Genomic DNA, 53,567 nt, shown 5'->3' on the forward strand with positions numbered 1-53,567 from the left:
TCGTCATCTGACCTCGGGTGAGTATCAGTTCCGAAAGCAGGTCATCGCGTTCATGCGATACCTGAAAGAGCAAGGTGCTACCGTACTGGTCACGTCGGAGAACACGGAGAACTCGCCCGACGACGACTTGCGGTACATGACCGACGGGACCATTCGACTCGAACGGTCGGAACGTGGTCGGACCATCGACGTCCCAAAGTTTCGCGGGTCGTCCATTCGGGAGGGAAAACACTCGATGCGAATCGAGGATGGCGGTCTCGCCGTCTATCCTGAACTCATCACGAACGAGGAGGGAAGCGAGTACGTCGCCGAACCGATTCCCTCCGGCGTCACGGAAATCGATGAACTGCTACACGGTGGCTTGGAGCGCGGCACGGTGTCGGTTCTCAGCGGCCCGACCGGCGTCGGTAAGACGACGGCCGGAACCCAGTTCATGAAGGAGGCCGCGAACCGCGGCGAGCGGTCGATAATCTACATGTTCGAGGAGTCGACCGAGACGTTCATGCAGCGCAACAAAGCCATCGGCATCCCAGTTGGGGAGATGGTCGCCGAGGGGACGCTCTCGGTGGAAGAGGTCGAACCGCTCGACCACTCGGCCATGGAGTTCGCGAGAAAGGTGCACCACGAGGTGGAGGAAAACGACAGCAGAATCGTGATGATAGACGGAATACAGGGATACAAACTCTCCGTCAGTAGCGAGGACAAACAGACGTTGGTTCGGAAACTCCACACCCTGTCGCGGTACCTGAAGAGCATGGGCGTGACCGTCATCCTCGTTGACGAAATCGGCACCGTGACCGGCGATTTCAAGGCGACGGAGGCGGGAATCAGCTATCTCGCCGACAACCTCGTTTTCCTCCGGCACCTCGAAATCGCCGGCGAGATGCGGAAAGCCATCGGCGTGTTAAAAAAACGGACGAGCGACTTCGAGCGCACGCTCCGCGAGTTCCGCATCACCGAACACGGCCTCGAAGTCGGCGAACCACTGACCGGCCTTCGCGGCGTCCTCTCGGGCGCTCCCCAGTGGGTCGAATTCGCACCCGAACTCGATGATGAATGAGTACGCCACCATTCGTGCTCGTTTTGAGCAAAAACGAGCGCAACCTCTCGCTCCTCGCGGACCTCGTTTCCGAGGAGGGGTGTGAAACGAAACCGGTCACGTCTGTCGGGGAGTTCGACGCCGTGTTACGCGGCGAGGCGTCGATAGCCATCGCCGTCCTCGACACCGAGGGGTACACCGCCGACCTCTGGAAGCGCTGTGAGTACCTCCACGAACGTGAGATTCCCATCGTGATTCTCACTCCCGAGACGCCGCCGCACCTCAGACGCGAAGCCATCAGTCGCGGCGTTCGCTCTATCCTCGAAAAACCGGTCGATACGGCCGACCTGCGGGCGACGATTCGCGGCATGCTCACTACGGACTGAGACTGACGTGTTTTCACTCGCTTCACTCATCGCGCTGACGCTTCTCGTCCGCGAGAGACAACGCCTTTAACGCTCTCGCGGTATCCTTTCGCAAATGCGAATCGAGAACAGTTTCATTCCCGTCCGCGGGGTGGGCGAGAAGACGGAGCGGAAACTCTGGCAAAACGGCGTCACTCACTGGGACGAGTTCGACCCGTCGCACGTCGGGGATGCGACCGGCGACAGAATCGAGTCGTTCATCGCCACCGCGAGCGAACACTTGGACGACGGGAACTCCGAGTTCTTCTCCTCCGCATTTCCCAGCGGCGAGAGTTGGCGACTATATGAGAACTTCCGTTCTTCGACCTGCTTTTTCGACATCGAGACGACCGGCCTGAGCCACTATTCGAGCGTCGTCACCACCGTCAGCCTGCATCGGGACGGCGAGACGAAGACGCTCGTCCGCGGCGACGATCTGACCGCCGAGGCCCTCCAGCACGAACTCGGCCAGTCGGACCTCATCGTCTCGTTCAACGGCAAGCGCTTCGACCAGCCGTTCCTCGAACACGAGTTCGACCTGTCGCTCGACACGCCCCACGTCGATTTGATGTACGTCTGCAAGCGCCTCGGTCTCACCGGCGGTCTCAGCGCGGTGGAAGTCGACCTCGACATCAGTCGCGGCGGCATGGACATCGGCGGCGAGGACGCGGTTCGACTCTGGCACCAGTACGAAGCGGGCGACGAGGACGCCCTCGACGTTCTCGTCCGGTACAACCAGTACGACACGCAGAACCTCGAAACGATTCTCGATTACGCCTGCGAGACGCTCCACGAGGACGTGTTCGCGCGCCACCTTCCCTGAACGCGAATTTCGACCCCCAGTTGCGATTTTTCCGACCCAGTGCGTTCGGATTCCGGTCCCGTGAGTTCGTATTTACGGATTCGCCGCCATCCTCTGTTCGAACAGCGCGTCCAAGTCGGGGTCCCCGACCAGTTCGTACTCGTCGCCGACGCGTTCGGCGTAGCCCGCTTCCGCGAGGTGCCGAAGGTGGGCGTAGGACTCGCCGGGACCGTGGAGGAGGTGGACGCCGTCCAGTTCGCCGAACAGGTGGGATCCCACGGTCCACGGGTCGGTGGGACCGTTTTGGTCCAGCACGTCGATGACGTCCTCGGCGCGTTCGCGGTGGTGGTCGAAAATATCGCGGGCGCGCTCCGTCGGTTCAAGCGGGTCGCCGTGGCCGGGCCACGCGCGAGTGTACTCCTCCGCGACGAAATGGGAAAGCGTATCGAGGTAAGTGGAGAGCGGGTTTTCGAGGCGCACGTCCGCGCCGCCGACGTTGGGCGTGTAGTTTTCGAGGAGGGCGTCACCGCAGAACAGTTCGCGCCCCGAGTCGCCGTCGAAGGCGAATCCGGCGAGACCGGCGGTGTGGCCGGGGAGGTGGACGGCTTCGAGTTCGAGGCCGCCGCAGTCGAACGTATCGCCCGCGGAAAACGGTTCGACGGTCGGTTCGGGGCCGTCGAGGCGGCCGACGTTCTGCGCGTGTTGGAACACCGGGGCTCGAATTCGCTCGGGAAGCCCCCACTCGGCAAGGAGGCGTTGCTGGCGGGTCTCGATGTCGTCCCACGCGGACTTCGATTGGGCGACGAGCGCGGCATCTTCCTCGTGGACGAAGACGGTGGCCCCGCTTCGCTCCTGGACGGCCCCCGCGAGTCCGGCGTGGTCGGGGTGCCAATGGGTGATGAGCACGTCGTCTATGTCGCTGACCGAACAGCCGTGGTCGGCTAACCCCGACTCCAACGAATCGAGCGTTTCGGGCTTTCTGACGCTCGTATCGATGAGTGTCGTGGGAGCATCGGTGTCGTCACCGAGGAGGTAGACGCTGTTCTCTCCCTCGAACTGCGTGTTTTCGAGTCGAATTCGGTTCACACGCGTTTTTCAGAACCGACGCTTATGATATTTTTTATGTTCGCATCGCTAATGAGAGGTGACGTTCGCGGCGTCACACTTCGGGTTATTCGTCGCTCGTGAGCAACTGTGCCAGCGACAGCGCCGCGAACGACGCGACGATGAGGATGTTCCAGACGAGGTCCGGAACGACGGTGAGCGGTGGAACGCCCAGCCACGTCGCCGCCATGACGACGACGCCGACTGCGGTGATTGCTCGATAGTAGCGCAGCCACGGGGTTTCGTCTTCGCTCTGGAACGCTTCGTCCGTCTCCGCGTCGTCCGCGGGTTGTCCGTTCGTGTCGAGATACGGGTCGAACTGGTCGGCCAGCGGCCCGCGTTCGACGATGCCGCGGCTCTTGTTGTATCGGATGATTCCCTCGCTTTCGAGTTTCGGCAGGTGGGACTGATACAGCGCGATGTAGACGCGCTGGCGTTCATCGGAGGTGAGCGCTTGCACGGTGGTGTCGTTTTCCCACGCCGCGACCTGCTCTGCGAGGTCGCGCATCTCGACCGTCCCGCCGGTGTCCTTCAGGAACCGGAGCGCGTCTCGGCGACGTTGTGTCTGGAGAATATGAAATATCTTGTCGCGCGAGAGCGGTTCGAGCGATTCGTCTGATGCGTGGTCGAACTCCTCGACCGCTGTCGAGTCGGAGCTGACGCTCATCGTTTCGTTCCCTGGTATGCGGTGCTTTCCACGTGTGCTCGAACGCTCGGTCGAGGAGTTCCGTCGTTACTTCGCACCGAGATTCCTCGTCGTCTCGGTAATCGGTCGTTTCGTTTCTCGCGTGCCATGTAGTTCAATATCTCCTGTCCATTTTATAAAGGTACTGGGTCTGTGTCGATGATAAAGGTCTAATTTATCTCTCGGTCACGGAAGGGTACGTTCTTTCCCGCCATGTTTGTTTCGCCAAAGGGACGTCGTCGGGGTTTTAATATCTCGAAATGGAAACTTTCCACGACGATGGCGAACTTCGACGGGCAGGAGTACGGGCGAGTCGTGCAGCGACTCGCGGACAACGTTCGGGAACGAATCGGTTCCGGGATGAGCATGCGCTCTGCCCTCTACCGGTCGGTCGGTGAATGTGTAGGGGACCTCTGGAACCGTGACGTGTCACTGCGCGTCTGTGAACTCTCCGAGCGGAAACCGGAAATCGAGATGGTGACCGATATCGTCGCCGAGGACGCAACGGAGACGCACGCCGACTACGAGGTGTTCATTCGCGCGATGGCGTTTTCGGTCCTCGAACAGGACGTGCGTGAAGCGGTCGAAAACACCGTTTCCGTCGAGCGGGAGGTCCTAAATCCCGAAACCGACCGCCCCGAATGTAGCGACTAAGCAACACGTTTACGCGCCTCCGTGCTGTGTTGGTCCCATGCCCAGTAGTGCCCATCCGGACGAAGAATTCGCCTCCTGTTCCAACTGTGGGAAACTCGTGAACCTCTCGGAGTATCATCCGACGGTAGTCGTCCGACACAGCGTCACCGCCAACGAAACGGAGAATCTGACACTTCACTTCTGTAGCGAGGACTGTTTGGACGAGTGGACCGGTCCGTTCCCGTAATCCGACGTTCGCGGTAAGCCCACCTTACCGGGCGAACGCTCCGCGTGTTTTACCGGCCTGCTCGACGTCGTCACCGCATGGAGTTCGAACGTCCGGAATCGCGCTGGAAACGCGCCGCCATCATCGGTGGCATCGCGCTCGGCTTTTTCGCCGCCTCGTTCGTCGTGCTTCCCGTCGCGCTCCTCGCTGTCGAGTTCGTCGCGGGAATCGTGGTCGGAATCGTTCGCGTCGTCACCGAACCTCGTACGGGTCGTCGTCCGGCATGAAACGCCCCAAATCGACCGTCTGTTGGTAGTCGGAGGACAGGATTCCGTCCAGCCGTTCCCGCAGTCGGTCGCCGTCGTCCGGTCCCCACTCGCGGGGGTCACGAATCGGAACGACGAGGAAGCCGCGTCCTTTGATTTCCTGTGCGTGGAGCGCCGCCATGTCGGGACCGTCTCCGCCGGTACCCATCCCGTATTTGTCGGCTTGCGCCGTGAACTCCCAGAAGACGTGTTCCGTCGCCGTCTCGCCGACCGGCAGCAGAACGTGTGCCGCGATGGCCCTGAGTTCGGCGTCGAAGAACCGCTCCATGTCGTCGTACTCCTTCTGCGTTGGCCGTCGACCGTCGGGAAGCCTGCACATGTGGAGATAGCTCATGAACAGGTTGGCGATGGTCGGTTCGTCGCTGTACACGTCGCCAAGTAGACCCACCTCGTTCAACACCGGTTGGAGCGTCTCACCGGCGTCTCCACCGGTAAACGGGACGTTTGAGTTGGTACCGCCGTGTATTCCCGGATGGTCGCCGATAAGGTGGAAATCCGCGTTGGCGTCGCCGTAGCCGAACACTGCACAGTCCCCGTCGTGCAAAACGTCACACTGACAGGGCGGTCGCATTCCGAACGGATTGCTCGTCCGTTCGTCCTCGTGGAGCCATTTCACACCCTCAATAGCAGTCCAGTATGAAAAAGCGCGTCGGTACGTCGAACGCCTCGCTGGCGGTTCAACGAGTTCTTCGCAGGAATTGACGGATGGTAACTGAAAACGGTAGATGCATTGAGTGATGCACCGAACCAGACACAGAGCTGTAGATTTTGACAGGCGCAAAGCCGTGATTACTTCGGATGCGGCGTCGAATCTTATTCGTCCCCTCCCTTTTGGTATGTCATAGCATATTCTACAACGGCCCGATTACTATTTAGTTCTTGTGGTAAAAATCGGATCATAGAATCTCATATGCTGTCCACTTTCTCTAAAAACTGTTCGAATGTCGAATCTATTGCGGAATAATTTTCAAATACTCGCTATTCGGCGTCGGATTCTCCGCTGGGCAGTGTAGTTCGCCGTCGCTGGCCGGACTCTATCTCGAATCCCACGCGCTCGTCTCTCCGTTCCCACCGAGATGCGGCCCCGCTTCGAATCGTCGTCCCTCGAAAAACAGCGGTTCGAACCGCGTCCTGCCCGCGCCGTCTCCCGCTACCGCTCGTTCACTTCCAATACCCGGCCCGCCGCGATGGTTTGGCCCATGTCCCGAACCGCGAAACTGCCGAGTTCGGGAATCTCCGAGGACGGTTCGATGGAGAGCGGTTTCTGCGGTCTGACGGTCACGATGGCCGCATCGCCGCTCTGGATGTAGTCGGGGTTTTCCTCCACGACTTCGCCGCTGGATGGGTCTATCTTCTGGTCGATGGACTCGATGGTGCAGGCGTCCTGTGCGGTGTGTGCGTGGAACACCGGCGTGTATCCCGCAGTGATGACCGAGGGGTGTTGCATCACGACGATTTGGGCCGTGAAGGTGTCCGCGACCTTCGGCGGGTCGTCCGCCGGTCCCGCGACGTCCCCTCGTCGGATATCGTTTTTACCGACCCCGCGGACGTTGAACCCCACGTTGTCGCCCGGTCCCGCTTCCGGGACCTCCTCGTGGTGCATCTCGATGGTCTTCACCTCGCCGGTCACGTCGCTCGGTTGGAAGGAAACCGACTCACCGATGTTCAACATCCCCGTCTCGACGCGTCCGACCGGGACGGTTCCGATGCCCGAAATCGTGTACACGTCCTGAATCGGCAGGCGAAGCGGCGCGTCGGTCGGCGGTTCCGGCATCGGCAGGTCGTTCAGCGCTTCGAGGACAGTCTTTCCGTCGTACCACGACATCTCGTCGCTGTGGTCGACGACGTTGTCCCCCGCGAGCGCCGACATCGGGATGAACGAGGCGTCCTCCGTATCGAATCGGACTTGATTCAGGAGTTTCGTCACCTCGTCTACGACCTCGCGGTAGCGGTCCTCGTCGTAATTGACCGAGTCCATCTTGTTGACCGCGACGATGAGTTCGTTGATGCCCAAGGTGCGCGCGAGGAAGACGTGTTCCTGGGTCTGCGGCGCGACACCGTCGTCTGCGGCAACGACGAGAACCGCGTTGTCGGCTTGGCTCGCGCCCGTGATCATGTTTTTCACGAAGTCGCGGTGTCCCGGCGTATCGACGATGGTGAAGTAGTACTCGTCGGTGTCGAACTCCTGATGGGCGATGTCGATGGTGACGCCGCGTTCCCGCTCCTCCGCGAGGTTGTCCATCACGTAGGCGAACTCGAACCCGCCTTTCCCCTTCTCCTCGGCTTCTCGTTTGTGCTGTTCGATGACGTGTTCCGGAACGCTCCCCGTCTCGAAGAGGAGCCTCCCGACTAAGGTCGATTTTCCGTGGTCTACGTGGCCGATGATGGCCAAGTTCTGGTGTGGTTTGTCTGGCATACCCCATTCCCCCGTACCGAGTACGTATCGAGACGAATGAGGAAAACAGTTGTGCCGTTTTCTACTCCCTGCTTCGCTCGATTTCCGCGATTTCGCGCCGTAACTGGCGACGAACTTCCGCCGCGGAAAGGCCCTCTTTCCGTGCTCGCGTCGTCAGTCGATGGAGGGCCGCGCCGAACTCCCCTTCGTCTTCCACGCCACCGTTCGCCACCGCCTCGGTGATTTCCATCCTGTTATCCGTTTCCTCCGCCGTCGACTCGCGCTCGGGGTCGCTCTCGGAGGCGTCTCCGGTCCTCCCGGCGAGGACGGCGTTGACCGCCGCGCCGAACAGGACGACGAAACTGCCGACGTACAGCCAGACGATGACGAGGAGCAGGTTCCCGATGGTCCCGTAGAGGCTCGTGTTGTACGCCGAGATTTGAGCGTACATGTGAAACACGGAGTGCAGGGCCTGCCAACCGATGGCCGCGATGGCGACGCCGGGGAGGACTTCGCCGAACCCGACGTCGATGTTCGGGAACACGTAGTACATGGGGAGGAACGCGATTCCGAGGACGAGTACCGACAACCCTTCGACCAGATAGTCGTCGAAGGGCAACCCCTGTGGCGTCGAAACCGTCGCGCTGGTCACGCCGATGGTGACGACGACGAGGACGAGCGCGACGAGGACGACGACCCCGTCTTTGACCTCTTCCTCGAACGACGTCTTGCGCTCCACGTCGTAGATGTCTGCGAACGCGGCGTCGAGCGCCCGAAAGATTCGAAACGTTCCCCAGAGAAGCACGGCGACGACGACGAACGAGTCGCCCGGCGACGGCGCGCCCGAAATCGCGTTTTGCAGGAAGATGTTGGCGCTCGCCGGGAGATACGATCCGATATCCCGAACCAACTGCCTCGCGAGGGTGTCGCTCCCCACCGTGGACACGATGACCGTCAACAGCAGGAGGACGGGAAGCAGGGAGACGAAGGAGTGATAGGCGATGCTTCCCGCCATGAACTTGATGTTCTCCTCGCGTACTTCCCGCACGATGTCCCGCCCTAACGAGACGACGCGCCGGAGTCGAGGGTTCATACCCGGTGTATGGTGAGCGAGGTTAAAAGTTCCAACCGTGTTCCGCGTCGTTCTCCGCTTCCCCCTCCCACCGTTTTAAGCCGACGACGGCCGACGTTCGCGTATGAAAGCCGCTGTGTTGCGCGAGTACGGCGAACCGCTCTCCATCGAGGAGGTGCCGGAACCGACGCCCGACCCACACGGCGTCGTCATCGAAACCGAGGCCTGTGGTATCTGTCGAAGCGACTGGCACGCGTGGCAGGGTCACGGCGAGTGGGCCGACGACCGAGTGCCAATCGGGCAAATCCTCGGCCACGAACCCGCCGGACGGGCCGTCGCGGTCGGTGAACAGGTACGGGACATCGAAGCGGGCGACCGAATCGCGGTCCCGTTCAACCTCGGTCGGGGCCACTGTGGATACTGCCAAAACGGCCACGGGAACGTCTGTGAACACGGCATCGCCCTCGGTTTCGAGGAGGCTGCGCCGGGCGCGTTCGCGGAACGGGTCCACGTTCCGTACGCCGACTACAACGCGGTGGCACTTCCCGAATCCGTCTCTCCCGTCGAGATGGCCGGGTTGGGCTGTCGGTTCGTTACGGCGTACCACGCACTCGCCCACCGCGCGGACCTGACGCCGGGCGACTGGGTCGCGGTCCACGGTTGTGGCGGCGTCGGACTCTCGGCGGTTCACGTCGCCGACGCCCTCGGCGCGAACGTCATCGCCGTCGATTTGGACGACGACAAACTCGCCGCGGCGCGGGACCTCGGCGCTGACGAGACGCTTCTCGTCGATTCGGACACCGACGTTCCGACCGTGATTGACGCCCGCGTCGGCGGAGCGAACGTCTCCGTCGACGCGCTCGGAATCGCCGAGACCTGTCGCAACTCCATCGACTGTCTCCGCCCGCGCGGCCAGCACGTCCAACTCGGATTGACGACGGACGAGGAGCGGGGCGAGGTCACTCTCCCGACGGACGCGATGACGATGCGCGAAATCACGTTCCTCGGGTCGCGCGGGATGCCGCCCTCCAGATACGACGAACTGCTCCGGATGCTCGACCGAGGGACGCTCTCGCCCGGCAAACTCGTGACGAACACCGTCCCGCTGGCCGAGGTTCCCGACCGCCTCGCCGCGATGAACGACTTCGAAACGTCCGGCATCGAAGTCGTGGACTTCTCGGCGTCTCCGTAGTTAGTGTTCCTCTCAAAAACAACTATTTACTCGGACACTAATCCGTCGGTATGTCTCCGGACGGTTCCACTGGCGGGCTTTCGATTCCGCGCGCAATCGGTATCGGCCTCCTGTTGCTGGCGACGCCGTTCATCGCGTTCGTCCTCATCGACGCGGCGTTGACGGCGGATGCCGGGCCGGGCGGTTGGTTGCTGTTGGTCGTCGCGCCGCTGTCGCTTCTCGGCTCGGGCATCTGGACGGTAGCCGGCGACAACGACGATGTGGAGCGTCCAGTCACTCGGTTCGCGGAGAAATAGCGGTCGTTCGGACTGTCGCTCGATTCAGACGGGTACTTCGTTCAGACAGTTCACTTGCTCCCAGTCGCCCGTGTCGTCCAACCGATAGAGCCGCTGTCGAGCGTCGGGGATGTACACTTCCTCCGTGACGGCACCGATGTCCGTTAGGTTCTCCAGTGCGCTCCTGACAGTTCGCGCCGAAAGCCGTGACCGCTCCACGATTTCCTTCTGCGTGTGGGCACCGCTGTACTCCAGCACTTTGAACACGAGCTTCGCGCTTGGCGGTAGCTCACACAGGCAAGTCAGGGTTTGCTTCTCCATACACGGTCCAAGGGAATCCACCCACTAAACCGCTCGCTAACTGTGCGGTAACCCGGTATCATGCATGTCACCCGACGGTACGGACTGACACACCTGTCACCGGAAAAACGTAGGTTCTTTCATGGATGGCTGTGGATATACGAGTATGCAGCCTGAACTCGCAAGCAAAACGCGGTCCGGTGAGATGGACCGACTGTTCTGCCAGGAATGTGGGGAGCGCTTCGATGCCAACGCCGCGACGGATGACGGATGGCACTATCGGTGTCCGAACGAGGACTGTGACGGTGCGGGAATCCACGAGGACCTGTATCCGATTCAGGACGTTCTCCCGTCGCGCCGGTAACCGACTTCGACCGACCGCTTTCTTTCTTCCTACGTCCGATGGAAACGCTTTACATCCCCCGCCGCACGACAACGAATATCGAATGCGGTTCGACAGCTTTCTGATTCAGGCGCTCGCGACGCTCATGCTGTTAGTCGGCCTCGGTCTTTCCGGCTACGCGCTCATCCAGCCACCGCAAAGCACGACGACGTACACGCTCTCGCTAGAGAAGGCGGAGAAAAACGACCCCGGCGTCCGCTCCTCGTCGGTGGAATACGGAAGACTATCGAGCGACGCACGGGTCGCCTTCGGTCGCGCGAAAATTCACGGGTCGTATCAGCTGTCGGACGACCCGCCGGAGGCGCTCGAAGACCATTCGTTCGTCATCGACGGCGAGCAGGTGTACGCCCTTTCCATCTCCGAACGCGAACACATCACGGAACGGATGGCGACCCTGTTCGGCGGCACGATGGCCGCCGTCATCGGGGCGTTCATCTTCATCTCGTGGCTCGACGTGCTCTCCGGGTTCCGCCCGAACAAGAACTAAATCGGTCCTCACGCGGTGCGGTTCATTTCGTCGATGTCCTCCCACAGGGCGTCGGCGAACTCGCGCCTGAGACGGAGGGCTTCCTCGTGTGGCAGGGTCCATCCCGCCTCTATCTGCTCCGAAACCGGGTGGTACCGCGTCACGTCGAATCCCATCGTCGTCAGATACTCCTGCACGCGAAGCGACCCGATACCCTCGCTGATGGCCGCGGTGCTGAGACCGCGCAGTTCCGGGAACGGCGGGACGCCTATCTCCGTCGAACGAATCCCGGTTTCCCCCACGACGACGTCCTTGTACGCCGTCTGCTCCATGAGTTCCGTCACTTCCCCCACGAGCCGGACGATTTCGGTCGGCAGCGCGGTGTCCGGCGCGCGCCATTCGACCGTCGGCGAACGGTGGCGGAGTCGCACCGGCGTCAACACCGCGTCCTCCCGCTGGAAGTGGTCGGTGAACGTCCCGATGTCGATACCGCGCTCCCGTGCGATGATCTGCAGGATGGTGTACTGCTCGTCGATTCGCGCCTCCCACTGGTCCTCGCTTTCGACGTAATCCCACAGGTCGCGGTAGCGGGCGAACGTCGAGTGCGATTCGTACCGATACACCGCCGCACGCGACGAACAGGCCAGCTTGCTTCCGTTGTAGTACGGCGAGGAGCAGACCAACGCGAGCGCGGGGTCGAGCGCCGTCAACAGGTTCAACTGTCGTACGACGTCCGTCTTGTCGAAGTGAACGTGCGTCCCCGCGCAGTTCATCGCGTACTCCATGTCGTCGCCGTACATCCGTTCCAACAGCCGTCCGCGCTCGCTCGTGATGTCGAGCGATTCGCGGGCCAGCGGCGTCCCGAGCGGAACGAGTGCCAACCCTTGTTCGTCCGCTTCGTCACGGACGGCTTCGAGAACCGATCCGAATTCGCGCCGTAGCTCCGCCATACTCGATACGGGCGGCGTTTGCACCTCTATCAGTGGCGCGACGAACTCGGGGACGACGTAGTCGCTTACGGTGGCGAGGTCGTCCGTTTCGGTCGCTAACTCTCCCGATTCGTCGATAACCCAATATTCGGCTTCCAATCCTATTTTCATCCATCTCCCCCCGGTCGATGACGAAACGCCGTCGCAACAGAACCCCGCATTGCGAACGTCATCGAACGATAGTTATAGTACGTCGTTTACATTCTAATAAGTTACGAGAATTATTTCATGTCAGAGTCCCCAGAACGCCACGATTCCTGCCACAGTCACAACCGACAGGAGTAACTGGAGCGGCGCGCCGATACGGAAGTAATCCGTGAACTTGTATCCCCCCGGTCCGTAAACGAACAGATTAGTCTGGTAGCCGACCGGTCCGAGGAACGACGTCGAAGCGGCGAACGTCACTGCGAGAACGAACGCGAACGCGTTCGCGCCGATTCGGGCCGAGGCTTCGACGGCGACGGGAATCATCAGCACGACGCTCGCGTTGTTGCTGATGACCTCCGTGATGAGTCCCGTGGCGATGTAGAATATCCAGAGGACCGCCACGACCGGGAGGTAGTTCGCGCTGGCCGCGACGAGGCCGCCGAGGAGTTCCGCGCCGCCGGAGTTTTCGAGGGCGACGCCGAGCGGGATGACGCCCGCTAACAGGAAGATGACGTTCCACTCGACCGAATCGTACAACTTGCCGGGTTTCAGGACACCGGTCGCGACCATGGCGACTACGCCGCCGAGCGCCGTGACGAGAATCGGGAAAATCCCGAGCGCGGCGAGCGAGACGACGCCGACGATGACGGCGAGCGCCGCCGGAATCTTCTCCGTACGGTAGTCCGGGTCGCTGACTTGGTGGGCCACGATGAAGTCCCGGTTCGCCGCGAGTCGGTCGATGCTGTCCGCCGACGCTTGGACGAGGAGGGTGTCGCCGACCCGAATCGTCACCTGTTCGGGTCGCTCGTGGATGACTTCCCCGCGACTGCGGAACGCGAGCACCGCCGCGTTGTAGCGCTCGCGGAACGTCGAACTCGACAGCGTCTCGCCCACGAGCGCGGACCCGGAGGGAATGACGACTTCGACCAACGTCTGTTCCTCCCCGGGGTCGATTTCCGCTTCTGTCGGCGTCCCGACGAGCGTCAGGTGTTCCGTCGTCGTGAGCGTTTTGAGGGTCGGCTTGTCGATTCGAAGCGTGAGCACGTCATCGGCCCGAATCGTCTTCTGGCCGATGGGTTCGATGAACGTCTCGTCGCCCCGGACCAACTGGATGATTTCGGCGTCGAACACCGCCTCGTCGATGGCGGCTTCGACCGTTTGTCCCACGAACGGCGACCCCTCGGCCACTTGCACTTCCGTGAGGTAGTCCTCCATGTCGTACTCCTCGATGTAATCCTCTTCCGGTGGGACGCGTTCGGGGAGGAGTCGGTGGCCGACGAACAGCAGGTAGAGGCCGCCGACCACGAGAACGATGAGGCCGAGTCCCGTGAACTCGAACATCGAGAAGGCGTGGAGTTGCGGGTTGCCGGTCCGCTCGGCGAGTCGCCCCGCGACGTTGCTGGCGAGGATGTTGGTCGAGGTGCCGATGAGCGTGAGCATTCCGCCGAGCATCGAGGCGTACGAGAGCGGGATGAGGAGCTTCGACGGCGAGGTTTTTCCCTCGTGTGCGAGGTCCGTGATGACCGGGACGAGAATCGCCACGACGGGCGTGTTGTTCACGAACCCGGACGCGGGTCCGGCGACGCCGATGGTGGCGAACAGCTGTTTTCTGAGGTCCGTTCCGGCGAACTCGGCGAGGCGACTGCCGAGCAACTGGACGACCCCGGTCTGGCTGACGCCCGCGCTGAGGATGAGCATCGCCAGCACGGTAATGGTAGCTTCGTTGGCGAACCCGGCGATTCCCTCGGTCGTGCTGATTCCGGTCCACGGTTCGAGTACCATCAGCGTGACCATGACTAAAATCGCGGTCACGTCCACGGGAAGCAACTCAGTCGCGAAGAACACCAGCGCGAGGACGACGATGGCGAACACCACCAGCATGTCCGTCGTCACACCCGCCAACCCGGTCTGCATCATGTCCCAGTGTACGGATTTTGCCCTAAAAAAGGTTGCCGATAACTTATGAGAAACCATCGAAAAACGTCCAAAAAGCCTTTTAGTCGTATCCATGTGAATTATTACATGGCTCTTTCCCTTCTCTCAACGGTCGGTCTCGCCACCGCCACCTTCGTACGACAAAGGGGTCACGAAGCGCGTCGTCTCGGCGTGGTTCGCCACACCCTCGTTCGCCGGTGTCACCGCGTTCGTCGTCTTCTCGGTCGTCTCCGGGAATTTCTGAGGTAACTTCACGCACGAGTATCGCGTTTCGGTTCCGGTTCCCGCCTCGTTCTTTTCAATCGGCGACGTGACCGCCGTCGTTCGCCGGATAACAGTCGAAGTCGGCGGTTTCGCAGTCGCCGCTCTCGGACTCGATTTGAATGGTGGCGTGGCCGATGTCGTGTCGTTCGCTGAGCGCGTGACGTGCGGCATCGAGAACCGCGTCGCGGTCCGCGTCGTCCGCGACGACGACGTGGGCGCTACAGGCCAAACTGCGGTTGGTGAGCGCCCAGACGTGTACGTCGTGGACGCCGACCGTCCCGTCGAGGTCGGTAAGCGTCCCGGTGATGTCGTCCACGTCGATGCGGGAGGGGGTCCCTTGCAGGAGGATGTTGACGCTCTCGATGAGGAGGTCCTTCGCGGAGTACAGGACGAGCGCGGCGATGACGAGGCTGAAAATCGGGTCGAGGACGTAAAGGTCGGAGACGTACAATCCGACACCCAACGCGATGGCGGCGAGGCTTCCGGCGGCGTCGGTCAGCAGGTGGAGGTAAACGCCCTCGACGTTGAGGCTGTCCCGGCCACCGTGGAGGACGTAGGCCCCGGCGAGGTTCGCGCCGAGGCCCACGATACCCACGACGATGGTCGGGAGCGCCTTCACGTCCTGTGGGTTCTGGAACCGCATCACCGCCTCGTAGGCGACGTAGACGACGATTAGCACGAGGAAGACGCCGTTCGCCAGCGCAGCGAGAATCTCGGCGCGCTGGTAGCCGTAGGTGCGCTTCGAGTCCGCGTCGAGCGTCGCAATCCACGCGGCGAAGAGCGCGAGGAGGATGCTCGCCGAGTCCGTGAGCATGTGTGCGGCGTCGGCGAAGAGCGTGAGCGAGTTGGCGTACAACGCCCCCGCGATTTCCACGACGAAGAACGCGGTGTTGATGACGAGCGCGATTTTCAACGCCCGTCGGTTCCCGGACCCGCCGTGGTCGTGTCCGTGACCGTGGCTGTGGCCGTGGTCGTGATTATGACCATCGTGGTCATGGTCGTGTCCATGACCGTGCGAGTGGTCGCTCATGTGAGAACGGAGCGCCTTCTCGGGTATTAATTCCCCTGTCAGTCATCCGGGGTAGAATAGTATTCTCTAGTAATATCTCGGATGCACGTTAATAATGGGTCGCGACCATCGGTCACTCCACGAGTCGTTCTACCAATTCGATTTCGTCGGCGGAGAGCCCGTATGCCTGATAGACGTGTTGGTCGATTTCGGCGTCCATTCGCGCGATTTTCGCATCTAATTGCGCCGCCGACCGGCACGCCTCCACGAACGCCGCCGCGGGTTCGAACGACGGCAGACGAACGGATTCGAGTCGGTCGAGCGGCGAGATGGTTTTCCTCGCTTCCTCGGTAAAGCCGTCGCTCGCCACCAGACGCGGCACGTACCACCTGAGTACGTCGTCCCACGTGGCCAACTCGTCACCCTTGACCACGAGCGCTCGAATCGGTCCCGTCGCCGTGAACCCCCACGAATCGGTCGCACACTCTTCCGCGGGCCGGTAGCGCGCCGTCGCCCAAAAGACGAGCTCTCCCGCTCGACTTTCGACGCTCACGTCGCCGAGACGAAGCGCGTCTCTGGTTGCCGCCGTCTCGGTCAACAACGAATCGGTATCGACCCGCCGGGAGATGTCCCCGAGTCGCGGGCCGTCGTCTCCCTTCGGTAACTCGATTTCGAGGTCGGCACGCGCCGAGCGCAATCGTTCGGACCGCTTCGTCAGCGCGACCAGTTCGTCGTGGTCGTCCTCATCGGGAACCGGTAACTGGCTGGCGAACATCGGTTTGAGCCGGAGATAGCCGCCGCTGACGTGCGTACCGCCGTACACTTGCTGAAACCAGCACGCCGACGCGGTGGCGTTGATGACGCCGAGGAGATAGCGAAGCGGCAAGTCGGAGCGCGGGCGGGACTGGACGCTGTAGAGCGTGTTGAGCGCGTACATTCCGTCGTCGTCGTACGCCGCGACGGGGCGTTCGCTGATGTCCCGAAGGAGTAGCTTCTCGTCGTCGAACACCGTTCGGTCGCGCAGCGCGCCGTACTCGCCGTCGCCGATGAGCGACGGGTCGAACCGAATCCAGTCGCCGCTCCATTCGATTCGGTAGCGCGAGACGTCAGCGCCGCCGACGACCCGCTCGCAGTCCGGGCCGGATTCGTTCACGACGAGCTTCTCGCGAACGTTGCCCGTGTGGATTCCCTCCGTCATGCTGACGTGTGTCCCGAGTTCGTCGAATTCCCGTACGAGTCGCTCGGCCAGGGACGCGAACGCCGGGTCGATACCGACGGGAATCACCCGGTCCCCCACCGCGTTCACGAACGAGCGCGAGAGCACTGTTTCCGCTGTTTCCACCGTTTCGTCCTTCGATTTCGACTGCCGAATCGGTATCTCCGTGGTCGGCCCGCCACCGGAGTCGAAGGTCAGGACCAACGGATAGACGCTTGCGTCGGCGAACACAGAGGCGGTGGATACGTCGAGCAGTTCTACCACCCGATGCCGGTCGAGGAGGTGGTCACGGAGGGTGCGGCCGTACCGCGCCGTCGTCCACTTGTTCGGGACGATACAGGACACCCGACCGCCGAAGGACGCCATGCGCTCGACGAACGGAACGTAGAGGTCGAACGCGCCGCGTACGGTCTCGAACCGTTCTCGAAGGTCGGCTTTTCGCTCCGCCGAAAGGTGTCGGCTTCGGACGTAAGGGGGGTTACCGACTACCGCGTCGAATCGCTCCCCGTCGAACCCCATCCCATCCATCCATTCGGGGTCTGGCGCGAGCGCGTCGCCGACGACGAGGGAATCGTCGGGCCAGACACCGGTTTCGAACCAGACGGCCGACCGCGCGAGTTCGATCGCTAACGGGTCCACGTCCACGCCGAACACGAGGTTCTCCGCGGCGTATCGCCGGGCCTCGTCGACCGGTCCGTCACGCGATTCGGCCACTCGGTCGATGGCGCAGGTCAGGAAGTTTCCGCTCCCCATCGCCGGGTCGAGAACGCGGGTTTCGCCGTCGGATTCGTTTCCATCGAGCGCCCGGGAGACGGCGTACTCGACCACCTCGGTCGGCGTGTAGTACGCGCCGACCGACGCCCGCCGCGTCGCCTCGTCCGTGAGGTGAACTCCGTCGTCCCCCACCTCGGGTTCGTAATCGAGCGACCGTTCGTACACGCCGCCCACCTGTTGGAACGAGAGCGCGTCGTATTCGAACGTTCCGAGGCGTTCGTCAACCCGTTCGTTCGTGTCCGTCGAGGGCGAGTCCCGCTGCGTCCGTTCGTCCCGCAGTTCGGGACCGGTCGCGAACGGCGGTCGGTCGTGGCCGCGTGCCGCGGCGAACTCGGCGACGAGACGTTCGAAGGTAGAGAGGAGGGCCGCATCGAATGCAGATTCCAGCTCGTCGGCCGTCGGGTCGGTCGTTTCGAGGCGTTCGCCGATGAGAAGTTCGAGGGTCTGCCGGACGGTTTCGTCCAACGATTCCGTAGAGTCTGCGGTCGCTCCACGGTCTCCGTTCATTGCTTTCAAAACTTCCGCCAGCGGGATAAGTTTACTCCGCGTAGAGCGAGTAGGCGATGGCGGCGAATCCGAGAGCGGTTAGCGTACTCTCGATGACGAGGACGAAATCCCGGTTCACGTTGAACGCTTGGTCCGCTAATCCGGCCAGAAGGGCTCCGAGGGTAACGACGCCGAAACCGATGGCGAGCGACCTGAGTGCCGGGGAACCGGTTCGCCGGTACGCTTTGACGGCGAAGTACGTTATCAGTCCGCCGAGGACGAGCGTGAGGGTTTTGAGCGCGATGACGATGACGGTGACGTTCATGTCTCCTTTCTAACCTCCGTCCACAGCCGTTCGAGGCGTTCGTCGGTCGTCTCCGGTGGTCGGTCTATCGTCACCTCGAACTCGCTATCGTCGGTCAGCGAGATGTTGACCGACTCCACCGTGATTCGGTACCGGGATGTGTGATGGCCGTCCTCACGAATCTCGGTTCGTTCGTCGACGAGCGAGGCTTCGCTTAGCATGTCGAGCTTTCGGTAGAGCGTCGAGAGCGGGATGTCCGTCGCGTCGGCGATTTCCCGCGCTGTCATCGGGGCGCGTAATTCCATGATTATTCGTCGGCATGCGGGGTCGTCCAGGGCGTCGAGGATGTCCTGTAATTCGGGCGCATCGTCTGCCAAATCCCGCACCATTCGACCCCACCTTTCGTTGCTCGGCACATAATTGGTTCGACTACTCTGAGCGTTCCCGTCGAGCGAGAATCATCGAAAAACGGAGGACGGTACGGAGCCACACACCACGATTTCCGTTGTTCAGCGCAGGAAGCCGAGGAGGCGGTAGTCGTGGTCCGGGGTGTACCGACGGAAGGCTAAGCTGTTCGTCAGGACGCTCACGCTGGAGAACGCCATCGCCCCCGCGGCGAGCGCCGGTTGTAACAGACCGAGCGACGCCAACGGAATCATGGCGGTGTTGTAGCCGAGCGCCCAGAAGAGGTTCTGTTTGATCTTCGACAGCGTCCCCGCCGAGATACGAATCGCCTTCACCACATCGCGCGGGTCGTCACGCATTAGCGTCACGTCCGCCGCCTCGATGGCGACGTCGGTGCCGCTCCCGATGGCGGTGCCGACTAACGCCGCCGCGAGCGCCGGGGCGTCGTTGATACCGTCGCCGACCATCATCGCGTTCTCGCCGCCCGTCTGTATCTCCTCGACCACGTCGGCTTTCTCGTCGGGGAGGACTTCGGCGCGGACGTTTTCGGGGTCGATGCCGACCCGTTCCGCGACGGCGCGAGCGGTCCGTTCGTTGTCTCCCGTGAGCATGTGTACGTTCAAGCCGCGTTCCCGGAGGTCCGCGACGGCCTCTTTCGCGCTTTCTTTCACTTCGTCGGCGTTGGCGACGACGCCCGCCAGCGAACCACCGACGGCGACCAACATCGCCGTCTTTCCTTCGCGTTCGAGTCGTTCCATCGTCTCCTCGGCGGGGTCGGTGTCGATACCCGCGTCGCGCAGGAGTTTCCGATTGCCGACGAGGACGCTTCCGTGACTCGTTTCCGCCCGAATCCCGTGGCCGGGCACGTTCTCGAAGGAACTCGGCTCCTCGATTTCGACGCCCCGCTCCTCCGCACCCGTCACGATGGCCTTCGCCAGCGGGTGTTCGCTTCCCCGCTCCGCGCTCGCGGCGGCGGAGAGGACGAAGTCCTCCGTAGTCGTTTCGCCACCCTCCTTGACGCCGAGCACGTCCGCTCCGCCGTCCGTCATCGTCCGGTCGGTGTCGTCCGAAACCGCCACCACGTCGGTCAACTGCATCTCGCCTTCGGTCAGGGTTCCGGTCTTGTCGAAGACGACCGTCTCCACGTCCTTCACGCGCTCCAGCACGTCGCCGCCCTTGAACAGGACGCCCGTCCGTGCGCCGATTGCGGTCCCGACCATCGTCGCCGTCGGGGTGGCGAGGCCGAGCGCACACGGACACGCGATGAGCACCGCGCTGGCGAAGACGACCACGGCGAACTCGAACACCGTGACGCCGCCCGCGGCAGCGCCCGCACCCGCTACGCTCGGACCGCCCGCGACCAGTCCCCAGAGCGGGAGGTCGTTAACGACCCCGGCCAGCGTCTCGGGGAAGAGGTACCAGAGAATCCCCCACACCAGCGCGTTCGTGATGACCGCCGGGACGAAGTAGGCGCTGATGCGGTCGGCGAGGGTCTGTATCTCGGGTTGACGGGCCTGTGCTTCCTTTACCATGCCGACTATCTGCTGAAGAGCGGTCTCCTCGCCGACTTTCGTCGCGCGAACCGTCAGCACGCCGTTCTTGTTGATGGTTGCACCGATAACCTCGTCGCCCTCGCTCTTCTCCACGGGGACGGACTCGCCCGTCACCATCGACTCGTCGACCGTACTCACGGCTTCCGCTCGCGGGCGCTGCCCGCTCGCACGGCCCGAGGAGCTTCTCTCCTCGCTGTCGCCGTTCGCTCGAGGTTCCGCTGGAACCTCGCCTTCCCCGTCCACCACGACGCCGTCCGTCGGAATCTTCTCGCCGGGCCGCACGCGAAGCAGGTCGCCCTTTTCCACGTCTTCGAGCGGAATCTCGCGTTCACCGTCGTCCGTAACGACCGTCGCCGTGTCCGCTTCCAGTTCGAGGAGTTCGCGGAGCGCGTCGCTGGCCTGCCCCTTCGACCGGGCTTCGAGCCAGTTGCCGAGCGTGATGAACACGAGGATGAGCACCGCGCTGTCGAAGTAGGTGCCGCCCGGGATGAGCGACAACATGACGGCGACGCTGTAGACGTACGCCGTGGTCGACCCGAGCGCGATGAGTACGTCCATGTTCGCCGTCCGATTCTTGACGAGCGCGTTGTATGCGTTGCCGTAGAACTCCTTGCCCAGCCAAATCTGGACGGGCGTGGCGAGGACGAACTGCACCACCGCCACGTCGACGCCGAACAGCGTTTCGCCCACCATCCCCGGGAAAAACAGGTGTTCGAACATGAAGAGAACGAGGGGTACCGCGAGCACCGCGCCGAACAGAGTCAGTCGGAACTGCTTGCGTATCTCGGCGTCACGGGCCGTTTTGCGGGCGTCCTCCTCTTCTCCGCCTGTTTCCTCCCGAACCGGCTCGTACCCCGCCTCCTCGACGGCGTCGTAGAGGTCGGCGAGGCTCACCTGTCCCGGATTGTACTCGACGCTCGCCTCGTCGGTGGCGTAGTTGACGTCCGCGTTCACCACGCCCGGAACGGATTCGAGGGCTGTCCGGTTCGCGTCCGCGCAGTTCGCACAGGACATGCCCGTGATTCCGATGGTCGTCGTCGCGCGAACCGGGTCGTATCCCGCGTCCTCGATGGCCGCGTAAATGTCCGAAAGCGAGACGACCTCGGGGTCGTACTCGACGGTACCCTCGTCGGTGGCGAAGTTGACGTTCGCCTCCTCGACGCCGTCGAGCGAGTTCAACGCCTCGCCCACCGTACCCGAACAGTTCGCGCAACTCATCCCGCGAATTTCGAGTTGCGTTCGTTCCGTCATGGTATCTCCTTGTCTTTCTATACGGTACCCGTGTTCATTCACCTTGTCCCTTAGAAACCTCGGTTGACTATCGACGAAACCTTTGATACTGTTGCTCCTTTCGCTCTTTACATCTCAGAGAAATCCGGAACCCCCGACATTTCCTTTGTTACTGTCTTGACCTTCATTATCACGCGCATTTTTATATCACGACGAATCCATTTTCGCCCATGCGTCGTGCCCTCCTCGCGGCGGTGTTCGCCGTCGTCCTCGTGACCGCCGGGTGTAACTCCCTCGTCGCTCCCGACCCCTCACCTGCCCCCGAAACGACCACGACCCTCTCGGGTCGACTCGCGCCGGGATTGTCGGCGAACGGATTCACCGACCGCGTAAAACTGACGGAGGCTCACGGGAAGATCCTTCGGGAAAAATCGTACACGTTTCGGTATCGAGTCACCGAAACGGCCAGCAACGGAAGTGTTCTGGGACACGTCCAAATCTCACACGAGGTCGGTTCGAACAGTACCCATTTCACGTACGATATCGTGCAAAACGGATCGTTGAGTCCGCTACAAACGTCGTCGTACGAGCTTTCAGCGTGGGCGAACGGAACGACGACCCTTTTCGCCCGCACGAGGAACGAACACACGAGCTATCAACTGACTCACGACCCGGATTCGTTGGGATATGTTCAACGGACCACGAATAGCGAACGACTGTACAACCGCTTCGTGGCACTGAACGTGACTGACATAGAGCGAATCGACCGACCCGGAACGCCCACGTACCGCGTCGTCATGGACGACGTCAGGCATCCCTCGCTGTTTCCGAACTTCGACACCGTCGAAAACGCTTCCCTCATCGCAACTATCGACACGTGGGGCGTCGTCCATCACTATCGGCTCGTGGCGACGGGGACGAAGGGCGGAGAGACGATTCAGCGAACCGAAACGTTCGAAGTAACGAACGTCGGTGAGACGGCGATACGACGACCGTCGTGGCATTCGGCCGCGATGAACGCCATTTCCCGTCGGAGGAATATCACGAAGGCAGCATACCGCACTCACAAGGCGGCCTGATTCTGCGCGCCGAGTCAGTCGCCACCAACGTCGCTCGGGGCGTGCTGTTCGAGCGCCGCCGTCCGCGCTTTCCGTACCATCCGTCCCCCGAGGAACGCAAGCAGGACGCCGACGACCGCGTCGCCCCACTTCGGAACCGGCCCGGCAGTTGCGACGGCGAACGGGCGCGTCACCTGCCAGAGTCCGAGGAGGCCGAGCAGTCCGCCCGCCGCGATGCTCATCGTCCGTCCACGCCGGACACAGCGGAAGCCGTAGAGTGCGAGCGTCACCACGACGACCCCCATGAGAACGTCGTTCCAGAAGTTCGGCGCGAGCATCGCACCGTAGACGGTGAACGGCGCGACGAGCAACCAGACGCCGAGCGCTATTCCGGCGATAATCGTTCCGTTCCCCCCTGTTTCTATCCGTCCCATCATATCCGTCCACTATCACGATTCGTCGTGGGATAAGTGAGACGGCCACTAAAACAAGCAAACTTTCAAAAACACAAGTATGGGTGATTTATCTATCGTCGTCGTGTATGGTCCCTCGATGAAGGAAACGGAGACTCTCGCCGAATCGCGGACGGTCGTGAGCGAAATCCTGATGCCGAACGATACGAACAACCTCGGCCGCGCGCTCGGCGGGTCGGTGCTGCACTGGATGGACATCTGCGCCGCGATATCCTCCCGTCGGTTCTCGCGGCGGCAGGTCGTCACCGCGTCGATGGACCACGTGGATTTCCTCGGCCCCATCGACCTCGGCGACATCGTGACCGTGGAGGGGTACGTGTTCGAAACCGGTCGAACGAGCATGGACGTCGTCGTCACCGTCCGTGCGGAACGGCCCAGTCGGAACGAAAAGCGGGACACTGCGACGTCGTTTTTCACCATGGTCGCGCTCGACGAGGACGAACGACCCGCGTCGGTTCCGGACCTCGACTGTCCGACGGACGAACAGAAGACGTTGCGCGACGACGCCCTTCGTCGACGGGAAAACCGTAGAACGTCGCTCAGCGCGCAGTGATCACCAGTCGAGGGACCCGCCGCTCTGATACTCGGTGACCTGCGTCTCGAAGAAGTTCTTCTCCTTGTTGAGGTCCGCCTGCTCGGACATCCACGGGAAGGGGTTTTCCGTCCCGTACTGTTCGGGCAGTTCGAGTTGTTGTAGCCTGCGGTCGGCGACGTGTTCGACGTACTCGGCGAACTGCTCGGCGCTCATGCCGAGAATCTCGTCCGGGCAGGCCTCGTACGCGTAGAGTTTCTCTAATTCGACGGCGTCCGTGATGAGGTCGGTCACCTCGTCACCGAAGTCGTCCGTCCACACGCCGGGGTTCTCCCGTCGAATCTCGTTGATGAGGTCCACGCCGAACCCGACGTGGAGCGACTCGTCGCGCAGGATGTACTCGAACTGCTGGCCGATGCCGACCATCTTGTTCTGGCGTTTCAGGCCGAGCATCATGGCGAATCCGGCGTAGAAGAAGACGCCCTCCATGATGACGTAAAAGCCGACGAGGTCCCGGAGGAACTCGCGAACGTCGGCGTCGGTGTCGATGGTGAAATCCGGACGGTCGATGGCGCGCGTCAGGTCCACGACGAACTCGTCCTTCTCCGTGATGGAGGGGACCCGTTCGTACATCCCGTAGAGGTAGTCGGGGTCGAAGCCCAGCGAGTCACAGCAGTAGATGAACGTGTCCGTGTGGATGGCCTCCTCGTAGGCCTGCCGGAGGAGGTACTGACGACACTCCGGTGCGGTCACGTACTCGTAGAGCGCGAGGACGATGTTGTTCGCGGTGAGCGATTCGGCCGTCGAGAAGAACCCGAGGTTCCACTCGATGAGTTGGCGCTCGGCATCGGAGAGGGCGTCGCCGTTCCACTGCGAGATGTCGTCCTGCATGGGAATTTCCTCCGGTACCCAGTTGTTGTTGACGCCCGCTTCGTAGTAGTCGCGGGCCCAGTCGTAGTCGAGCGGCATTATCTTGTTCGGGTCGTGTTCGGCGTCGTTGTTGATGATGGGCATGAGTTCGATAGCGAATTTCGATGGTTCGTGTCACTGACAGGCGTCGCACGTCGGGTCTTCGACGGTACAGAGTTCGTTCTCGTCGCTCGGTCTCCCGCCGTCGGTTTCGGCCGTCTCGCTCCCGAACTCTCCGCGATGCTGACTCTTCCCGTATTCGGCCATGTCGAGCGTCGATTTCTCGATTCCCGACGCGCCGAGCGTTCGGAGGTAGTAGGTCGTCTTCAGGCCCAACTCCCACGCCGTCTTGTACACGTCGTCCAACAGCGTGCCGTCCGTCGACGGGAAGAAGACGTTGTGCGAGACGGACTGGTCTATCCACGTCTGTCGGTGGGCGGTCAGGCGAATCTGGTGGCGCGGGTCAATTTCGAACGCCCCACGGTACAGTTCCTTCAGGTCGTCCGGAACGGCGTCTATCTCCTGAATCGAGCCATCGTGGAATTTGATGCGGTCCACCATCTCCTCGTCCCACAGGCCGATTTCCTTCAAATCCGCCACGAGGTGGTCGTTGACGACGGTGAACTCCCCGGACATGTTCGATTTCACGTAGAGGTTCGAGTACAGCGGTTCGATGGAGGGCGTCGTCCCGTTGATGGTCGAAACGGTCGCCGTCGGCGCGATGGCCATCGTGTTCGAGTTCCGCATCCCGTGTTCTTCGACGTGTTCGCGTACGACGTACCAATCGAGCGTCTCCTCGCGTTCGGTCGGAATCTCGCGGTCGCGCTCCGCTTCGAGCGCGTCCACGGTGTCCTGTGGGAGCAGTCCGCGGTCCCACTTCGAACCCTCGTAGGACGGATACGTCCCGCGCTCCGCGGCGAGTTTCGAGGAGTTGTGGATGGCGTGATACGAGACGAACTCCTGCCAGCGGTTCGCCTTCTCCACCGCCGTCTCGGAGTCCATCGGGATTCCGAGTTCCATCAGCGCGTCGTGGAATCCCATCGTGCCGAGTCCCACCGGACGGTGTTGCATGTTCGAGTGTTCGGCCTCGTCCGTGGGATAGAAACACAGGTCGACGACGTTGTCCAACATTCGCATCGCGGTTTCGATGGTGTCGGCGAGGTGGTCGCGGTCGAGCCTCGCGGTCGAATCCGACCGCTCGGACTTCGCGGAACCACGTCCCGCGCTCTCCGAAACGTGCGTCGCGAAGTTCACGCTGCCGAGGTTACAGACGGCGTGTTCGTCCTCGCTCGTGTTCAGCGTGATTTCGGTACAGAGGTTCGAGGAGTGTACCGTCCCGGCGTGGTCCTGCGGCGAGCGGACGTTACACGGGTCCTTGAACGTCAGCCACGGGTGGCCCGTCTCGAACAGTCGCGTGAGCGTCTTCCGCCACAGTTCCTGTGCGTCGACGCGTTCGTACTGTCGGAACTCGCCCGCTTCCGCCCGCTTTTCGTACTCTCGGTAGGCCACCTCGAAGGCTTCGCCGGACAGGTCGTGGAGGTCGGGTACCTCGTCGGGACTGAACAGCGTCCACTCCTCGCCGTTCTCGACCCGCTTCATGAACAGGTCCGGAATCCACGCCGCCGTGTTCATGTCCGGCGTGCGTCGCCGCTCGTCGCCGGTGTTGCGCTTCAGGTCGATGAACGCCGGGAAGTCGAGGTGCCAGCAGGCGAGGTAGCCACAGGCCGCGCCGCGTCGCTTTCCGGAGCGGTTGATGGCCGCCGTCACGTCGTTGCTGATGCGGAGGAACGGTACCACGCCGGTGGATTCGACGCCGGTGGATTCGATGAGCGCGCCGCTCGCCCGGAGGTTGGTCCAGTCGTTCCCGAGGCCGCCGCTCCACTTCGAGAGGTGGGCGTGGTGGTTGTACGAGTCGAAGATGTGGCCGAGGTCGTCCGAGACCGTCGTCAGATAGCACGAGGAGAGCTGTGGGTGGGTCGAACCGCTGTGGAAAAGCGTCGGCGTCGAAGGTGTGAACTCCAGTTTCGAGAGGACGTCGTAGAACTCCTTCGCCCGCCGCTGGGGGTCGTCCTCTTCGAGCGCGAGGCCCATGGCGACCCGCATCCAGAACGCTTGCGGGAGTTCGAGTCGCTCCCCGTTCTCCTCGGTCTTGAGGAAGTAGCGCTGGGCGAGCGTCTCCATCGCCATGTACTCGAACAGTTCGTCGCGTTCGGGTTCGAGGTACGAGGCGAGAGCTTCGAGGTCGAACCGTTCGAGTAGACGCTCGTCGAGGCGTCCGATTTCGACCGCACGTTCGAGGTTGTTGACAAACGTCGCGCGGTACTCGCGGTCCCGTTCGTAGCCACGTACGTTCTCGCCGATGACTTCGTGGTAGTAACCTTGACGGAAGGCCGCGGCGGCAATTCGTTTGAACGTCGGGTCGCGCTCGACTCGCGCGGAAAGCGCTTGCGTAACGGCCCGATACACTTCGTCGATGGACGCGCCGTCGTAGAGAGTGCGCTCGATTTCGGTGGCGAGGGTTTCACACTCGTCCTCCGGGAGCGCCGTTTCGTAGCCTGTTCGTGCGCGGTCGAGGATGGATCGTACGTCGAGGGTCGTCGGTGATCGTTGGCTCATGGATTATCGGAATCGTCGGTTGGAGCGGGGTCGTCGTCGAGTTCCGCGTCGAGAACGGCGTCGAGCTCGCGGAGGAACTCCTCGGGTTCGGAAAAGGCCTTGTACACCGAAACGAAGCGAATGTACGCCACCTGGTCGAGTTCGCGGAGTCGTTCGGAGACGAGGTCGCCGACCAGACTCGACGAGACGATTCGAGTCTCGCGTTTTCCGAGTTCGGACTCCACCGCCTCGACGAGGGCCGTCACGTCCCCCTCGCTCACGTGGCGTTTTTCCACGGCTCGTTCGATACCCGCGCGGAGTTTCTCGCGGCTGAACGCTTCGATGTTCCCGTCGCGCTTTTTCACCTGGAGGGAGTCCCACTCCGGACGCTCGTACGTGGTAAATCGAAACGAGCAGCGTTGGCACTCACGACGCCGTCGTACCGAGGTTCCGTCGGCACTCGTGGTGTCGATAACTCGCGTCCGCTCGTTCCCGCAGTCCGGGCAGTCCATAGTTGTCACTCCTTGCACCTCCAGTCTTGTAAGCCCACATGTGGGGCTCACCCTGCTCCAACCGCTACATGTGGTGTCCTCCCGCCCACCCATAAACCTTGCCCAATTCAATTGCAGTAAAACAAATGTAGTTGTATTACCTCGCTAAAATCCGCTGAATCGGACGATATGACCGTCGTAGACGGCGCTACACGGTGTCCTATTCAAAATAGTCCGTCGCCGTTCGCCGTTCCGATTCCACCGCTGGCGGCGGTGCCGCGGTCAGTCCATCTCGTGGATGTTCTCGCCACGGTTGAGGCGTTCCGCGATTCGGAACGTCTGTTCGCCCGCTCGGCGCGTCGGCGTGTGAGCCGAGAGGTAGCGTGCGGTCGCAACGAGGTGGATTCGCTCCCTCCCTTCGTCTTCGAGCGCGTCGTACTGCCTGAACGCTACCTCGACGTTCTGTCGGGTGTGGAAGCCGATGTCCTCGCGCAGGAGCGCCTCACCGAGTTTTCGCTTCAGTTGAGCCACATCGCCTCCGGCGGCGAGGTACTCCGCGGTCAACTCCCCGGCGAGGTCCACCTCCTCGTCGGCCTCCACCTCGAACGTCTCCATCAGTTCGCCGAGGACGGCCGCCGGGTCGCGTTCACCCTCCGGGTCGGGAATCGGCGTCGGCGGCGTGTTGAGGAACCGGTCGAGGTAGACGTTCATCGCGGCATCGAAGACGCCGCGGTACACTTCCGGCGCGTCCGTCCGTTGGGAGAGTCCGTCTACCGCATTCGCATAGGTGTAGCTGTGATGAACCGTGTTCCAATCGCGGAACTCGTTGGACGTGCCGAAGTGCGCGACGCGCCGCGCCGCGGCGAACGTCACGACGCGGGCGAGTTCGGTCGCCGTCGCGCCGTTCTCGATGGCGTCGGTCACGGCGTCCATGATTGCGTGCGGGTCCTCCCCGAGGAGGACGTCCACGAAGTCGTCCGGTTCCTCCCACGTCTTTCCCTCACCCGCTTCGACGAGTTCGGGAAGTTCGTCGGCGGCGTCGAAGCACAACGCCGCCACGTCGATAGGTTGTCGCCACGAGGAGTTCTCCTCGGCACGATTGGCCGACGCGAGTCCGGGGACGAGGCTGGGAAGCACGTCGTCAGCGTGTTCCCACCCGATGAGGTCCAGCGTCTCGAACGCCTTGTTGATGAAGTCGAGTCGGTGTCCGGTGTCGAGATACAGGTGGTCCGTCGCGGCGGCGACGAGCATTCCGGCGATTTCGGACTCGTCGAGGTCCGCCGTGATTCCCGCCCGAAGGACGCGCTCCGCGCCGTCCGAGTCCCGGACTTCGATGTTGTCCCGGAACCAGTCGGTGAGCCGTTCGGCCGACACGTCGTCCGTCGAAAGCGCCTCCTGGACGAAGAACGGCGGTTCCCCCGAGCAGTTGTCGGCCACTTCCGTCAGACCGACGTAGAGCGCCCGACGGCGGTCCTCCGGGCGCAGGTCGGGGAGGAGATTCGCCATCACGCCCAGCGTCGTCAACCCTCTGCCCCATCCCATCTGACGGTAGTGGGTCCCGAACTCCGTACCGAGTTCGACGGGGACGGTGGACGGGACGTCCTCCGTCTCCAGTCCGATGACGGATTTCGCGACGACGAGGTTGATGTCCTCCCGAAGGCCGTGTTCGAGGCGATTGCGCCAGTGTTCTTCGAGCGGTTCGTCACGCGGCGGGTTCGGTTGGACGTACACGTCCCCGTCACGCACCTCTACGGGGTAGGTCCGTACGTCGTCGGCGAAGGGGTCGAACGTGTCCCCGCAGGACAGTTCGAACCGCGCGTGATGCCAGTGACAGGTGAGGATTCCCTCGTCTACCGACCCCTTCGTGAGAGGGAAACCCATGTGCGGGCACCTGTTATCTATCGCGTGTACCTCCCCTTCGTGGAAGAAGAGTCCGATGGAGTGGCCGTTCGCGGTGACGATTTGGGGACTGTCCTCCCGCAACTCGTCCGCGTCTGCGACCCGGACGAACGATTGTTCCGTTGCCATGTCTGACCGTTTGCTACATGACACCAAAACCCTTCCCTGAAACGGATTTATGTAATCTCGATTTCAGTCGGCCGCGCCCTCTTGCAGGCGCTCGTATCGCTCGGTGAACTGCGCCTTGCACGACGAACAACAGAAGTGGTACAGTTCGTCGTCGATGCGCGTCGATTCGCCCTCGTTCGTGACGGTGTTACCGCATTCGACGCAGTCGGGCGCGAACTCGATGGTACCCGGTTGCGGGTTCCACTCCTCGTCTACCAGCAACTGCACGTCGTAATCGCGCACGGCGTCGTCCTCGATGGCGTCCGAAAGGAGGGCTTCGACCGCCTGTTCGTGCAGGTTCGCCTTGCAGACGATGTGTGCGTCGGCGGTGACGAAGACGTGTTCGACGCCGTCGAACGACCCGAACGACCGCTTTATCTCGTCCACGCGCCCCGGTTTGGCGTTGACCGTGACGAGCAAGGAGAGGCCGTCGATGAGGAGACCGTGGTTCAAGTCCGCCGTGAACCGACGGATGATGCCGATCTCTTGCAGGCGTTCCACGCGGTCGGAGACGGTCGGCGGAGAGAGACCGACCGTTTCCGCGATTTCGTTGTACGGGCGGCGTGCGTCCTCTACGAGCAACCGGATTATCTCCTGGTCAGTGTCGTCGAGTTGTCGCATTACACCTCTCTTCGGGTTATGGAATAAAAACAGTTTTCGTTATCGCACGTCTCTGCCACGGACATCCTGTATATCTTTGGAGAAATATAAAATTCCGTTTGTTTAAAAAACGAATTATCTCCGCAGACGTCCCGTCCCTTCGACAGTCCCGTTCTACCGCCTGTATCGCCCGTCAGATTCGTCGTACGCGGCTTGGATATTTTTTCGAAATCGCAAAAAGTAACCGACGAGTACGTTCGTGTATGGTCCAAACCATCGACGTGAACGGAATGAGTTGCGGTGGCTGTGAGCAGAACGTCGTCGAAGCACTCGAAGACGTTTCGGGCGTCTCGGACGCGAGCGCCGACCACGAGGCGGGAACGGCAACCGTCGAGGGCGACGCGAACGACGCCAACTTGATAGCCGCCGTCGAGGACGCCGGCTACGACGCGTCGGCCTGAAACGAACGCGTCTTTCTGCCGTCGAAACGGTGAGTCGAAACGCTTAGACGCTATCCAGCCAACGTCGGCACATGAGCGACCTGTTGGTTCGGGCGGCACGCGGCGAACGGACCGAACGCCCACCGGTCTGGTTGATGCGGCAGGCCGGACGATACATCCCGGAGTACCGTGACATCCGCGAGGAGTACACGTTCAAGGAAGCCATCAAGACGCCGGAGGTGGCCGAACGAATCACCCTCCTCCCGTGGGACCTGTTCGAACCGGACGGACTCGTCATGTTCTCGGACATCCTCACCGTCCTCGAACCGCTCGGCTTCGACTATCACATCGAGAGCGGCGTCGGCCCCGTCGTCTCGAACCCCGTCACCGGCCCGGACGACGTGCCGACGGAGTTCGCGGACGTGGCCACCGAAATCGGCTACGTCGGCGAGCTGTTGGCCCGATTGCAGGCGAGCATCGGCGACGAGACGAGCATCATCGGCTTCTCCGGCGGTCCGTACACCCTTGCCTCCTACGTCGTGGGTGATGAACCCACGTCCAGAAAACCCATTCGTCGGTTCCGAACGAACCACCCCGAGGCGTTCCGCGACCTGCTCGAAATCTTCACCGACGTGGTGGAGGAGTACGTCCGATACCAAGTCAAACAGGGCGCGGACGTGATTCAGGTGTTCGACACGTGGGCGGGCGTGTTGACGCCGGACGACTACCGCGAGTTCGTCCTCCCGCACCACCGGCGTATCTTCGACGCCATCGACGTGCCGTCAATCGTCTTCGCGCGTCACCCCGGCGGCAAACTCGACCTGCTCGCGGAGGCGGGCGCGGACGTCGTCGGCCTCGACTGGACGGTGGACATGGCCGACGCCCGCGAGCAACTAGGTGACACGCCGGTTCAGGGCAACCTCGACCCGTCGTATCTCCTCGGGGGTCCCGAGTTCGTCCGCGAGAAGACCCACGAGGTCATCGAGAAGGCGGGCGACTCCGGCCACATCCTCAACCTCGGCCACGGCATCGACCGAACGACGCCCGTCGAGAACGCGAAGGTGTTCGTGGACGCCGCGAAGGAAATCGAACGATAGGAAATCTTATTCCTTCCTGACGACACGACCACGTATGTCCCTCCGCTTGGTCGTCCGAAAGGATTTCTCTGATTTCGTCCGGTCGAAGGCGTTCTGGTCCGTTTCGGCCGTCTTCTTCCTCCTCATCGTCGGCGATGCGTACTTTTACACGTCCCACTCCTACAACTCCGGGACCGCCGTGGACGTGGTTCTGAACCTGCTCTCCGCGGCGCGGGCGTTGGTGCCGCTGGTCGCCCTCCTCGTGGGCTATCGGGCGCTCGCCGGCGAGCGCGAATCGGGAACGCTGAAACTGCTCCTCGGGTTGCCACATTCCCGCTGGGACGTCCTCTATGGCAAACTCGTCGCCCGCTGTGCGGTCCTGTTTCTGCCGCTCGTGGCGAGTTTCACGCTCGCCGTCGTCCTCATCGTCCTCCAGTCCGGGCAGTTCTCGCTCGCACCGTACGTCCTGTTCGCGGGCGCGACGGTCCTCCTCGGCGTGGTATTCGTCGCCATCGCCGTCGGCCTGTCCGGGACGGCAACGACGGGTCGCCGCGCTGGGGTACTCGCTGTCGGCGCATTCGCCCTCTTCGAACTGTTCTGGGGTGTCATCGTCAATCTCGTCGCCTACTTCAAAACCGGCACCTCCATGATGACGTTCCCGCTCCCGGCGTGGGCGTACTTCGTTCGCCGGTTGAGTCCGACCGGTGCCTACGAGGGGTTGCTTCGGACCTCGATTTCCCCGACTCTCAGACTCGCTTCGGGCGGTTCTCCTCCTGTCTACCTCTCTCCGTGGGTGTCCCTCGGCGTCTTGCTCTTTTGGGGAACCGTCCCGCTGGTGCTGGGTTACTGGCGGTTCGAAAACGCCGACATTCAGTAGTTACTCCGCCAACTGCCCCGCCAGCGCCTTTGCCTCCCGAATCCGACTCGGGACGCCCATCCGTCCGGTGTAGTTGGTAGCGAGGTGGATTCCGTTCGGGGTTTCGAATCCCTCCAGTGCGTCCCACGATTCGTCGTATGCCGGGAATCCCCGGTGGAGTTTGTGAACGCTCAGCACCTCGGCGTCGGTTCCCATCACGTTGGCGAACTCCGTCGCCGCGATGTCGCCGAGCGTCTCGTCGCTCCCCTCGAGGAGTTCTGGATTCTTCATCCCGCCGAGGAAGACGGTGTAAACTCCTTTGCTTTCGGACTTTCCAGTCCGTCCGAACATGCTCGCGTTCCACGAGACGCCGAGCGTGTCGAGTCCTTCGTCGTGGCGGACCTGATAGCCGAAGCCGTCCCGGTCGGAATCGGCCCGGAGATGGACGAGTGCGAGCGGGTTGTAGTTCAACTTCCGGAGCGATTCCGCGCCCTCTGTGAGCGCCGACAGGAGGTCGGCACTCACCTCGGCGGGCGTGGTGACGACCACGTCGTCAACGTTGAACGACCCATCGTCGGTTTCGAGGATGAATCCGTCCCCCTTCTCCCGAATTCCGGTAACGGCGGTTTCGAGATGTACGTTCCCGCGGTGAGCGTCGTACAGCGCCTCCGGAAGCCGTTGGACGCCTTCCTCGAAGGACATGGCGGGTGCCGAACTGCCGCTAGCCATGGCGCGTTTCAGGACCGGCGTCAGCAGGTCGCCGTACGTCTCTTCCATCCGCAACACGCCGGACAGGGAGTGTTTGACGGGCATTCGCTCCGGAAGGGAACCGTACGTCCCGCCGAACAGCGGGCCGATGAGATTTTTGTACGCCTCTTCGCCGAACTTTCGGGTGAACATCTCGGCGGCGGTCTCCTCGGGGTCCGCCGGGGCGGTTTGGGGTTCTTCCAACACGTCGAGTTTGCCCCGCCACGAGAGCAGGTCGGTGTGGCCGAACTCCTCCACGGTGAACGGTGCGCGTCTGAGGTCGCCGTTCGCGTAGACGAACAGTTCGGTGTCCCCGGCTTCGATGACTTCGTCCTTCAGTCCGAGGTCCGTGATGAGTTCGTCGACCGGTCCGGTCCGCCGGAGTCGCTGTGGCCCCCACTCCAGCAGGTAGCCATCGACGCGCCCGCTCCGAATCACACCCCCCGGTTCGTCGTCGGCTTCGAGGACGACGTATTCGGTGCCCGTCCGTCCGAGGTTGTGAGCGAGTGCGAGTCCGGTGATGCCCGCGCCGACGATTCCGACCGTCATTTGTCGAACGGGGCGTTGAGGCACATCGTGCCGGGCGTGTCCTTGCACTGACACTGGCGGAACTGGTAGTAGGAGGGGTCGAAGTCAGCGACGAACGGTTCCACGAGGTCGGCGAGGACGCCGCCGAAGCGCTCGTCGTCATGCGGAACTGGGACGCGATAGAAGTCGAGTCCGGCCTCCTCGGCCTCCTCACGGAGTTCGTCGTCCAACTCCGAGAGCGTCTCGCTCTGTTCGTGCATGAAACTGACGGGGTCGACGACGACGCGTTCGGCGTCGAGGCCCTCAACGACTTCCTCGACTTCGGGTTCGGTCCACGGAATCTCCCGGTTGCCGTGGTTCTGGAAGCCGAGCGAGTACGATTCGACGCCGAGTTCGCTCGCCATCACGTCACAGAACTCGTCCACGTAGGTATCATACCGACTGCCTTCGTTCAGGTAGTGACTCGGCGTTCCGTGCGCGGAAAAGAGGAGTTCGGTGTCGTCGTCGGTCAGGTCGAGGCCCTTCTCGTCGACGAACGCTCGAATGTTCTCGGCACGAATTCGGTTGTACGTCGGGTGTTTGTGCCATCCGGTGATTTCGTGGACCGGCACGTCCCACTCGCGTGCTTCCACCGCGTCGGTGAGTTCTTCGAGCGACGCGACGGTGGTCGAGGCACCGCAGAGCGGGTAGACCGGGAGACCGAGAAGTTCGTCCACGCCATCTTCGTGTGCCTTCTCCACGGCGTCCGCGATGAACGGTTCGGTGAACTGGAAGCCCGCGTAGGTTTTCGCGTCGAGGTCACGCGCGTCGAGTTCGGCTTGGAGGGCGTCGGCTTGTGCTTTCGCTTGCGGGTCGAGCGGCGACCCGCCTATCTCCTCGTACTCCTCGATGAGTCCGGGCGCGCGGCGTTCGGCCAACTGTCGGGAGCGGTGGCGCGCCTCCTCTTCGGTTGTGTCTCCTTCGAGGTCGGCGTTGTTCATGAAAATGCGCTCGAGATAGTCGGTCACGCTCTCTCGCGTCGGTTCGTCCGGCTCTCCGAAGTTGAGTACCACGACGCCAGTCGTCATGGTCGAAAGTCGGGACGGATACGCCGAATAGTTGTCGTTTGCGGTGCGCGGACGAACGCTTTTTATTGCGATTCGGACACCGTCGTTTCCGACGACTCCTCGTCGACGACGCGCTAGTGGTTTCTACCCAGGTGGCTCACAGCCATTCGTCGGCCCACAGTTCGAGTTCCTCGAAAATCGGACAGAGCGAGCGACCCTTCTCGTTGAGACTGTAGTACGTCGCTATCGGCGCGTCCTCTTCGGTGCGGCGACTGACGAACCCCATCTCGCCGAGGTCGTCCAACACGCGTGAAAGCGTCCGCGAACTCGCCCCCGTCGAGCGCTTGAGTTCGTTGAACCGCTTTTCCCCGTCCTGTAAATCGTGGAGGACGACCAAGCGCCACTGGGACCCGATCTGCTCGACCGATTCGACCACCGGACAGACGTTTTTCTCGACGGATTCGGACATTCGTTGTTCTCGTTCCGTTCCACTCCGCGAGGGTATAAATCGGTTCGTATTCCAACCACGTAACGAAATGATACCTCCTTTTCGACCACCGGACGACAAATCGAACGCAATCAAAAGGTAATTTATTTATCCATCGTCTATGGCAATATTTGGTATGAGACGGGCACTTGCGGTCGTCGAGGCATCCGAATCGGCGAAAGAACTCGTTCGAGAGGCAGGGGAATTGGCAGCAGGCGTCGGGGCGGAACTCGTCTTGCTCCACGTCACGACCAACGAGGAGTACGAGGAAACGCGCACGTCGCTGGAGCGAATTCCAAACCTCGAAAGCTCCTACACCGCCGGGCAGGCACTCGAAGGGTCCCGACAGTTCGCACAGGACATCGGGCGGGAAGTCCTCGACGGCGTCGACGTCGAATACGACGCCGTCGGGCGCGTGGGCGACGAACGCGACCAGATTCTTGACTCGGCAGACGATTTGGACTGTGACCACGTGTTCCTCGCGGGGCGGAAGCGTTCCCCAACCGGGAAAGCCCTGTTCGGCGACCGAACGCAGGCGGTTATCCTCGACTTCGACGGTGCCGTTACGGTCGTCACCGAGTAGGCGTCCTCCTCTCTTCTCGGAATCACAACAGGTAAGGTGGAGCTCCACTGACAGTCGAATGAATGTTCGGACGATTGTTCGGCCAACAACCCGTCTCGTCGGCGATATCGCTGTCCTTGGACGAGTTGTTCAACCTCTGCCGTGTCGAGCGCCGCAGATACGCGATCGTCATCATGGCCGACGTGGAGGACGTCATTCCGATGCGGACGCTCGTGGACGAGGTCGCGTCCCGCGAGTTCGGCCCCGACCGGACCACGAACGAACGGACCACAGTCTACACGACGTTCTATCAGCAACACATCGCCATCTTGGACGACGCCGACGTTCTCTCGGCACCCGACGGACCCAGTGGGACGCTCGTCCCCGAAGAGAACGCGGAACCCCTCTCGGAACTCCTCTCGTTCATCGAGTCGATTTCGGAGTAACTCCGACGTTCCTCTCCCTTTCACCTGGCATCTCGCTACCAGTCGTCGCCCAGCTTTCGTCGCGCGACGAGATACCCGGCGTGCGTTCGCCAGCATCGTCCGCTCTCTACGTGTTCGACTCGGTAGCGCGCTCCGCAACTCCCACACCGTCGGTGTTCCGGTCGTTTGACCGCTTTCGATGCACGAAATCGGCGTGCATCCCACTCGCACGACGAACAAACGAGTCGGAGTCGCGCGTCCGCGAACGACCGACAGTGACGCGGTGCGTCGAGTTCCTCCGCTTTCGCGCCGAACCGCGTGCCGTGTCCGGACTCGCCGAACTGCTGGAACTCCCACGCGTGTATCAACTCGTGTCGAATCGTGCCCGTGAACTCCTCCCACCCGAACGAGCGGTAGGCGTCCCACGTCAACCGAACCGTCACCCGTCCCGTCGTCCGGTCGTACAGACACGCCCCCGCCCGACGAACCGCCCGGTCCGAACACTCCCAGTCGATAGCGTCGGAATCGACGGCTATCGGAACCGTCTCGGCGTAGCGTTCGGCCGCAGAAAGCAGTTCTCCGCGGGATTCCGGTTCCATCGACGGACGGTTCGAATCGGCGCACTATAGGCGTGTCCGTCTTCGTACCGGGTCGCGTTCCGCCGTCTCGCTACACCCGCTCCAACTCCCCCGTCTCGCAGTACGGACAGCGGGCATCGGGACCGGACCGTGTGGCGACTCGACCGCACATCGAACACGACCTGATTCGACGTTCACGACGCTCGTGCTGGGCTTCGAGGCGTTCGATTCTCTCTTCTGCTTCCGCGAGACGCCGATGGAGCGACTCTATTTCGGCGTACAGTCGGCTATACAGCCTTCGTCGTGCGTGCTCTCGCCGGATGTCCGCCGCAGCGAATCGCGGTCGTCGGGGACGCCACCGGTCGTACTTGTCCGTCATCATTTTCTCACGCTATCGAACGCGATTGACGGGTATCAATGGGTCGGTGGCTGAGTGAAGTTGTCAGTACCACCTCGCAATATAACGCAACAGGTGGGCTATCGGAAAATACCATTTAAATGATGAGTATGATGAGGGGGCGTGTTGACGACCAGCAGTTACGGACGCACTGTCAGCGTCCGTCGACCGTGACTGCGTAAATCGCCCGTGGTTATGTTCGATACTCCATCTTTCGGCGGCACCGTGACGCGTTCGTCACTCCATGGCGCCGTCCGGCCGTTCTATTTCGAGTGGCGCGTACAACCGTTTTTGCGCGTCGGGAAGATAGAGTCGCTCCTCGATGAGGTTCCCATCTTTCAGTTTCATCAATGCATCTCGCGTCGTCCGGGCGGGTAAGAGCGCCTCGTTGCGCACCCCCTTCTGTGTCATCGGTGCGTCCTCTTCGAGGACCCGGTAGACGAGTTTTGCACTGGGAGGTAGTTCGATAAGCCGCTCGAATCGTTCGTAAGGGGTACTGTTACTGCCGGAGCGTCCGGCAAAAACGACCACTGGTGTTCGACATACCAATCTCCCCTTGGGTGCCGTCGGTGTTATTTATTTCGGTTCTGATAAACGTAGAGAAGAATCGCCGTACGAGACCATCGTCGAGTTATTCATAGATTCCATAACCACAAGATATAAAGATGCTATCGCGAATCGTTCATTAACGAACCTATCTCGTGAGAAAACGGGGACACCGGGACCAACCATGGTTGTTGACGAACCAACAATTCTCGTCGTCGACGACGAGGAAGACGTTACGGATCTGTATGCGACGTGGTTAGAGAGTTCCTACGACGTCCGACGGGCATACGAGGGCCGTGAAGCGCTGGAACTGCTCGACGGCGAGGTGGATATCGTCCTCCTCGACCGTCGGATGCCCGGCCTCTCCGGTGACGAAGTGCTTTCGGAACTTCGGAGCCGGGAACTCCACTCGCGCGTCGTGATGGTTACGGCCGTCAAACCCGATTTCGACATCATCGACATGGGGTTCGATGACTACCTCGTCAAACCCGTCTCGAAAGACGACCTCTTCACGACCGTTCAGGGGATGCTGACGCGGGTCGAGTACGATGAAAAAATGCAGACGTATTTCTCTCACGTGTCCAAATTGGCCATCCTCGAAATCGAAAAAGACGAAGATAACTTGCTGAATAACGAGAGGTACCAGCGACTCCGGCAAGAGGCCGACCAACTCCGTGAGACCGTCGACGACTCCCGCGAGAACTTACAGCATCACGACGATTTCGTCGGAGCGTTTCGGGACCTCGAGTAAGCAACCGCCGATTGACGCCGGTGGCGTTTTTTACACTCGCTACGGCACTTTCAGTATGGACCTTCCAGACGGATGGACGGCGAACACCGCCCGCGTAAACGGGGCCGAATTACAGTATTATCGCACCGGCGGCGGCCCGACGCTGGTTTTGGCACACGGCTTTTACAGCAACGGTCGCTGCTGGGAACGGTTGGCGGCCGACCTCGCCGACGATTTCGAATTGGTTCTCTACGACGCACGCGGCCACGGCGGCTCCGAAGCCACAGAAACGGGCTACGGAATCGAGGACCGAGTCGGTGACCTCGTCGCCCTCATCGAGGAACTGTCGCTCGAAAATCCCGTCCTCGTCGGGCATTCGATGGGCGGTTCGACGGCGGCGTGGACGGCCGCGATGCATCCGACACTTCCCCGTGCCGTCGTCCTCGAAGACCCCGCCGGAATGCACGGTCCGCCCGATACCACCCCGGAGGAACGTGAGCGGATGGTCCGTGAGACGGTCCGCGAGTGGGAAAACTCCTCGATGCGGGAACTCGTCGCCGAACACGACGAGTACGGACCCTCGTTGGCGCGACGCCACGCGGTCGCGTGTACCGAGTGTCGTCCGGAAATCGCGGCCATTCCGCGGGAGGGCTACCCGTCCCTCGAAGCGGCGTTCCCGGACATCGACTGTCCGACGCTCGTTTTGAAGGCCGACGCCGACCCGGAGACGAGGGTGACGGACCTCGACCGTGCCGACGGATTGTCGGACGGACGGCTCGTTCACATCCCCGACGCTGGCCACTGCGTGCTCCGCGACGAGTACGGGGCCGCGTACGCTGAAATTCGGACGTTCCTCCGTCGACTCTCGCTGGAACCGAACTCCGAAAAGTAACGGAAGCTGACCAGTCCATCCGTAATGATAAAGCAGTGGAGTTCACAGACTCTGGACATGGCCGACGAGGAGGAAGCGGAGATAGTAACGGCGCTCGGACTGACGGAAGAGACGACCGAATCACCGGAACGGCGGTTCGAATGTCGATTGCTCGCCGCGATGGTGGACGCGCGGCGTGCCGGTGTGGACTACTGGCGACTCTTCGAACTCGTCGAACGACAGCAGCGGGCGGCGGTTCGCGCGTCGTTTTCCCACGGGGAGTTCGGTGCCGACCATTCGACGGTTGACGAAGCGACGATACAGTATTCACAGGTCGTTCACGCCACAGCGCGGGCACTCGATGCGGGCGCAGCGACGCGGGAGTTGTTGTTCAACCTCGCGAGCGCGTATCAACTGTTCGAAGACGACTGGTCGAAAGAGCGGTAGCTGTCGACGTGGTGATAAAGGAATCCCTCGTGTACCCCTACCCGAGGTGAGCAGAACTTGACGGCCATCCGATAAATGCTTTGTGTTCTCGGGCCGCGTCAGAGCGCGACGGTATATACCGACTCGTCGTACTCTTCGGGACCGATTTCGACGGTCGCCTCGTCGGTTTTCTCGAACCCGAACCCTTGATAGAACTCGGCTCCCATGCCGTTTTGCGAGAGTACCATCGCCCTGATTCGCTTCATGTTGATGTCTCGAAAATCGCTCCGTAACCGCTCGTAAAGCGCGGTTCCGATGCCGTCGCCCCAGCGGTCCGGGTTGACGTACAGACGGAGCAAGTCACCTTCGTCCTCGTGACAGACCGCGTGGCAGAAGCCGAGGAGTTCGTCGTCTCCCGTCGCCACGAGGAACACGGTTCCGGGTTTCTCGACTGCCGCCGATAGGGACTCGTCCGAGTACCAGGACGATACCGTTCCATCGATGGCCTCCTCGTCCACGATGTTTTCGTAGGCTTCCTTCCACGCACGTCGTGCGACGCTCCGGACCGGTTCGAAATCCTCCTCGCTCGCTGGTCGAATCTCCATTGGTATTCCCCCGGCAGTTCGTTTACCGTGACCGGTGGTAACGACGTTGAATCACAAACTCCGTTGCAGAAGGAAAAGTCAGCTTTCCTCGACGTTCGGTCGCGACGCTTCGAACACGAGTTTCGTTCCCGGTTCGACCCCGACCCTGTCCGCGAATCCCTGTCGCATCTCGACCACATACTTCGCCTCGCCGTCGCTTTGATAGCTCCGTAACTCGCTGTCGCTCGCGTTCGGTTGCGTGTCCGCGTGTTCGACGTTGAGGACCGTTCCGTTCTCCGAAACGAACACCATGTCGAGAGGGATGAGCGTGTTCTTCATCCAGAAGGACTGGACCGCCGGGTCATTGAAAACGAACACCATCCCGTGATTTTTCTCCAGCGACTCCCGGTACATCAGTCCCCGTTCGCGTTCTTCGGGGGAGTTCGCGACTTCGAGGTTCACGGTCGTTCGATTCGATCCAGTGACGAACGCCGCCTTGGCGGTTTCCTCGACCTTCGTCGTCGTATGCGTACCTTGGTTTCCACCGTCGCTTCCGAACCCACCCCCGACGCAGCCAGCTAACACGAGCAGACAGACGACCGAGAGGACCGCACTCACACGCATGCCTCTCGAAACGGGCGCGACCGACAAAAGTTCGTGGTGTAGTCCGCCGTGTTCCGCTCCGCTCCTCGGCTCAGTTCTTCGTCTCGTCTTTCTGCACCGTCTCCTCGCCGATGAAGCGGGGGCGCTCTTCGAGTGCGAGGAAGTTGTTCACGTCCTCGCGGGCTTCCTTTGCCTTCCCTTTCTCGGGGTCGTAATCGCGGCTTCCCTCGCTGCCGAGGGCGTCGTGGAGCGCGTCCAAATCTTCGAAGTACAGTTCCGCGATGCCGTCGAACTCGGCGTTCTCGGGGTCCGTCGGGAGGACGGTGTCGTACTTGACGACGCCCTCGATTTCGCGGGCGATGGGCGTGTGGTTGTTCTGCCAGTGGTCCACGAACTCCTCGTGGGTCATTCCCTCCTTGCGAACGAGGAAAGCGGAGTGTTTGTACAGGCCATCCGTCTCACCGCCGACGTCGTCCTTCTGCGTGACGATTTCGCCGATGAAGCGCGGACGCTTTTCCAGTGCGAGGAAGTTGTCCACATCCTCGCGGGCTTCCTTTGCCTTCCCTTTCTCGGGGTCGTAGTCGCGGCTTCCCTCGCTGCCGAGGGCGTCGTGGAGCGCGTCCAAGTCCTCGAAGTACAGTTCGGCGAGGCCGTCGAACTCGGCGGCTTCGGGCGTCACCGGAAGCACGGTGCCGTATTTGACGACGCCCTCGATGTCACGGGCGATTTTCGTGTGGTTGTTCTGCCAATACTCCACGAACTCCTCGTGGCTCATGTCGTCCTTTCGGACCAACAGGGCAACGTGCTTGTACATCTCGTTCGAGGGCACAGTCCGTGCTGTGATAAAAGGCGCGAAGCATGTCGCCTCGGGCGACTTTCGTCCCCGAATTCAACACCATCGTTTCCGGTGTTCGGTCCCTCGCTTCCGGCGATTTTCTCCATCGGACCGCTGACCGCTGACGAGAGGGGTCCCAGTGAGCGACGAACCCGACGCCTTCGGCGTGTTTCTCGCCTTCGAGTAAATATATTTATTCGCTTACATACAGCGAAAACGTTCACTCATGGATACACAATCATTTATTATGTATCCTTTGCTCCTTGTTGGCATGGCTGACAGTAATCCGGGGCAGACGGACGGTTTCAGAACGACTCGGCGTGCCGTTTTGGGCGCTGTCGGGGCGGGAGGACTCGCGGGCGTCGCGGGCTGTCTTGGTGACATCGGTGGCGGCGGCGGTGGGAGCGATACGGTGAAGTACGGGGTTCTCAACCCGATGACCGGGCCGTACGCGGGACTCGCGGAGGAACAGAGAAAGGGCGCGAAACTGGCGGTGAAGACGATAAACGACAGCGACGAATACGACTTCACCATCGACGCGCAGTACGGTGACACGGAGGCTGACCCCGAGACCGGTCAGCAGGCGGCGCGAAAACTGGTCGAACAGCACGAAGCGTCGTTCGTCATGGGTGCGATTTCGAGTTCCGTCGCACTGAGCCTCAACGAGTTTGCGAAGAGCGAAAGCGTACTCTACTCTCCCGGTGCGGCGGCCATCCCCATTACGGGGAAAAACTGCAACAAGTACGTGTTCCGCTGTGAAACGAACACGGCCCAAATCGCGGAGGCGTGTTCCGAGTGGACGCTGAACAACCTCGGGAGCAACGTCTGGTTCCACATCGCTGATTACGCCTACGGGAACTCCGTGCTGAACGAGTGGCGTTCGCGGATGAAGGATTCGAGCGCGAACTTCTCCGAAGCGGGCGTGACGAAGGCGAAGTTGGGGGCGAAGAACTTCGATTCGTTCATCAGCCAGATCAAAAACTCGGACGCCGACGTCGTCGTCGTCGGTTCGACGGGCGGCGACCTCATCGAGTTCCTCAACCAGGCGAACGCACAGGGCCTCACCGACCAGAAGAAGGTGATGACGACGACGGGGTCGTTCCAAGTCATCCGCGGGGCACTCGGCGAGAAGGCCGACGGAGTCTACAGCGGGACCCGGTACGTCCCCAAAATCGACTCGGGCGACAATCGGGAGTTCGTCGAGGCGTACAAGAAGGCCAACGATGGCGAACCCGGCAACTTCGCGCGGGTCGCATACGACTCAATCCGGATGGTCGCAAACGGTATCAAAGAGGCAGGAAGCACCGACCCCGACGACGTCGTCGACACGCTCGGGGGGTTGAAGATGCAGTCCCTGTTCGGGCAAAACGAGTTCCGGAGCTGTGACCATCAAGCGAAAAACCCCGTCTGGGTCGGCCAGAACGTCTTCAAGAGCGGTCCGATGGCCGACGTGAAACTCATCGAGAAGGTGAGCGGCGACGACGCGATACCGTCGTGTGACCAAACCGGCTGCCAGCTCTGATATGGCGGGGGTACTCCTCGAACAACTTCTGAACGGCCTGACCATCGGCGCGGTGTACGTCCTGTTAGCGGCGGGCCTCTCCATCATTTTCGGCGTGATGGACGTCATCAACTTCGCCCACGGCGAGTTCTTCGCGCTCGGCGCGTACCTCGCGGTCGCCATCGTCGCCGTCGGCACCGGCGGCGGCGTGTTCTGGCTCGCGTTGCTCGTCGCGCCGCTGCTCGTCGCACTCATCGCGGCGGTCATCGAGCGGGGGACCATCCGCCCGCTCTACGGGCGAAACCCGCTGTACCACATCCTTCTCACGTTCGGGTTGGTTCTCATCTTCGAGGACGTCATCTCGTTCGTCTGGGGGGACAACCCCAAGCAGTTCGCACAGCCACCGCTCCTCCGCGGTCCCGTCGACCTGCTCGGGTTCAGCTACTCGAAGTACAACTTCTTCGTCATCGCCATCGGCGTCGTGATGGCCGTCGGAACGTGGCTCCTGTTGAACCACACACGGTTCGGCCTCGTCGTTCGTGCGGGCGCACAGGACCGCGAAATGGTCCGCCACCTCGGAATCGACATCGACCGCTACTACACGCTCGTCTTCGCCTTCGGGGCGTTCCTCGCGGCGCTGGCGGGAATCGTCCTCGGCGCGAAACAGAGCGTCAACACGGGGATGGGCAACTCGGTCATCATCCCTGCCTTCGTCATCGTCGTCCTCGGCGGATTGGGCAGTTTCCGCGGTGCAGTCATCGGCGGGTTCGGCGTCGGCCTCATCGAGACGTTCCTCCGCAGTCCGCCGTTCGGACTCGATGCGTTCCTGCCGAACCTCGAAGGCTTGGTCGTCTTCCTGCTGATGATCGGCGTCCTGCTCGTCCGACCACAGGGGTTGTTCGGCAACCCCGAGTGGGAGTCCTCGGACGGAGGCGGCGAACTGCTGACCGGCGGCGGTGGCGGCGTGCTGGACGGCCAAACGCGCTTCCGTCTCGGCGCGCTCGTCGTCGCTCTCCTCGCGCTCGCACCGCTCGGAATCGGCGTCCTCTACACCTCCTACGAGGTGAACTCGCTGCTCCTGACCACGTTGGTCTGGGCGCTGTTCGCGTTGAGCCTCGACTTCGTGATGGGCTACGCCGGACTCGTCTCGCTGGGCCACGTCCTCTTCTTCGGATTGGGAGCCTACAGCACCGTTCTCACCGTCGAACACGGGATGCCGTCCGTCTTCGTCGCCTTGGGCGTCGGGATGGTCGTCGCGGCCATCGTCGCGTGGGCCGTCGGCCACCTCTCCATTCGCGTCTCCGGGGTGTACTTCTCGATGATTACCCTCGGCTTCGCGGAACTGTTCTTCCAACTGGTCCAGAAGGTCGGCTTCACGGGCGGCAGCGACGGCCTGTTCGGATTCGACCCGGTGTACGGACTCGTGAGCGGGCCGGAAGTCGGCGACGTGTCCCTCCTCGGCGACATCGAACTGTACTACTACTTCGTCCTCGCCGCGGTCATCGGGTCGTACCTGCTCGCCAGACGGATGATGAACGCGCCGTTCGGAAGCGTGCTACAGGGCATCCGCGAGAGCGAGGAGCGCGCCTCGTTCATCGGCTACGACGTGACGGCCTACAAGCGTCGCGCGTTCGTCGTCAGCGGCGGATTGGCTGGCCTCGCCGGCGGTCTATCGGCGATTCACACCGGCGGCGTCTCGCCGTCCGTCTTCGCGTGGATAAACTCCGGCGAGGTCATCGTGATGACCATCCTCGGCGGAATGGGAACCCTGTACGGGCCGATGATAGGCGCGGGCGTCTTCTTCGGCCTGCAGGAACTCCTGCAGTCGTTCACAGAACAGTGGCAGGGAATCCTCGGCGTCGTGTTCGTCCTCTTCGTCATCTACGTGCCCGAGGGTCTCGTCTCAGTGCCAGCGATGATTTCTCGCCACACTAACGACGAGACCGGCGGCGGTTCCGAACCGGTCGCGGACCCCGACTCGGAGGTGAGTAACTGATGACGCTCCTCGAAACCGCGGACCTGACCCGGAAGTTCGGGAACCTCGTCGCCACCGACGACGTGAATCTCGCCGTCGAGGCGGGCGAGTTCCGGAGCGTCATCGGCCCGAACGGGGCCGGAAAGACGACGCTGTTCAACCTGATTTCGGGCGCGCTGTTTCCCACCTCGGGAACCATCACGTTCGCGGGCGAGGACGTCTCTCGACTCCCGCCGCACGAACGCGTCCGCCACGGTATCGGGCGGTCGTTCCAGATAACGACCGTTTTCGCTGGCCTCAGCGTCCGGAAGAACGTCCGACTGGCCGCACAGTCCGGGCAGACGTTTTCCCCGCGACAACGGCTATTCCACCCGACGGACGACTTCCCGGCGGTCGAGGAGCGCGTCGAGGAAGTCCTCGCACAAATCGGACTGACCGAGCGAGCGGACGAACGCGCCTCCGCGCTGGCCTACGGCGACCGACGTCGACTGGAAATCGGTCTGGTACTCGCCACGGACCCGCGGGTCGTCCTGTTGGACGAACCGACCGCGGGGATGAGCGTGGAGGAGACGCGGGCGACGATAGAACTCATCGACGACGTCCTCGCGGACCGGACGGTGTTGCTCATCGAACACGACATCGACCTCGTGATGACCGTCTCGGACCGAATCACGGTGCTCAACCGAGGACGCGAACTGGCGACCGGAACGCCGGCGCAGGTGGCGGCCAACGACGAGGTGCAGGCGGCGTACCTCGGAGGTGTTCGGACCTGATGCTGTCCATCGACAACCTGCGCGCGGGATACGGCGAGACGGAGGTACTCTCGGGTATCTCGCTCGACGTTCCGGAGGGCGAAGTCGTCGCCCTCATCGGCCGAAACGGTGTCGGGAAGACGACCACGCTTCGCTCGATTACGGGTGCGTTGACGCCCACGTCGGGCACGATTCTGTTCGACGGCGAGGACATCACCGGCTGCTCTCCCGTCGAATCCGTCAAGCACGGTATCGCGCTCGTACCCGAAGAGCGACGGGTGTTTCCCGGCCTCTCGGTCCGTGAAAACCTCTCCGTCGGCGCGCTCGGCGGGAACGACAGCGCGCGGCGAAAATCAGTCGAAGAGGTCCTTGCCGCGGACGCGTTCGAGAACCTACGGGAACGCGAGGACAGTCGCGGCACCGACCTCTCCGGCGGCGAACAGCAGATGCTCTCCATCGCCCGGGCGCTGGTCTGTGGCGCGGATTTGCTCATGTTGGACGAACCGACGGAGGGTCTCGCACCTCTCATCGTCGAACGCGTGGAGGCGCTCATCCGCGACCTGAACGAGGAGGGAATTACGGTACTCCTCGTGGAGCAGAACGTGGCCGTCGCGCTCTCGCTTGCCGACAGGGTGTATCTCCTCGACCAGGGACGAATCGTCTTCGAAGGGACTCCCGAGGAGTTGCAAGCGAACGAGGAACTGCTGGACAGACATCTCGGAATCAGCGCGTAGGTGATTCCGTATCCCATCCTCCTCCTGAACTCCACCTTATTCCTGAGCCCCCTCGCCAACCCGACGTCCGTTGACGAACAACTCCCGAGGCGGACGCCGATTTTCGTGGTAATCGTCGTGGTACTCCATCAACTGAAAGAGCGCGCCGGTCGGGTTTCGCGGCGAGACGAACGCCTCGGTCCACGTGTCGAACTCGGCCCGGTCGATGACGCGTATCCCGTGTTCACGGAGCGATACGATGACGGAATCGATGTCGGCGACTTCGAGCGTGACGTGGTGTAATCCTGGTCCGTGGCGGTCCAGGAAATCCGTGAGGAACGTGTCGTCGGCTATCGGTTCGATGAGTTCGAGTCGGGAGGCGTCGCCCAACCGATAGTAGGCCCAGCGAAACCGCTCCTCGACGGTTTCGAGCGAAAGTCGCTCGCAACCGAGGGCGAGCAGAATCGGTTCGGCGCTCCCGATGGATTCGACGGCGATGCCGACGTGGTCCACTCGAATGGGCGTGTCGTGTGTGTCCATTGCCCATGACGAAGAAACGGACCCCCTTGAACGTGTAGGCGACAATCCATCACGGACGATTCGGGAAATTACATAACGTCGCTCCGTGTACGGTTTCGCATGGGGTTCTATCAACGCGATTTCATGGAAGGGACGCGCGGAACGATGAGCGTCGATTGGGAGGAACGAATCGACATGCAGCGGATGCGCGAGGAGCGCAAGGAGCGCGTCCTCACCCGAATGCGCGAGGCGGGATTGGGGAGCATGCTCCTCATCAACGACCCGAACGTCCGCTACGTGACGGGCCTCGCCATGACTGGCGGGTCCGGCGCTGACCACTACACCCTGTTGACCGAGGACGGCGACATCGTCCACTGGGACACGGCGGACCACGCGAGCAACCAGAAGTTCAACTGCCCGTGGATTTCGGATATCCGCTATGCCTGCCCCGGACTCGGAAACGTCCCGCGTGCATCCGGGCGCGACTCGGCCCGCAGCTGGCTGAAGGACAAGATGGCGGGACTCGTTTACGAGGCGATGGAGGAGTACGGCGTGGCGAAGGAACCGATGGGCATCGACATCGGCAACGCTCCGCTCATCTCGAAGTTCGAGGACCGCGGCGTGGACGTTCGCACGGAGGAATGCGCGGAAGTCATGGAGAGCGCCCGCAAGGTCAAGACGCGCGACGAAATCGAGTGCCTACGAATGGTCGCCGCGCTCTGTGAGGCCGGCTTCCAGCGCATCACGGAAACCGCCAAACCCGGCATCCGGGAGTCCGAGGTTTGGGGTGAGGCCAGCAGCAAGCTCTGGAGCCTCGGCGCGATGGTGCAGGGCGGCTACGTCACCTCCGGCCCGAACACGTGGCCGAAACACCAAGCCAACACCACGGACCGCATCATCCGCCCCGGCGACATCGTGTACGCCGACTTCTACAACATCGGTTTCATGGGCTATCGCTCCTGTTACTACCGGACCTTCAGCATGGGCGAACCGACACAGGCCCAGCAGGACGCCTACGAAACCGCCCGCGACAACCTCTACGACGTGCTGGAGCGCATCGAACCCGGCGCGACGACGGACGAGATTTGTGAGGGCTTCCCCGACATGGAGGGCGAACACGCCGACTGGTACGACGCCACCGACCACTGGCAGATGACGACCAACCACTGGGCGCACGGCTTGGGTCTTCAGCTGTACGAAGTGCCGCTCATCTGGCGCGGCATCTCGCCGGACCACCCCATCGAAATCGAGGAGGGAATGACCATGGCAGTCGAGACGATGGAACCCGCGGACCGGCAGGGCGTCCGCGTGGAGGAGATGGTCGTCGTCCGCGAGAACGGCGTCGAGATTCTGAGCCAGTGGCCCGTCGAGGAAATCACTCGAATCGACTACTGAGACGACCCGAGTCGAGCGACCGTTTTTCTCCCTATCGTTCCATTCTGTCCCCGGTCAGTCGGCCTTCGAAGATTCCACACTTCCAGCAGCGTGCCCATCCACATAGCCCCGAATCCCACTGACGACCCGCGGCCATTTCACGAGGAGGAATCCACAGAGGATGGCGAGAAAGCCGCCGCCCGTCGTCGAGGTGAGACCCTCCCCGAGGACGAGCCAGCCGAAGACGGCGGCGAAGGGGGGAATGACGTACTCGATGAGTCCCATCTCTATCGGCCCGAGGCGGTGGAGGAGGCGGAAGTAGACGAGGAACCCCAGTGCACCGGGAACGACAGCGAGGTAGAGCACCCACCCGAACGAACTCGTCGTCGGCGCGGCGGCGGCGAACCCCTGCCCCGGAACGACGAGCGCCGCGGCGTCGAGGGCGAGCGCGCCGACCACGAGCATCCACGCCTGGAGAGAAAGACCGGACAGTCCGGCGTCCCGTTCGTCGGTGAAGACGGCCCCGACGACCCACGCGACGGCGGCACCGAGGACGAACCAGACGCCGATATCGCTCAAGAAGCTACCCGCGCTCGGGTTCGCTATGAGGACCACCCCGACGAACCCGAAGAGGACGCCGACGGCTCCCCGTGCCGAGATGGACTCCTCCGGGCGGAACGCCGAGGTGACGACCGGCGTGAGGACCGGGACCAGACCCAGCAGGGTCGATGCGACGGCGCTCGTGACGTACTCCTGCCCGGCGAAGAGGAGCGCGTGGTGGAGGCCGATGTTGAAGGTGCCGCCGACGAGGATGGGCGTCCAGTCCCCCCATCCGCGGGGTCGGAGGGAGCGCCCGGACGCGGCGGCGACGGCGAGGAGGACGAACGCGGCCAAATCGAAGCGGACGGCACCGAGGAATATCGGCGGAAACCCGGCGAGCGCCGCCTTCGTCGCGGGGAACGCGGTCCCCCAGGCGGTGGCGAGCGCGAGATAGAGAACGACGTCGCGACGGTTGGCCATTACCGACATCTCGTCGGTGGCCCTTAGGTGGGTTTCGATGCGAAACGCGAATTCGACGAATCGTTCCTAGTTTTGGTGTGATTCGGTAGAAAACCGAGCTGTTCGAAACCGACCCATCTCCTCGAACCGTCCGCTCCCATCCTCGGTTCGTCATCACGAACCATTACGGTCTCCCGAGCGAAACACGTCCCGCATGAGCACGCCGGATTACCGTGAGCAGGTCGAGGCCGCCTATCCCGAACTCCAGTCCATCGAGAGCGACGAGTTGCGCGAAAAAGTCATCGAGGTGTGGGTGCTGGCCCTCGAACGCGGCGGGTGGAAGGACGTCGAGGACATCCCATACGCGTGGAACATCCACGAGAAGACGAACGTTGAGCACGTTCGCGGCGTGACGCGCATCGCCATGCGCTCGGCGGAGGTACAGCGCGAGTTCCACGGGGCCGACCCTGACGAGGACGCCATCATCGCAGCGTGTCTGTTGCACGACGTCGGGAAGTGCTACGAGTACGTGGACTTCGCCGAAGAAGACCAGTTGCTCGACCCCGACCCGACCTACGCCACCGAGGAGATTCCACACTCCTTGTCGGGGTACGCGCTGGCCCACGAGGTGGGCTGCCCGATTTCGGTCCAGCGCGCGATTCCGCACTTCCTCGGCGAGATTCCGACGCGCACGCTGGAAGCCGAATTAGTCAAGAGCGCGAACTCGGCGAGTTCGAACGCCATCACCCAGTCGGCGATGGGTATCACGCTGCAGGAGTGGGTCGAAAAGTACAGCCAGACGCAGTGACCCGACGAAATCGGTCTCAGAGCCACCCTCGACGGGACGACACGATGTCCACGCCGGGGCTGTAGTAACAGACCGGGTCCCCGTCCGGGTGGGCGAAGTTGTTCGCGCGGAAAATCTCGTTCTTGCCGAACTCGACCGTCGCCGGACGGAGCGACCACACGTCGTGGTCCACGTTCGCGTAGCCGATTTTTCCGTTTTTCCCGCCGACGTAGAACCGATAGCGCTCGGTGAGGAACGCGGCCAGCGAGTCCGGGTCGGCGTCGAGTCGCCCGCCGGTCGGTTCGTAGCGCGCGTCGAACCGCAGCGGTTGGTCGCCCGGATGAACGCGCCGACTCCGGAAGCGAACTCCCCCGTCCTGCTCCGCCATGCCGATGTTCGCGTTGTAGTACGGTAAGCCGAAGGCGAGACGCGCGCCGAGAACGGACAGCGGGCCGTCCGCTTCGAGGCTGTAGAAGAACACCGCGGGTCGGTCCTCTCCCGGCACCGTGACGTAGGTTCTGAGGTTGAGTTCGGGGAGGGACACGCCGACAGCGGCGGGGAGTCCCCGTGGACGCACCGCGACGTTCGTGAATGGAACGACGCTGAGCCACGCGTTCCCGTCGTACGTATCGACCTGAAGCCCCTCGGGAAGTCCCCTCTCCACGATTTCCGGTTCGACCGGCCAATTGGCGAACAGCAGTCGTCGCCATCCCATCTCGATACCGAGCATTAGGAAGTGATCGGAAGCAGTCGCCAAAAGCAGTTCCGTCGTCCAATTCCTCCCTTCAGACCGTCGCTCAGTTGTCCCCTCAGACCGTCTCCAACCCGTTCTCTTCCCGGAGAACGTTGATGTACGAGCGGAAGCCACTCTCCAAGTCGTAGCGCGGTTCGTAGCCCAAATCCTCCTGGATCGCGGTCATGTCGAGCTTCTGGGTCCACGGGAGTTCGCCCTCGTCGGAGACTTCGAGGTCGGCGTCGGGCATGATTTTCTTGACCGTCTCGGCGGCCTCCCGAATCGTCGCCACGGTGCCCCGCACGTTGTAGACGCGCTGGTCGAGTTCCTCGTCCGGCGTGAACGCCGCCAAACGGAACGCCTGTGCGATGTCCTCGACGTGCTGCCAGTCGATGACCTGGTCGCCGTACTCGACGCTGAACGGTTCGCCAAGCGCGGGCTTTTCGATGATGTTCGCGAGGAACGCGGAGCCACCGGTTTCGCGGTACGGACCGTAGGCCACGGTCGGTCGGAGTGCGACGTGCGACAGGTCGTAGTCCTCGAAGTACACCTTCGCCTGATGTTCGTTGAACTCCTTGCTCGCGCCGTAGAGCGTGTCGGGGTACACGAGGTCGTCCTCGGTCACCCAACCGTCGTCGTAGTTCGCGGGCGGGGCGAACACGGCGGCGCTGGACGCCCACGCCACGCGTTCCACTTGGTCGGAGAACGTGCGTGCCGCCTCGAAGATGGTGTTCGTGCCGCGAACGTTCACGTCGATGGCGAGGCGCGGGTTCTCGCGCGCCGTCGTCGTGAGGAGGGCGGCGAGGTGGACGATTCGCGTGGTTCCCGTCTCGCGAATCGCGCGGTACACGTCCGTCGAGTCGGTGATGTCGCCCCGTCGAATTTCGACGTCGTCCGCGATGCCGAGTTTCTCCAAAATACGCGTGTCCGTCGAAAGGTCGTATGCGACCACGTCGTGACCGTGGTCGAGCAGTTCCTTCGCCGTGTACGACCCGATGAAGCCTGTCCCGCCGGTGACGAGCACCGTCTCGCTTTGCGCCATGATTCGGCATCTCGTGGCGACAGGAAAAGGCTTTCTTCCTGTTTTTTCGTGACCGGGTTCGAACCGGGTTATTCGTGTAGCCCGCCCGTCTCGGCGTAGAACGACGATTCTAGCTGTTCGACCATGTCCTCCTCGCGGTCGATACGCGCGTCGATGACGAACGGTAGGTCGCTCTCCTTTCCCGCTCGAAGCGCGTCGGCGAGTTCGTCCGGCGTCGTCACTCTCGTTCCGTCCGCGCCGAAGCCCTCGGCGACTTTGACGAAATCCGTGTCGTGGAACTCGACGCCCGCGATGTCACCGTCCTCCTCCTGCATCTGGCGAACCATGCCGAGGCTGGTGTCGTTCAACACGACAAACGTCGGGGCGACGCCGTTCTCGACGGCGATTTCGACGCTGGTCATGGTCATCGTAAAGCCGCCGTCCCCCGCGACGCCGATGACGTCCTTGTCGGTGGTGATGGCGGCGCTGACGGCGGCGGGTGCGGACCACCCCATCCCGCCGACGCCGCCCGACCCGAAGTAGGTTCGGACGGCGGGCGTCTGGAGGTAGTTCAGCAACCAGAAGCGGTTGTTGCCCGAGTCGGCCGTGACGATGGTCTCCTCGTCCACCATCGCCTCGATTTCCTTGACCGCGCGTTGGGGTTTGATGGGCGAGGCGTCGCTCTCGTATTTCTCGGTGAAGAACGATTCTCTGGCAGTCTCGGCCCGCTCGTGTGCCCAGTCGTTGTCGGCGCTTCCGGCGTCCGAAAGCGCCCGAAGGCTTTCTTTCGCATCGCCAATGAGTCCCACGTCGGCGGGATACACCCACCCCGCGTTGCGGGTATCGATGTCGGCGTGGATGATGGTCTGTTCGTCCGGGCGGATGAACGAGGGAGCCTGCCAGTTGGTGTCCATGGGGTTCATCCGGCATCCGACGACGAGCAGGGTGTCGGCCTCGCTGACGACCCGATTCGCGCCTTCGTGGCCGAACGATCCGATGACGCCCGCCGCGAGGTCGTGCGTCTCGGGAATCGTCGATTTGCCGAGGTAGGACGTCGTAACGACGGCGTCGTACGCCTCCGCGACCTCCCGAAGTTC

60 protein-coding genes (2 of these 60 only partly in view) are annotated in these 53,567 nt (G+C 62.3%); 26 read left to right on the forward strand and 34 right to left on the reverse strand.

Features of this window, described 5'->3' with window-relative positions:
- The 3 genes from AC1XDK_RS18650 to AC1XDK_RS18660 form a co-directional block, all read left to right on the forward strand.
- A protein-coding gene (locus AC1XDK_RS18650) for an ATPase domain-containing protein (protein WP_483351469.1) crosses the window boundary here: on the forward strand, positions 1-1,060 show its 3' portion. It extends 416 nt beyond the left edge of the window; 1,060 of the gene's 1,476 nt are visible here — the last part of the coding sequence; its start codon lies off the left edge, out of view; its stop codon occupies positions 1,058-1,060.
- Positions 1,057-1,425 (forward strand): response regulator, encoded by a 369-nt coding sequence (locus tag AC1XDK_RS18655; RefSeq protein WP_483351470.1) that lies wholly within the window; start codon positions 1,057-1,059, stop codon positions 1,423-1,425. The genes AC1XDK_RS18650 and AC1XDK_RS18655 overlap by 4 nt, the downstream gene beginning before the upstream one ends.
- Positions 1,426-1,519: 94 nt before the next feature.
- A complete protein-coding gene (locus AC1XDK_RS18660) occupies positions 1,520-2,266 on the forward strand; it encodes a ribonuclease H-like domain-containing protein (protein WP_483351471.1) in 747 nt (248 codons plus the stop codon).
- Between the two features lie 72 nt (positions 2,267-2,338).
- On the opposite strand, the gene AC1XDK_RS18665 is transcribed toward AC1XDK_RS18660, so the two are convergent.
- Both AC1XDK_RS18665 and AC1XDK_RS18670 read right to left on the reverse strand, forming a co-directional pair.
- The gene (locus tag AC1XDK_RS18665) at positions 2,339-3,331 is read right to left on the reverse strand and encodes an MBL fold metallo-hydrolase (RefSeq protein WP_483351472.1); all 993 of its coding nucleotides are present in this window, start codon (positions 3,329-3,331) and stop codon (positions 2,339-2,341) included.
- Between the two features lie 85 nt (positions 3,332-3,416).
- Positions 3,417-4,016 (reverse strand): DUF7344 domain-containing protein, encoded by a 600-nt coding sequence (locus AC1XDK_RS18670; protein ID WP_483351473.1) that lies wholly within the window; start codon positions 4,014-4,016, stop codon positions 3,417-3,419.
- 297 nt (positions 4,017-4,313) lie between these two features.
- Between AC1XDK_RS18670 and AC1XDK_RS18675 the strand changes: the two genes are divergently transcribed.
- The 3 genes from AC1XDK_RS18675 (at position 4,314) to AC1XDK_RS18685 (ending at position 5,180) form a co-directional block, all read left to right on the forward strand.
- On the forward strand, positions 4,314-4,688 hold the full coding sequence (locus AC1XDK_RS18675) for a hypothetical protein (RefSeq protein ID WP_483351474.1): 375 nt from the start codon (positions 4,314-4,316) through the stop codon (positions 4,686-4,688).
- 37 nt (positions 4,689-4,725) lie between these two features.
- Complete coding sequence (locus tag AC1XDK_RS18680; protein ID WP_483351475.1) at positions 4,726-4,914, forward strand: DUF7576 family protein; 189 nt, start codon at positions 4,726-4,728, stop codon at positions 4,912-4,914.
- Between the two features lie 77 nt (positions 4,915-4,991).
- A complete protein-coding gene (locus AC1XDK_RS18685) occupies positions 4,992-5,180 on the forward strand; it encodes a hypothetical protein (RefSeq protein WP_483351476.1) in 189 nt (62 codons plus the stop codon).
- On the opposite strand, the gene AC1XDK_RS18690 is transcribed toward AC1XDK_RS18685, so the two are convergent.
- The 3 genes from AC1XDK_RS18690 to AC1XDK_RS18700 form a co-directional block, all read right to left on the reverse strand.
- Positions 5,146-5,790 (reverse strand): uracil-DNA glycosylase family protein, encoded by a 645-nt coding sequence (locus tag AC1XDK_RS18690; protein WP_483351648.1) that lies wholly within the window; start codon positions 5,788-5,790, stop codon positions 5,146-5,148. The two genes, AC1XDK_RS18685 and AC1XDK_RS18690, sit on opposite strands and share 35 nt — an antisense overlap.
- A 579-nt stretch (positions 5,791-6,369) precedes the next feature.
- The gene (gene tuf, locus AC1XDK_RS18695; protein ID WP_483351477.1) at positions 6,370-7,635 is read right to left on the reverse strand and encodes a translation elongation factor EF-1 subunit alpha; all 1,266 of its coding nucleotides are present in this window, start codon (positions 7,633-7,635) and stop codon (positions 6,370-6,372) included.
- 61 nt (positions 7,636-7,696) lie between these two features.
- Positions 7,697-8,707 carry a YihY/virulence factor BrkB family protein gene (locus AC1XDK_RS18700; RefSeq protein WP_483351478.1) on the reverse strand — a complete coding sequence of 337 codons (1,011 nt, stop codon included), beginning with the start codon at positions 8,705-8,707 and terminating at the stop codon, positions 7,697-7,699.
- Positions 8,708-8,810: 103 nt separating this feature from the next.
- Between AC1XDK_RS18700 and AC1XDK_RS18705 the strand changes: the two genes are divergently transcribed.
- The gene (locus AC1XDK_RS18705) at positions 8,811-9,878 is read left to right on the forward strand and encodes a zinc-dependent alcohol dehydrogenase family protein (RefSeq protein WP_483351479.1); all 1,068 of its coding nucleotides are present in this window, start codon (positions 8,811-8,813) and stop codon (positions 9,876-9,878) included.
- 50 nt (positions 9,879-9,928) lie between these two features.
- A complete protein-coding gene (locus AC1XDK_RS18710) occupies positions 9,929-10,174 on the forward strand; it encodes a hypothetical protein (protein ID WP_483351480.1) in 246 nt (81 codons plus the stop codon).
- 24 nt (positions 10,175-10,198) lie between these two features.
- Here AC1XDK_RS18710 and AC1XDK_RS18715 read toward each other — a convergent pair whose 3' ends face one another.
- Positions 10,199-10,474 (reverse strand): MarR family transcriptional regulator, encoded by a 276-nt coding sequence (locus AC1XDK_RS18715; RefSeq protein WP_483351481.1) that lies wholly within the window; start codon positions 10,472-10,474, stop codon positions 10,199-10,201.
- A 145-nt stretch (positions 10,475-10,619) separates the two neighbouring features.
- Between AC1XDK_RS18715 and AC1XDK_RS18720 the strand changes: the two genes are divergently transcribed.
- Complete coding sequence (locus AC1XDK_RS18720; protein ID WP_483351482.1) at positions 10,620-10,817, forward strand: hypothetical protein; 198 nt, start codon at positions 10,620-10,622, stop codon at positions 10,815-10,817.
- An 82-nt stretch (positions 10,818-10,899) separates the two neighbouring features.
- The gene (locus tag AC1XDK_RS18725; RefSeq protein WP_483351483.1) at positions 10,900-11,343 is read left to right on the forward strand and encodes a DUF7979 domain-containing protein; all 444 of its coding nucleotides are present in this window, start codon (positions 10,900-10,902) and stop codon (positions 11,341-11,343) included.
- A gap of 8 nt (positions 11,344-11,351) precedes the next feature.
- On the opposite strand, the gene AC1XDK_RS18730 is transcribed toward AC1XDK_RS18725, so the two are convergent.
- From AC1XDK_RS18730 to AC1XDK_RS18765, 8 genes are all read right to left on the reverse strand, one after another.
- Positions 11,352-12,422 carry a glutamate-cysteine ligase family protein gene (locus AC1XDK_RS18730; protein ID WP_483351484.1) on the reverse strand — a complete coding sequence of 357 codons (1,071 nt, stop codon included), beginning with the start codon at positions 12,420-12,422 and terminating at the stop codon, positions 11,352-11,354.
- Positions 12,423-12,542: 120 nt separating this feature from the next.
- Entirely contained in the window at positions 12,543-14,375 is a 1,833-nt protein-coding gene (locus tag AC1XDK_RS18735; RefSeq protein ID WP_483351485.1) for an SLC13 family permease, read from the reverse strand.
- A 123-nt stretch (positions 14,376-14,498) separates the two neighbouring features.
- On the reverse strand, positions 14,499-14,648 hold the full coding sequence (locus tag AC1XDK_RS18740; RefSeq protein WP_483351486.1) for a hypothetical protein: 150 nt from the start codon (positions 14,646-14,648) through the stop codon (positions 14,499-14,501).
- Between the two features lie 43 nt (positions 14,649-14,691).
- A complete protein-coding gene (locus AC1XDK_RS18745; RefSeq protein ID WP_483351487.1) occupies positions 14,692-15,687 on the reverse strand; it encodes a cation diffusion facilitator family transporter in 996 nt (331 codons plus the stop codon).
- A 112-nt stretch (positions 15,688-15,799) separates the two neighbouring features.
- Positions 15,800-18,163 carry an Eco57I restriction-modification methylase domain-containing protein gene (locus AC1XDK_RS18750; RefSeq protein ID WP_483351488.1) on the reverse strand — a complete coding sequence of 788 codons (2,364 nt, stop codon included), beginning with the start codon at positions 18,161-18,163 and terminating at the stop codon, positions 15,800-15,802.
- 31 nt (positions 18,164-18,194) lie between these two features.
- The gene (locus AC1XDK_RS18755; protein WP_483351489.1) at positions 18,195-18,467 is read right to left on the reverse strand and encodes a DUF7521 family protein; all 273 of its coding nucleotides are present in this window, start codon (positions 18,465-18,467) and stop codon (positions 18,195-18,197) included.
- The gene (locus AC1XDK_RS18760) at positions 18,464-18,835 is read right to left on the reverse strand and encodes a helix-turn-helix domain-containing protein (RefSeq protein ID WP_483351490.1); all 372 of its coding nucleotides are present in this window, start codon (positions 18,833-18,835) and stop codon (positions 18,464-18,466) included. Before AC1XDK_RS18760 ends, AC1XDK_RS18755 begins: the two co-directional genes overlap by 4 nt.
- Before the next feature lie 120 nt (positions 18,836-18,955).
- Positions 18,956-21,655, reverse strand: a complete 2,700-nt coding sequence (locus AC1XDK_RS18765; protein WP_483351491.1) for a heavy metal translocating P-type ATPase — start codon at positions 21,653-21,655, stop codon at positions 18,956-18,958.
- A 209-nt stretch (positions 21,656-21,864) separates the two neighbouring features.
- Here AC1XDK_RS18765 and AC1XDK_RS18770 point away from each other — a divergent pair, with 209 nt between their 5' ends.
- Positions 21,865-22,713: a hypothetical protein gene (locus tag AC1XDK_RS18770; RefSeq protein WP_483351492.1), complete on the forward strand. Its 849-nt coding sequence runs from the start codon at positions 21,865-21,867 to the stop codon at positions 22,711-22,713.
- Between the two features lie 14 nt (positions 22,714-22,727).
- Here the strand turns inward: AC1XDK_RS18770 and AC1XDK_RS18775 are convergent, their stop codons facing one another.
- Entirely contained in the window at positions 22,728-23,126 is a 399-nt protein-coding gene (locus AC1XDK_RS18775; RefSeq protein WP_483351493.1) for an SPW repeat domain-containing protein, read from the reverse strand.
- A gap of 118 nt (positions 23,127-23,244) precedes the next feature.
- Between AC1XDK_RS18775 and AC1XDK_RS18780 the strand changes: the two genes are divergently transcribed.
- On the forward strand, positions 23,245-23,718 hold the full coding sequence (locus AC1XDK_RS18780) for an acyl-CoA thioesterase (protein ID WP_483351494.1): 474 nt from the start codon (positions 23,245-23,247) through the stop codon (positions 23,716-23,718).
- Here the strand turns inward: AC1XDK_RS18780 and AC1XDK_RS18785 are convergent, their stop codons facing one another.
- The 5 genes from AC1XDK_RS18785 to AC1XDK_RS18805 form a co-directional block, all read right to left on the reverse strand.
- Positions 23,719-24,711 carry a ribonucleotide-diphosphate reductase subunit beta gene (locus AC1XDK_RS18785; RefSeq protein WP_483351495.1) on the reverse strand — a complete coding sequence of 331 codons (993 nt, stop codon included), beginning with the start codon at positions 24,709-24,711 and terminating at the stop codon, positions 23,719-23,721.
- Between the two features lie 30 nt (positions 24,712-24,741).
- Entirely contained in the window at positions 24,742-27,222 is a 2,481-nt protein-coding gene (locus AC1XDK_RS18790; protein ID WP_483351496.1) for a ribonucleoside-diphosphate reductase subunit alpha, read from the reverse strand.
- Entirely contained in the window at positions 27,219-27,713 is a 495-nt protein-coding gene (nrdR, locus tag AC1XDK_RS18795) for a transcriptional regulator NrdR (RefSeq protein WP_483351497.1), read from the reverse strand. Before nrdR ends, AC1XDK_RS18790 begins: the two co-directional genes overlap by 4 nt.
- A 261-nt stretch (positions 27,714-27,974) precedes the next feature.
- Positions 27,975-29,720, reverse strand: a complete 1,746-nt coding sequence (locus AC1XDK_RS18800; RefSeq protein ID WP_483351498.1) for a Rieske (2Fe-2S) protein — start codon at positions 29,718-29,720, stop codon at positions 27,975-27,977.
- A gap of 63 nt (positions 29,721-29,783) precedes the next feature.
- Positions 29,784-30,380 carry an AsnC family transcriptional regulator gene (locus AC1XDK_RS18805; RefSeq protein ID WP_483351499.1) on the reverse strand — a complete coding sequence of 199 codons (597 nt, stop codon included), beginning with the start codon at positions 30,378-30,380 and terminating at the stop codon, positions 29,784-29,786.
- Positions 30,381-30,622: 242 nt separating this feature from the next.
- Between AC1XDK_RS18805 and AC1XDK_RS18810 the strand changes: the two genes are divergently transcribed.
- The 3 genes from AC1XDK_RS18810 to AC1XDK_RS18820 all read left to right on the forward strand — a co-directional run bounded on the left by AC1XDK_RS18810 (position 30,623) and on the right by AC1XDK_RS18820 (position 32,752).
- Positions 30,623-30,820, forward strand: a complete 198-nt coding sequence (locus tag AC1XDK_RS18810) for a heavy-metal-associated domain-containing protein (RefSeq protein WP_483351500.1) — start codon at positions 30,623-30,625, stop codon at positions 30,818-30,820.
- A gap of 71 nt (positions 30,821-30,891) precedes the next feature.
- Positions 30,892-31,896 carry a uroporphyrinogen decarboxylase gene (gene hemE, locus AC1XDK_RS18815; RefSeq protein ID WP_483351501.1) on the forward strand — a complete coding sequence of 335 codons (1,005 nt, stop codon included), beginning with the start codon at positions 30,892-30,894 and terminating at the stop codon, positions 31,894-31,896.
- A 34-nt stretch (positions 31,897-31,930) separates the two neighbouring features.
- Entirely contained in the window at positions 31,931-32,752 is an 822-nt protein-coding gene (locus tag AC1XDK_RS18820; protein ID WP_483351502.1) for an ABC transporter permease, read from the forward strand.
- Here AC1XDK_RS18820 and hemG read toward each other — a convergent pair whose 3' ends face one another.
- The 3 genes from hemG to AC1XDK_RS18835 form a co-directional block, all read right to left on the reverse strand.
- Entirely contained in the window at positions 32,753-34,027 is a 1,275-nt protein-coding gene (hemG, locus tag AC1XDK_RS18825) for a protoporphyrinogen oxidase (protein WP_483351503.1), read from the reverse strand.
- Complete coding sequence (gene hemH, locus AC1XDK_RS18830; RefSeq protein WP_483351504.1) at positions 34,024-35,073, reverse strand: ferrochelatase; 1,050 nt, start codon at positions 35,071-35,073, stop codon at positions 34,024-34,026. The genes hemG and hemH overlap by 4 nt, the downstream gene beginning before the upstream one ends.
- Positions 35,074-35,209: 136 nt before the next feature.
- Positions 35,210-35,521, reverse strand: coding sequence for a winged helix-turn-helix transcriptional regulator (locus AC1XDK_RS18835; RefSeq protein WP_231186889.1), 312 nt, complete (start codon positions 35,519-35,521; stop codon positions 35,210-35,212).
- A gap of 154 nt (positions 35,522-35,675) precedes the next feature.
- On the opposite strand from AC1XDK_RS18835, the gene AC1XDK_RS18840 reads away from it, so the two are divergent.
- The gene (locus AC1XDK_RS18840; protein WP_483351505.1) at positions 35,676-36,122 is read left to right on the forward strand and encodes a universal stress protein; all 447 of its coding nucleotides are present in this window, start codon (positions 35,676-35,678) and stop codon (positions 36,120-36,122) included.
- A gap of 62 nt (positions 36,123-36,184) precedes the next feature.
- Complete coding sequence (locus AC1XDK_RS18845) at positions 36,185-36,547, forward strand: DUF7344 domain-containing protein (RefSeq protein ID WP_483351506.1); 363 nt, start codon at positions 36,185-36,187, stop codon at positions 36,545-36,547.
- 35 nt (positions 36,548-36,582) lie between these two features.
- Here the strand turns inward: AC1XDK_RS18845 and AC1XDK_RS18850 are convergent, their stop codons facing one another.
- The 3 genes from AC1XDK_RS18850 to AC1XDK_RS18860 all read right to left on the reverse strand — a co-directional run bounded on the left by AC1XDK_RS18850 (position 36,583) and on the right by AC1XDK_RS18860 (position 38,032).
- A complete protein-coding gene (locus AC1XDK_RS18850; protein ID WP_483351507.1) occupies positions 36,583-37,125 on the reverse strand; it encodes a SprT-like domain-containing protein in 543 nt (180 codons plus the stop codon).
- A 70-nt stretch (positions 37,126-37,195) separates the two neighbouring features.
- Positions 37,196-37,486, reverse strand: coding sequence for a hypothetical protein (locus AC1XDK_RS18855; protein ID WP_483351508.1), 291 nt, complete (start codon positions 37,484-37,486; stop codon positions 37,196-37,198).
- Positions 37,487-37,738: 252 nt separating this feature from the next.
- On the reverse strand, positions 37,739-38,032 hold the full coding sequence (locus AC1XDK_RS18860; RefSeq protein WP_483351509.1) for a hypothetical protein: 294 nt from the start codon (positions 38,030-38,032) through the stop codon (positions 37,739-37,741).
- Between the two features lie 199 nt (positions 38,033-38,231).
- Here AC1XDK_RS18860 and AC1XDK_RS18865 point away from each other — a divergent pair, with 199 nt between their 5' ends.
- From AC1XDK_RS18865 to AC1XDK_RS18875, 3 genes are read left to right on the forward strand one after another with little or no spacing between them, the layout of a single operon-like run.
- The gene (locus AC1XDK_RS18865; RefSeq protein WP_483351510.1) at positions 38,232-38,798 is read left to right on the forward strand and encodes a response regulator; all 567 of its coding nucleotides are present in this window, start codon (positions 38,232-38,234) and stop codon (positions 38,796-38,798) included.
- Between the two features lie 55 nt (positions 38,799-38,853).
- Positions 38,854-39,669 (forward strand): alpha/beta fold hydrolase, encoded by an 816-nt coding sequence (locus AC1XDK_RS18870; protein ID WP_483351511.1) that lies wholly within the window; start codon positions 38,854-38,856, stop codon positions 39,667-39,669.
- A gap of 57 nt (positions 39,670-39,726) precedes the next feature.
- A complete protein-coding gene (locus AC1XDK_RS18875; protein ID WP_483351512.1) occupies positions 39,727-40,095 on the forward strand; it encodes a hypothetical protein in 369 nt (122 codons plus the stop codon).
- Positions 40,096-40,193: 98 nt separating this feature from the next.
- On the opposite strand, the gene AC1XDK_RS18880 is transcribed toward AC1XDK_RS18875, so the two are convergent.
- The 3 genes from AC1XDK_RS18880 to AC1XDK_RS18890 form a co-directional block, all read right to left on the reverse strand.
- Entirely contained in the window at positions 40,194-40,679 is a 486-nt protein-coding gene (locus tag AC1XDK_RS18880; protein ID WP_483351513.1) for a GNAT family N-acetyltransferase, read from the reverse strand.
- A gap of 78 nt (positions 40,680-40,757) precedes the next feature.
- A complete protein-coding gene (locus AC1XDK_RS18885; protein WP_483351514.1) occupies positions 40,758-41,282 on the reverse strand; it encodes a DUF192 domain-containing protein in 525 nt (174 codons plus the stop codon).
- Positions 41,283-41,352: 70 nt separating this feature from the next.
- A complete protein-coding gene (locus tag AC1XDK_RS18890) occupies positions 41,353-42,075 on the reverse strand; it encodes an EthD domain-containing protein (RefSeq protein WP_483351649.1) in 723 nt (240 codons plus the stop codon).
- Positions 42,076-42,367: 292 nt separating this feature from the next.
- Here AC1XDK_RS18890 and AC1XDK_RS18895 point away from each other — a divergent pair, with 292 nt between their 5' ends.
- The 4 genes from AC1XDK_RS18895 to AC1XDK_RS18910 are packed head-to-tail and all read left to right on the forward strand — an operon-like array spanning position 42,368 to position 47,058.
- Positions 42,368-43,618 (forward strand): ABC transporter substrate-binding protein, encoded by a 1,251-nt coding sequence (locus tag AC1XDK_RS18895; RefSeq protein WP_483351515.1) that lies wholly within the window; start codon positions 42,368-42,370, stop codon positions 43,616-43,618.
- A 1-nt stretch (position 43,619) separates the two neighbouring features.
- Positions 43,620-45,593, forward strand: a complete 1,974-nt coding sequence (locus tag AC1XDK_RS18900; RefSeq protein ID WP_483351516.1) for an ABC transporter permease — start codon at positions 43,620-43,622, stop codon at positions 45,591-45,593.
- On the forward strand, positions 45,593-46,345 hold the full coding sequence (locus tag AC1XDK_RS18905; RefSeq protein ID WP_483351517.1) for an ABC transporter ATP-binding protein: 753 nt from the start codon (positions 45,593-45,595) through the stop codon (positions 46,343-46,345). The genes AC1XDK_RS18900 and AC1XDK_RS18905 overlap by 1 nt, the downstream gene beginning before the upstream one ends.
- Complete coding sequence (locus AC1XDK_RS18910) at positions 46,345-47,058, forward strand: ABC transporter ATP-binding protein (protein ID WP_483351518.1); 714 nt, start codon at positions 46,345-46,347, stop codon at positions 47,056-47,058. The genes AC1XDK_RS18905 and AC1XDK_RS18910 overlap by 1 nt, the downstream gene beginning before the upstream one ends.
- 36 nt (positions 47,059-47,094) lie before the next feature.
- On the opposite strand, the gene AC1XDK_RS18915 is transcribed toward AC1XDK_RS18910, so the two are convergent.
- Positions 47,095-47,577 carry a VOC family protein gene (locus AC1XDK_RS18915; protein ID WP_483351519.1) on the reverse strand — a complete coding sequence of 161 codons (483 nt, stop codon included), beginning with the start codon at positions 47,575-47,577 and terminating at the stop codon, positions 47,095-47,097.
- Between the two features lie 99 nt (positions 47,578-47,676).
- On the opposite strand from AC1XDK_RS18915, the gene AC1XDK_RS18920 reads away from it, so the two are divergent.
- Positions 47,677-48,951 carry a M24 family metallopeptidase gene (locus tag AC1XDK_RS18920; protein WP_483351520.1) on the forward strand — a complete coding sequence of 425 codons (1,275 nt, stop codon included), beginning with the start codon at positions 47,677-47,679 and terminating at the stop codon, positions 48,949-48,951.
- 54 nt (positions 48,952-49,005) lie between these two features.
- On the opposite strand, the gene AC1XDK_RS18925 is transcribed toward AC1XDK_RS18920, so the two are convergent.
- Complete coding sequence (locus AC1XDK_RS18925) at positions 49,006-49,950, reverse strand: DMT family transporter (RefSeq protein ID WP_483351521.1); 945 nt, start codon at positions 49,948-49,950, stop codon at positions 49,006-49,008.
- A gap of 193 nt (positions 49,951-50,143) precedes the next feature.
- Here AC1XDK_RS18925 and AC1XDK_RS18930 point away from each other — a divergent pair, with 193 nt between their 5' ends.
- Entirely contained in the window at positions 50,144-50,737 is a 594-nt protein-coding gene (locus tag AC1XDK_RS18930; RefSeq protein ID WP_483351522.1) for an HD domain-containing protein, read from the forward strand.
- 16 nt (positions 50,738-50,753) lie between these two features.
- Here AC1XDK_RS18930 and AC1XDK_RS18935 read toward each other — a convergent pair whose 3' ends face one another.
- The 3 genes from AC1XDK_RS18935 to AC1XDK_RS18945 form a co-directional block, all read right to left on the reverse strand.
- Entirely contained in the window at positions 50,754-51,446 is a 693-nt protein-coding gene (locus AC1XDK_RS18935; protein WP_483351523.1) for a YqjF family protein, read from the reverse strand.
- A 79-nt stretch (positions 51,447-51,525) separates the two neighbouring features.
- Positions 51,526-52,491, reverse strand: a complete 966-nt coding sequence (locus AC1XDK_RS18940; RefSeq protein ID WP_483351524.1) for an NAD-dependent epimerase/dehydratase family protein — start codon at positions 52,489-52,491, stop codon at positions 51,526-51,528.
- 68 nt (positions 52,492-52,559) lie between these two features.
- Positions 52,560-53,567, reverse strand: partial view of a thiamine pyrophosphate-binding protein gene (locus AC1XDK_RS18945; RefSeq protein WP_483351525.1) — the 3' portion only. The gene runs 714 nt beyond the window's last position; only the last 1,008 of its 1,722 coding nucleotides appear in the window; the start codon falls outside the window, past its right edge; its stop codon occupies positions 52,560-52,562.

It is taken from the genome of Haladaptatus sp. HS23 (genome assembly GCF_056892285.1).

What these genes read in the sequence shown, in the direction of transcription:
- AC1XDK_RS18745 (WP_483351487.1), bottom strand. Translation starts at nt 15,687, where the DNA reads ATGAGCGACCACTCGCACGGTCATGGACACGACCATGACCACGATGGT.
- AC1XDK_RS18910 (WP_483351518.1), top strand. Translation starts at nt 46,345, where the DNA reads ATGCTGTCCATCGACAACCTGCGCGCGGGATACGGCGAGACGGAGGTA.
- AC1XDK_RS18735 (WP_483351485.1), bottom strand. Translation starts at nt 14,375, where the DNA reads ATGATGCAGACCGGGTTGGCGGGTGTGACGACGGACATGCTGGTGGTG.
- AC1XDK_RS18780 (WP_483351494.1), top strand. Translation starts at nt 23,245, where the DNA reads ATGAAGGAAACGGAGACTCTCGCCGAATCGCGGACGGTCGTGAGCGAA.
- nrdR (WP_483351497.1), bottom strand. Translation starts at nt 27,713, where the DNA reads ATGGACTGCCCGGACTGCGGGAACGAGCGGACGCGAGTTATCGACACC.
- AC1XDK_RS18790 (WP_483351496.1), bottom strand. Translation starts at nt 27,222, where the DNA reads ATGAGCCAACGATCACCGACGACCCTCGACGTACGATCCATCCTCGAC.
- AC1XDK_RS18755 (WP_483351489.1), bottom strand. Translation starts at nt 18,467, where the DNA reads ATGAACGTCACCGTCATCGTCATCGCGCTCAAAACCCTCACGCTCGTC.
- AC1XDK_RS18760 (WP_483351490.1), bottom strand. Translation starts at nt 18,835, where the DNA reads ATGGTGCGGGATTTGGCAGACGATGCGCCCGAATTACAGGACATCCTC.
- AC1XDK_RS18885 (WP_483351514.1), bottom strand. Translation starts at nt 41,282, where the DNA reads ATGCGTGTGAGTGCGGTCCTCTCGGTCGTCTGTCTGCTCGTGTTAGCT.
- AC1XDK_RS18820 (WP_483351502.1), top strand. Translation starts at nt 31,931, where the DNA reads ATGTCCCTCCGCTTGGTCGTCCGAAAGGATTTCTCTGATTTCGTCCGG.
- AC1XDK_RS18920 (WP_483351520.1), top strand. Translation starts at nt 47,677, where the DNA reads ATGGGGTTCTATCAACGCGATTTCATGGAAGGGACGCGCGGAACGATG.
- AC1XDK_RS18715 (WP_483351481.1), bottom strand. Translation starts at nt 10,474, where the DNA reads ATGGAGAAGCAAACCCTGACTTGCCTGTGTGAGCTACCGCCAAGCGCG.
- AC1XDK_RS18725 (WP_483351483.1), top strand. Translation starts at nt 10,900, where the DNA reads ATGCGGTTCGACAGCTTTCTGATTCAGGCGCTCGCGACGCTCATGCTG.
- AC1XDK_RS18700 (WP_483351478.1), bottom strand. Translation starts at nt 8,707, where the DNA reads ATGAACCCTCGACTCCGGCGCGTCGTCTCGTTAGGGCGGGACATCGTG.
- AC1XDK_RS18890 (WP_483351649.1), bottom strand. Translation starts at nt 42,075, where the DNA reads ATGTACAAGCACGTTGCCCTGTTGGTCCGAAAGGACGACATGAGCCAC.
- AC1XDK_RS18930 (WP_483351522.1), top strand. Translation starts at nt 50,144, where the DNA reads ATGAGCACGCCGGATTACCGTGAGCAGGTCGAGGCCGCCTATCCCGAA.
- AC1XDK_RS18940 (WP_483351524.1), bottom strand. Translation starts at nt 52,491, where the DNA reads ATGGCGCAAAGCGAGACGGTGCTCGTCACCGGCGGGACAGGCTTCATC.
- tuf (WP_483351477.1), bottom strand. Translation starts at nt 7,635, where the DNA reads ATGCCAGACAAACCACACCAGAACTTGGCCATCATCGGCCACGTAGAC.
- AC1XDK_RS18870 (WP_483351511.1), top strand. Translation starts at nt 38,854, where the DNA reads ATGGACCTTCCAGACGGATGGACGGCGAACACCGCCCGCGTAAACGGG.
- AC1XDK_RS18710 (WP_483351480.1), top strand. Translation starts at nt 9,929, where the DNA reads ATGTCTCCGGACGGTTCCACTGGCGGGCTTTCGATTCCGCGCGCAATC.
- AC1XDK_RS18720 (WP_483351482.1), top strand. Translation starts at nt 10,620, where the DNA reads ATGCAGCCTGAACTCGCAAGCAAAACGCGGTCCGGTGAGATGGACCGA.
- AC1XDK_RS18810 (WP_483351500.1), top strand. Translation starts at nt 30,623, where the DNA reads ATGGTCCAAACCATCGACGTGAACGGAATGAGTTGCGGTGGCTGTGAG.
- AC1XDK_RS18880 (WP_483351513.1), bottom strand. Translation starts at nt 40,679, where the DNA reads ATGGAGATTCGACCAGCGAGCGAGGAGGATTTCGAACCGGTCCGGAGC.
- AC1XDK_RS18775 (WP_483351493.1), bottom strand. Translation starts at nt 23,126, where the DNA reads ATGGGACGGATAGAAACAGGGGGGAACGGAACGATTATCGCCGGAATA.
- AC1XDK_RS18840 (WP_483351505.1), top strand. Translation starts at nt 35,676, where the DNA reads ATGAGACGGGCACTTGCGGTCGTCGAGGCATCCGAATCGGCGAAAGAA.
- AC1XDK_RS18845 (WP_483351506.1), top strand. Translation starts at nt 36,185, where the DNA reads ATGTTCGGACGATTGTTCGGCCAACAACCCGTCTCGTCGGCGATATCG.
- AC1XDK_RS18675 (WP_483351474.1), top strand. Translation starts at nt 4,314, where the DNA reads ATGGCGAACTTCGACGGGCAGGAGTACGGGCGAGTCGTGCAGCGACTC.
- AC1XDK_RS18915 (WP_483351519.1), bottom strand. Translation starts at nt 47,577, where the DNA reads ATGGACACACACGACACGCCCATTCGAGTGGACCACGTCGGCATCGCC.
- hemH (WP_483351504.1), bottom strand. Translation starts at nt 35,073, where the DNA reads ATGACGACTGGCGTCGTGGTACTCAACTTCGGAGAGCCGGACGAACCG.
- AC1XDK_RS18900 (WP_483351516.1), top strand. Translation starts at nt 43,620, where the DNA reads ATGGCGGGGGTACTCCTCGAACAACTTCTGAACGGCCTGACCATCGGC.
- AC1XDK_RS18655 (WP_483351470.1), top strand. Translation starts at nt 1,057, where the DNA reads ATGAGTACGCCACCATTCGTGCTCGTTTTGAGCAAAAACGAGCGCAAC.
- AC1XDK_RS18850 (WP_483351507.1), bottom strand. Translation starts at nt 37,125, where the DNA reads ATGGAACCGGAATCCCGCGGAGAACTGCTTTCTGCGGCCGAACGCTAC.
- AC1XDK_RS18895 (WP_483351515.1), top strand. Translation starts at nt 42,368, where the DNA reads ATGGCTGACAGTAATCCGGGGCAGACGGACGGTTTCAGAACGACTCGG.
- AC1XDK_RS18935 (WP_483351523.1), bottom strand. Translation starts at nt 51,446, where the DNA reads ATGCTCGGTATCGAGATGGGATGGCGACGACTGCTGTTCGCCAATTGG.
- AC1XDK_RS18925 (WP_483351521.1), bottom strand. Translation starts at nt 49,950, where the DNA reads ATGGCCAACCGTCGCGACGTCGTTCTCTATCTCGCGCTCGCCACCGCC.
- AC1XDK_RS18855 (WP_483351508.1), bottom strand. Translation starts at nt 37,486, where the DNA reads ATGATGACGGACAAGTACGACCGGTGGCGTCCCCGACGACCGCGATTC.
- AC1XDK_RS18670 (WP_483351473.1), bottom strand. Translation starts at nt 4,016, where the DNA reads ATGAGCGTCAGCTCCGACTCGACAGCGGTCGAGGAGTTCGACCACGCA.
- hemE (WP_483351501.1), top strand. Translation starts at nt 30,892, where the DNA reads ATGAGCGACCTGTTGGTTCGGGCGGCACGCGGCGAACGGACCGAACGC.
- AC1XDK_RS18785 (WP_483351495.1), bottom strand. Translation starts at nt 24,711, where the DNA reads ATGCCCATCATCAACAACGACGCCGAACACGACCCGAACAAGATAATG.
- AC1XDK_RS18905 (WP_483351517.1), top strand. Translation starts at nt 45,593, where the DNA reads ATGACGCTCCTCGAAACCGCGGACCTGACCCGGAAGTTCGGGAACCTC.
- AC1XDK_RS18770 (WP_483351492.1), top strand. Translation starts at nt 21,865, where the DNA reads ATGCGTCGTGCCCTCCTCGCGGCGGTGTTCGCCGTCGTCCTCGTGACC.
- AC1XDK_RS18750 (WP_483351488.1), bottom strand. Translation starts at nt 18,163, where the DNA reads ATGAACGGAGACCGTGGAGCGACCGCAGACTCTACGGAATCGTTGGAC.
- hemG (WP_483351503.1), bottom strand. Translation starts at nt 34,027, where the DNA reads ATGACGGTCGGAATCGTCGGCGCGGGCATCACCGGACTCGCACTCGCT.
- AC1XDK_RS18685 (WP_483351476.1), top strand. Translation starts at nt 4,992, where the DNA reads ATGGAGTTCGAACGTCCGGAATCGCGCTGGAAACGCGCCGCCATCATC.
- AC1XDK_RS18730 (WP_483351484.1), bottom strand. Translation starts at nt 12,422, where the DNA reads ATGAAAATAGGATTGGAAGCCGAATATTGGGTTATCGACGAATCGGGA.
- AC1XDK_RS18680 (WP_483351475.1), top strand. Translation starts at nt 4,726, where the DNA reads ATGCCCAGTAGTGCCCATCCGGACGAAGAATTCGCCTCCTGTTCCAAC.
- AC1XDK_RS18800 (WP_483351498.1), bottom strand. Translation starts at nt 29,720, where the DNA reads ATGGCAACGGAACAATCGTTCGTCCGGGTCGCAGACGCGGACGAGTTG.
- AC1XDK_RS18835 (WP_231186889.1), bottom strand. Translation starts at nt 35,521, where the DNA reads ATGTCCGAATCCGTCGAGAAAAACGTCTGTCCGGTGGTCGAATCGGTC.
- AC1XDK_RS18875 (WP_483351512.1), top strand. Translation starts at nt 39,727, where the DNA reads ATGGCCGACGAGGAGGAAGCGGAGATAGTAACGGCGCTCGGACTGACG.
- AC1XDK_RS18660 (WP_483351471.1), top strand. Translation starts at nt 1,520, where the DNA reads ATGCGAATCGAGAACAGTTTCATTCCCGTCCGCGGGGTGGGCGAGAAG.
- AC1XDK_RS18705 (WP_483351479.1), top strand. Translation starts at nt 8,811, where the DNA reads ATGAAAGCCGCTGTGTTGCGCGAGTACGGCGAACCGCTCTCCATCGAG.
- AC1XDK_RS18805 (WP_483351499.1), bottom strand. Translation starts at nt 30,380, where the DNA reads ATGCGACAACTCGACGACACTGACCAGGAGATAATCCGGTTGCTCGTA.
- AC1XDK_RS18765 (WP_483351491.1), bottom strand. Translation starts at nt 21,655, where the DNA reads ATGACGGAACGAACGCAACTCGAAATTCGCGGGATGAGTTGCGCGAAC.
- AC1XDK_RS18690 (WP_483351648.1), bottom strand. Translation starts at nt 5,790, where the DNA reads ATGCGACCGCCCTGTCAGTGTGACGTTTTGCACGACGGGGACTGTGCA.
- AC1XDK_RS18865 (WP_483351510.1), top strand. Translation starts at nt 38,232, where the DNA reads ATGGTTGTTGACGAACCAACAATTCTCGTCGTCGACGACGAGGAAGAC.